The following is a 54243-nucleotide window of genomic DNA, read 5'->3' as shown; positions in this document are numbered from 1 at the left end:
GAGCACGGCGGCAGCGATGGGAGCCGTGTTGACCAACAAGCTCGCGGTACCGGCGGGCACGCTGCGTTCACCGGCGTTGAGCAGCAGCTGGTATGCGGTCATCCCGGTCAGTCCGCAGCCGATGATGCGGGGTAGGTCGGCGCGGGCAGGCCGGCGTACGCGAAGCAGCGGGGCGACTGCCGCGAGGACCAGAGAAGCGACCATAAGCCGGCCCACCGACAGGCCGGCCACGCCGAAGCCAGGTAAAGCCACTCGGATGGCCACGAATGCCGCAGACCACAACAGCACGGTGACGGCCACGGCGGCGGCCACCCGTCGATCACTGAACATGACCCAAGCCTGCCGTGGCGGGTGCGTAAGCGCTAGTAACGACTTTTTCGCCACCCATGTAGCATCACTTTATGCTGGATGTGCGTCGCCTACGGGTGTTGCTCGCGGTAGCCGAACACGGTGGCATCGCCGCCGCCGCACGAGCGTTGACGTTCACACCGCCCGCCGTATCGCAGCACATCGCCGCCCTCGAGCGGCAGGTCGGCATGCTTCTGGTCGACCGCAGCGGGCGTACCGCTCGACTGACCGCCGCCGGGCATCGATTGGCCGGTCACGCGCGTCAGGTCCTAGCGGGCCTGGAGGCCGCCGAGGCGGACCTCGCTTCCCTCGACGGGGACCTACGCGGGACACTCGCCGTGGGCACCATCGCCACGCTAGGCCGGACGCTGCTACCCGCCGCGCTGACCACACTGCGCACCACGGCGCCCGACGTGGATCTGCGCATCGAAGAATGCGAACCGGAAGACAGCCTTCCCGCCCTGGCGCGCGGCGATCTCGACGTTGTGTTGGCCGGCGAGTATGGCCTGACACCACAGCGACCGCAAGCGCACATCGACCGCATCGACCTGTTCACCGAGCCATTACTGATCGCGATAGCCTGCGATCATCCCCTCCGGGGACCTGATGTTGATCTAGCGCAACTGCGTGACGAGCGCTGGATCGCCCCGGCCGCCGGGAGTTCCTGCGAGACCATGCTGCAGCGTATCTGCGCCCTGGCCGGCTTCGAGCCGCACGTCGTGGCGCATAGCGGGGACTTCACGGTGGCCGCCGCCCTGGTCAGTGCGGGTCATGGCATTACCCTCCTGCCTGCCATCGCCACGCCTCCCACGTTGGAGGACGCCACCGGTGTCAAACTGCTCGGTGTCCATCAGCCGGGCATACACCGCACGCTCTATGCCGCCATCCGTCAGGGCACTCGCCAGCACCCTCTGGTCAACTGTGTCCTGAACGCCTTGACCACCAGCGCTGAACGTTTCCCTGCATCCCATAGAGAAACGTGTCCTGTCTCGCGCGGCGCTTGACACCTTGATCGTCTTCTGTGCCTGCTCGCGGTGTATCGACGCTTCGGGGAGGCCGGGATGGCATTGGTGGAGCTGAGCGTCTGGAGCAGCGCTATTACGCGGTGATTGAGGTGTTGTCGGGGCGAAGGTCACCGATGTGGCGGGCCGATGTAGCGGCAGTAGGTGCCCGAGCCCACCCTGACGAGCATGGTCGATCCGCTGTCGCGCCAGGCGATCGAGGTCGACCGGGTCGTGCCTGCGTCGGGCAACATGTCGATCGGTGGCCAGCAGCTCTGTTCGGCCCCACCGGGCTCGCCTCGGACAAGCCCGCCCTGCACCGGACGAGCCTGTCGGCGAACCAGCGATAGCGGCGAGCGCCGTCAAGGCTCGGTTCTCACTGGGGCCCAGGGAAGCCGCCGCGGCCCGTGTCGGCGATATCGACTGGCGGGCCGAAAAGATCCTGGTCCGCGGTAAGGGCGGACGCGACGAGCGGCACCCTTTGACGCCTGACGCCTGACGCCTGACGCCTGACGCCTGACGCCTGACGCCTGACGCCTGACGTCGGCGCGGCGATCGCGGACTACTGCCGTCATGCCCGCCGGCAGGACGCTGCCAGCGGGATGCTGTTCCTCCGCGCCCGTGCCCCATACAGACGGTCACGTCATCGACGGTCGGCCATGCCGTGAAACGCGCCTGCCTGCGAGCCAGGCTGGAGCCGGCCAGCGCGCACCAGTTGCGCCACCGCCGCCGCGACCGCGATGCGGCGGGCCGAGGCGCCACTATCGGAGGTCGGCCAGCTGCTGCGCCACCGGCCGAGCAGGTACGCCAGCAGATGCTCTCGGCCGCCGCCCGGGCGGTGCACCTGGCCGGGCGAAAGCCTACGACGCTGGCCAGCAGGGCCTGGCTCAGCGCTACTACCTGCAGTCCTACGCGCTCGCAGCCGAGTCCCGGAGTGACCGGCCAGGACAGTTTCGTGATGCGCACCATGGCTCAGCAGGCCCTCTAGCTCGACCGCTCCGAGCACTGCCGGTCACCGGCTCATGCCCGCCATTCGGAAGCAAGGACCGCCCAGATCTGCTTGTCGTAGCGCACGCCCTTGTACGGCCATGCCTCGCGTCGCACACCCTCCAGCGTCATGCCGAGCCGCTTGGCCACAGCTGAGCTGCGTTCGTTGTCGGCCCGGCAGTGCCACTCGGCCCGGTGCAGCCCTCGGGACGTGAACGCCCAGTCCAACAACGTGCCACACGCCTGCGTGATCAGTCCGTGGCCCTCAGCGGACGGCTCCAGCCAGCAACCGATCTCACACGAGCCGAGAGCGGCATCGAAATCCGTGAACATCACACCGCCGACCAGCACCCCATCCCGCCAGATGCCATACAGGCGCGCACCGTCGCCGGCCTGGCGTTCGGCGTACCGCTTGAGCGTGGCCCGCGCCGCCTCCACGTCGTCGGTGACGAACGAAGGGCCGACCCAGGGACGAATGTGCTCGCGGGCCCGGTCCAGATGGTCGGCGAACTCCTCGGCATGCCAGACCTCCAGCGGCCCGAGACGAGCACCGTCGCGTAGCGGCAGCGAGAACATGAAAAGCCCTCCATTCACATAACAAGCGTTACGTAAATGTACCGTAGCAGCATGCCACGCACCAAGGGAGATCAAGAGGCTCGCCGGCGCGACGTCTCCGCAGCGGTCTGGCAGGTAATGGCCACACGCGGCTTCGCCGGCCTGACCCTGCGCGCCGTCGCCGCCGAACTTGGCGCGACCACCGGCCTGCTCACGCACTACTTCCCCACCAAGCAGACCTTGGTGGAGTACGCCCTTGACCTGCTCGAACAGCGCACCGCATCCCGCCCTCGCCGCCACGCGGGCAACGGTCTGGCCGCCCTCAGGGACGCACTGCTGGACATCCTGCCGCTGACCCCCGAGGCCACTGACAGCAACCGCATCTGGGTCTCCTCCTGGGACGCCGCGCTCTCCGACCCCGACCTGAGCACCGGCTACGCCCGCAAGTACGGCCAGAGCAGGGACCGGCTGAGCGAGCGGGTGGCCGCAGCCCAGGAACTTGGCGAACTGTCCCCTGGTGACCCCGTCCGCATCGCAGTCGGCGCTCAATCCTTCATTCTCGGCCTGGTGGTCCAGGCCCTGTTCGACCCGGTAGCGTTCCCGCCACAGCGACAAGTCGAGCTCCTGGACGACTACCTGGCCACCCTGACCGCCTCGCACTGATCAACGTGGATCACTCGGCGCGTACCGCCGGTTGCTCGTTCGACTCCGGCGCTCTCCCCGCCTGCCCCGCCTCGGCACTGCCGAGGACCCGCCTGTCACTGTTCGCCCGGCAGGAGCGGCGATGTGTGGCTCGATGGTACGCACTCCGGTTGGAGCAGAAGGTCCGACTCCGGATCGGGGGCGCGCAGGAGGGCTTTGATATCGACGTCGGACAGGCTTACCACATCGGACAGGACGAGGAGGGTCGTGGTGCGTCCGATCCCGGTGAGGCTGTCGATCATCTCTTCGAGATGAGACGGGCTCCGGGCGGCCACCTCGATGACGTAGCAGTCGTCGCCGGTGACATGCACGCAACTGAGCACATGGCCGAGGGCGAGCAACTTCTCGCGAAGCCCGTGAGCGCGGGCGTTGGGCTGGTGAGGGCGCAGTCGCACATGCGCGCGCAGTGGAAGGCCGAGGCGGGTCGGATCGATGCGAGCGGCGTAGCCGGTGATCACACCGGTGCTCTCGAGCTTGCGGAGGCGGTCGGCGACCGAGGGACGGCTGAGGCCGACCTCCCGCGCGAGATCGGTCAGGCTCGCGCGGCCGTCCTTGGCAAGCCGGGCCAGCAGTGCTAGGTCGATCGCATCCAGGGCGGCACTGTCTCCCATCTCCATCTCTGTCTTTCCCTTCGGCGGCCGGTTGCTTAAAAAGCCATCGTTTCGTAGGCATCATAGCAATTGTTGCTGTGACACGGAGGCTGATGTCCCGCTATGGTCTCCCTCGTGAAGGACAGTGACTGGAACGTGCAGACGCGGTTGCTGGCCGGCGGCACGTCCGGCCGAACGGGGCCCGAGATCCGGCCGGTGGCCTGGCCGGTGTACGAGACGGCCTCTTTCGAACTGCCAGGCGTCGCCGAGGCGGGAGTGCTCTACGGTGAGGACGCGCTCGGCGAGGCGTTCACCTACAGCCGTTACGCCAATCCCACCTGTGCCGAGCTGGAGCGGCGGGTCAGCGCCCTGGAAGAGGGCGTGGGTGCGGTCGCGACCGGCTCCGGCATGGCCGCGATCGCGCTGAGCGTTCTCAACCTGTGTCAGGCCGGCGACAGCCTGGTCTGCTCCTCGGACGTGTATGGCAGCACCCATACGCTGTTCGCGCACACCCTGCGCCGATGGGGCATCGAGACCCGATTCGTCGACGGATGCGATCCGCAGGCGTTCGCGCGCGCGGCGGACCACACCACTCGTGCGTTGTACGGCGAGACGATGCCGAACCCGTCCCTGCGCACATTCCCGATCCGGCAGGTCGCCGACGTCGCCGACCGGATCGGCATACCGCTGATCGTGGACAACACGTGCGCGCCGGTGCTGTGCCGCCCCGGACGGCACGGCGCTGCCGTGGTGGTCCATTCGGCCACCAAGTACATCGGCGGTCACGGCACCGCCCTCGGCGGGGTCATCGTCGACACGGGCCGTTACGCCTGGGGCGCCGCCGGCACTCGGTTGCCGCTGCTCACCGAACCCGACCCCGCCTACCGAAGGCAGGTGTGGACCACACTCGCCGGCGCCCGAAACTCCAGCGCGTACCTGGTGCGACTGCGACGGACGCTCATGCGCGATCTCGGGCCCGCTCTCGCCGCCTCGGCGGCGAGCCGGCTGGTGCAGGGCATCCAGACGTTGCCGCTGAGAATGGCCCGCCACTGTGACACCGCCCGTGTGATCGCCTCGCACCTGCACGGCCATCCGGCGCTGCGCCGCGTCAACCACCCGTCTTTGCACAGCGGTGACGACGCACGGCGTGCCCGGCGCTATCTCGGCGGCCGGGGCGGGCTGATCGGCCTCGAACTCGCCGGTGGCTATGGAGCGGCCGCCGACTTCGTGTCACGCCTGCGGATAGTGCGCCACGTGGTCAACCTCGGTGACGTCCGAACCCTGATCACCCACCCGGCCGGCACCACGCATTCCCAGCTCGGCGCCGAGGAACTGGCCTCTCTGGGCATCTCCCCAGGCTATGTACGGCTGTCGGTCGGACTCGAGGACCCGGCCGATCTGATCCACGACCTCACCCAGGCGCTCAACTCCATCACCCTCCCGGAGCAGCCATGACCGGCCCCATGACCGACAACGCATACACCGAGCCGACGGACACGATGGACGCGGCACTCGCGTCGATCAGTCTGCGCGGCACGCCCTTCATCGACGGTGTGCGCACGTCCTCCAAGGACGGAGCCACCTTCGCCGACCACAGCCCGATCGACGGCCGGATTCTGCTTGAGGTCAGCGCCTGCGACGCCGCGGACGTCGACGTCGCCGTGCGAGCTGCCCGGCGGGCCTTCGACGACGGCCGCTGGCGCGACCAGCCGCCGGGGGCGCGCAAGCGCGTGCTCCTCGCCTGGGCCGACCTCCTCGAGGCACACGCCGACGAACTCGCGCTGACCGAGTCGCTGGATGTGGGCAAGCCCATCACCGACGCCCGTACGGTCGACGTTCCGGCCGCCATCCGGACCGTCCGCTGGTACGCCGAGGCGATCGACAAGGTGTACGGCGAGACCGCGCCCACCGGCGGCGACGTACTGGCGACCGTCACACGCGAGCCGATCGGGGTGGTCGGATGCGTGACCCCCTGGAACTTCCCCCTGTACATGGCCTGCCTGAAGCTCGGGCCTGCCCTGGCGGCCGGCTGCTCCGTCGTGCTCAAGCCCGCCGAGCAGTCACCCCTCAGCGCGCTGCGCGCCGCCGAGCTCGCCGTCGAGGCCGGCCTACCGGCCGGCGTGCTCAACGTCGTCCCTGGGCTCGGCGAGACCGCCGGGCAGGCCCTCGGCCGTCACCCCGGCGTGGACGCGCTGGCCTTCACCGGCTCCACCCTGGTCGGCAAGCTCTTCCTGCGCTACTCCGGGGAGAGCAACATGAAACGGGTCAGCCTCGAATGCGGTGGCAAGACACCGCACATCGTCATGGCGGACGCCCAGGACCTCCAGACCATCGCGCGAGCCGTGACGTGGGGAATCTTTTTCAACGCCGGCCAGGTGTGCAACGCCGGATCCCGCCTCCTGGTCGACCGGCGCGTCAAGCACGAACTGCTCGAGCACATCACCGCCCAGGCCCGCGCCATCCGGCTGGGCGACCCTCTCGACCCGGCGACCGAGCTCGGCGCCGTCATTGACCACGACAGCAGGGACGGCATCCTCGCTCGGGTGCGCGAGGCCCAGGACGCCGGCGGGCGCCTGGTGCTCGGCGGCGGCGCCGCCCGCGTGGAGACCGGTGGCGCCTACGTCGAACCCACCATCGTCGATCAGGTCGGCAACGGCACCCGGCTCGCCCAGGAAGAGGTGTTCGGCCCGGTGCTGGCCGTCATCGACTTCGACGGCCCCGAGCAGGCGATCGAGCTCGCCAACGCCTCGACCTACGGCCTTGCCGCCGCGGTCTGGACGCAGGACATCGACGTGGCGCTCAACGCCGCCCGGCGACTGCGGAGCGGGACCGTCTGGATCAACAACTTCGACGACAGTGACATCACCACACCGTGGGGCGGATTTCAGCAGTCCGGCATCGGCCGCGACAAGTCGCTCCATGCGCTGGACAAATACACGGAGCTGAAGACCACCTGGATCAGCATCAGACACAACCGCCAGGCCAGGTTCTGAGATTGCTGAGCGGTCCGATCTGCAGGGCGACCATACCCAAGGCGGTGCCGGTGAAGGTCGCCCTGTCGAACCCGGCTTCGCAGGAACGGCAGCCGGTCAGGTCGAAGCGGACAAGGGTGGCGCCGGTGAGGTCGAGGCGGATGTCGGGCCAGTGGCGACGGGCGGCTCCATGGCCATCTACAGCCAGCAGCTGGCCTGCTCGGCGTCGGAGGCGCACGCCATGGTCGAGGGGCCCCTCGCCTGGACCTGGCCTGGCAGCACGGCATCGACGCGGCGCAGCGTCGCCTAAGCAGCAGGTTTAGTCTGGCGCGCCGGCCCCGTACGGGCGGTGTGCTACGCGGTTGTCGCCTTCATCCAGGCCGGCCTGCCCGTCGCGGTCGCCTGGCTCACCAAGCTCGTGCTGGACGACCTGGTCCGAGGCGCCCCTGCCGGGGAACTCTTGGTCCTGCTCGTGCCGCTGGTGGTGGTCGGCGTGGCCATGGCCACGCTGCCTCAGCTCGCCACGTACATCGGGGCCGAGAAGATCTCGGTGCATGCCCCGACCGCCTCTACGTCGCCATGGACCGCATCATCGGCCTCGGGCCGTTCGAGACCCCCGCGTTCTTGGACCGGCTCCGCATGGGCCAGCAGGGCGGCATCATGGCGCGCACCTTCGTCAACAGCGATGTCGATCTTGGCAGAACCGTCCTGACGCAAGGTGGCTTCCTCGCCTCGGGCCTGGTGATCTCACCGATGATGGCCGGCCTGGTGCCGGTCGCCGGCGTTCCGGCGCTCGTCGCGCAGCTGGCCATGGCCAGGCGGCGGGCTGCGATGATGTCGGAAATCGCCCCCGCGCAGCGGCGAGGGATCATCTACGCCCGGTTGCTCAACAGCGTCGAGGCGGCCAAGGGGGTGCGCCTGTTGGGGTATTCATGGTCTGGCCTGCGCCCAAGAGAGAAGTCCAAAAGATCGCTTCCCGGTCGACGGATGATCGTTCCCGCATGGCGGGTTGGGAAGGGTCTGTAGCCCAAAGCGGCGCGCTGCTCGTCCTGGGCTACGGCGCGGCGGACTCAGTTGGTTTCAAGGGAGTCGAGCCAGGCGAGTAGGCGATCGCCCTCGCGTTGCATGATCCCCGGGTCCCGCAGGGCGTTGGTCAGCAGGGACATGCCCTGGTAGGCGCCCACCAGGGTGAGCGCCAGGCCTTCGGGGTTCGGCTGGCCCAGCTCCCGGAATTGGCGCTCTACCCAGGTGAGCAAAAGCCGGATGACCTTGCCTGCTTCGACGTCCAAGCCGCCCTCCTTACGTTTGTCCAGCTCGACGGCGAGTGTTCCGGTCGGGCAGCCGTAGCGGGCGGCGAGGTCGCGCTGGCTCACCCAGGCGTTGATCAGGCCTTTCAGGCGCTCCCGGGGGTCGGGGAGCTGGTCCAGGTGGCCGGTGAGCAGGTCCAGTTGCCGTGCGTGCTCCGACAGTGCGGCGGCGACGAGCTCGTCTTTGGTCTTGAAGTAGTAGTACACGTTGCCCACGGGGACCTCGGCCATCCGCGCGATGTCAGCGATGGTGGTGCGCTCGGCGCCCTGCTGGTGCACGACTTCGGCCGCGGCCCTCATGAGCCGCTCCCGCTTGGCGCCGGCCGTCCGGACTCGGGCGGACCCTTTCAAGTCAGTCATCTGACTAACTATACGACTCACATCCATGCTAGGTTCTATGTAGTCAGTCAGTCGACTAACTAACTACTCACGAATCGAGAAAATTCATCGTGATCGTTGTCACGGGAGCCACAGGAAATGTCGGCCGCACGTTGGTCCGCATCCTCGCCGAGCAGGGGCACGAGGTGTCCGCCGCCTCCCGCCGCGTCACCGATGGCGACGTGCCGCCCGGCGTCCGCGCCGACCTCTCCCAGCCGTCCGCCGACGTGCTCTCCACGGCGGACGCGGTCTTTCTGCTCGTCGGCGGGGACTTGATGATGGCCGGCGACCCCGCTCGGGTCGTCGCCCCGTTCGCCGGTTCCGGAAAGATCGTCCTGCTCTCTTCCCAGGGAGTGGCCACCCGCCCGGACTCCTTGTCACACGGGCAGGCCTTCGCCGCTTTCGAACAGGTCGTCATGGATTCCGGCACCGACTGGACCATCCTGCGCCCCGGCGGCTTCGCCTCCAACGCCTACGCCTGGGCCTCGTCCATCAAGGCGACCCGCACGATCGCCGCGCCCTTCGGCGAGGTGGGCCTGCCGGTCATCGACCCCGGCGACATCGCGGCCGTGGCCGCCGCCACCCTGACTCAGCCGGGCCACACGAACGCGATCTACGAACTGACCGGCCCCATGCCAACGACCCCACGCCAGCGCGCGGCCGCCATCGGAGACGCCATCGGCGAGCCTGTCACCTTCATCGACCAGACCCGGGAAGAGGCCCACGCCCAGATGCTCACGTTCATGCCCGCTCCGGTGGCCGACACCACCCTTGACATTCTCGGCACCCCCACCGTCCGCGAACAGACCGTCAGCCCTGATGTCCAAAAGGTCCTCGGCCGTGCTCCCGCCACCTTCGCCGACTGGGCCAAGCGCAACGCCGCGGCCTTCCGCTGATGCCATGGCCCTGTCGAGCGCTTGAGTCGGGACCTTTTCCAGGTGATTTCAAAGGCGTGGCGGCCACGACTTCATGCGCGATGGCGTCGCGATGAGAGCACTGGGGGCAGTGTTCTGGCGGCCACAGCCCGGACGCGGCTGCCAGGGCGGCGGAAACCCGGTCCTCGTTCGCTCCCGGTTGTCCTGCGGGCGCTGAGCCACTGCTCTCTGCCGAACTCCAACCCCTTGCCGGGCCGGACCGAGCTGGGTAATGGCTTCGGAGCTGCCTTCCACGTCATCGATGTGTTCGACGACCACGTTGTTGTTCCCCGAAACCGACGAAGTCGACGTCGTAGATGGCCACGCCCATCGTGCCGCCGTTCACGAAGCAGTGGCGTACATAGCTGTTCGGGCCGGACCCTACTGTTCCGGCTGGGGGATTCCTGCGCGGGCGGATGTTGGAAGAGCGGGGCTCGCCAACGACGCTGAGCGGGCCTCGAACCGCAGAAACCTGCTCGTCCAGAGTGGCCTCGAGCTGCTTGTGGAAGCCCCAGCCGCGATCGTCCTCGAAGGCGTTCTCTTGAAAATGGTCGATTGACCCGAAGCCCAACACCTGCTCGCCGATGGCGGAGCGGAGGGCTCCCGGTGTCGGGAACCGCTTGCTCGGGAAACTGGCCTCTCGTCCGTAGTCTCCGGGCTCGTCCGACAGGCCATGACCACGCTGATCGAGTCCGATGACGCGCCAGTCAGGGCCGAGGTGTTCAACGAGGGTCATCCATGCGCGTCCGCGCCCGAAGGCGCCGTGAAGGGCGAGTATCGGGTGGCCGGTGCCTCCGCTGTCGACGTACGCGAGGCGGACGTATCTGCTGGCGTCGACTGGCCAAACTCTGACTCCGTCAGGAACTCTTCGAGTCTGCGCAAGCCCTCCGGTCAGGCCACGATGGCCGGATAGGGACTCCTCATCGCGCCGAAGTAGGCCTCGGGCGCTCCTTCGATGTGCTCCGGCAGGGCGTCCATGAAGGCGCGCAGCAGTGGGGTCGCGTTGTGCCGGTCGAGGTCCTCCTGCGAACGCCAGACCTCATAGAGGAAGAAGCGGCCGTCCTCCTGCTCGTGGAGGTGGTACTGAAGGTTGCCCTCGTGCCCTCGAGACGGCTCGACGAGGTCCATCAGGAGCTTCCTGAACTCGTCGGCGTGTCCGGGCTTGGGGGTCAGGAATCCGTAGAGCGAAACGGGCGCTGGTGCAGTTGAAGTCGTAGTCATGTGAGCAACGTTAGGATGTGACACCGGTGTCAGATTCAAGCCGCTGTCCTATGAGGTGGGTCACATGAGGATCGGGGAGCTGTCCCGCGAAACAGGCGTGGCCGTACGTCTCCTGCGCTACTACGAGGCCCAGGGGCTGCTCACCTCCCGCCGCAGCGAGGGCGGCCACCGCCATTACGATCCCGAGGCCCCCGCCACCGTCGCCCGCATCCGTACCCTGCTCGCCGCCGGGCTCCCTACCAAGGTCATCCGCGATCTTATGCCCTGCTTCGTCGGCGACGGCACCGAGCTCCAGGCATGCGTTCTCGATCACCTCAGAACCCAGTACGCCGAGCTGGACTCCCGCATAGCCGACCTCACCCAAGCCCGCACCGCTCTGGGCGACATCCTCGAAGCCTCCGCCCGAGCACTCACCCGCATCTGAACCGGCCGTCACGCGTCGGGAAGCCGTAACCGAGCCTGCGTCAAACACCGGTGATCAACCTACAGAACAGATGATCAATCGTCCCAAGATCATTCTGTTGGAAATTCTTAAGCCGCGACTCATTTGGCGGTCAGTCGTTAGATCGTTCGTTGATGTGTTCCTTCAGCGACTGGTGCCCGATGAGTTGTGGGAGCTGTGCCAGCGCGTTGTGCCGCCGGTGCCCACGCGGCCGTAAGGGGCGGGCGACGGCAGGTCGACGATCGGACGAATTTGCGGCGATCGTGTACGTGGCCACCACCAAATGCGCCTGGCGGCAGTTGCCGCCGGCCTCCGGCGCTTCCCGACAGACGGTGCACCGTCGCTTCACCGAGTGGAGCGCCGCGCGGGTGTGGGCCAAGCTGTACCGGATCTCGCTGGACGAACTCGGCGCCAGTGGCGAGCTGGACTGGTCGCGGTGCGCGATCGACTCCGTCAGCGTGCGGGCAGCCAAAGGGGGGACGTGACAGGTTCGAATCCTGTCGACCGCGGCAAGAATGGGTCGAAGATCCACCTCATCACAGGCCGGACCTGACCGCCGCGGGCTGCTGCTGATGGGTGGGCTCGGCCTGGCCGACTACGACGCCCGCACCCACCAGCTCGCCCTGGCGGCCACCGCTACGCTGCGGGCCGAGGGCCGGGTCGGGCTGCTGCCGCAGGCGCTGACCTTCCTGGCCCGCGTCGAGTACGTCCGCCGCCACTACGCCGACGCGCGCGGCTTCGCCGAGGAGGCCGTGAGCATCGCCGCGGATACCGGACAGCCCGCCTGGTCACGCCTGGCCACCGCGCTCCTGGACCAGCTCGCCGCCGTCCACGGAGACCCGCTCGATCCCGCGACCGCCAATCCGGCCGCGCTCGCGCTCCTCGACCTCGGCCAGGGCCGCCCGGAGCAGGCCCTGCTCGGCCTGGAGGCGCCCGTGTACGGCAAGGCACGCAACCGAACCTCCGCCATGCACCTGGTGCCCGACCTGGTCGAGGCCGCCTTGCGCAGCGGCAGGAGCGCCCGCGCGGCCGAGCCGTTCGCCCGCCTGGAATCCTGGGCCGGCGTGTTGCGGCAGGGATGGACCGACGCCCTGGTCTCCCGCTGCCGCGCCCTGCTGTCCACCACCCCGGATGTCGACGCGTACTTCCGTGCCGCGCTCGCCGCCCATGAACGGCCCTTCGACCGCGCCCGCACCGAACTGCTGTACGGCGAATGGCTGCGCAGGAGCCGCCGGACCAGCGACGCGCAGGAGCACCTGCGGGCAGCGCTGGAGACGTTCGAGTGGCTCGGCGCGCGCCCCTGGGCCGACCGGGCACGCACGGAGCTGGGCGCGACCGGCTGGAGCACCCAGCGCAACACCGGCGACCGCTTCGCTTAGCTCACCCCGCCGGAACGACAGATCGTCCACCTGGCCGCCCAAGGGCTGTCGAACAAGGACATCACCGCGCACCTGTTCTTGAGCCCCAGAACCGTGGGGCAGCACCTCTACAAGGCCTTCCCGAAGCTCGGCGTCACCGCACGCGCCCAGCTCGCCGACCTAACCCTCAGCAGCTGACAGCCGTTCACGGACAGGCGAGCGCGGGCCGCCTGCACCCGGAGCCGGTTGGCCGTCGTGGAGATCCTGACGATCCACGCGGCCGGGTCCCACCCGTACAGGATCGTCGACATGGCGGGGTGACCAGACGCGCCAGGTGCGCAACAATCCGCACGTTGCCTGCACGTGCACGGCCCCGACGTCTGGCTGTTTGCCGTCGCCTCCGCGACCAGGTCGCGCAGCGTACTCCCCGATCACCGGGAATAGCGCCGCGCGCACAGTCTCCTCCGGGTGACCCATCGCCGCGTCCGCCAACCGGAAGAGGATGCCCTCCTTGCCACGGACCTTCTTCGGCTCCGCCGTTAGCTGCCGCTCCACCCGCCGCTCCTCACGGGCATTGATCTTGTGGACCAGAGCGACCAGCAGAGGCATCGGCGATCTCCGCCTGCCGGGACGCATCCAGCGCCGCCAACAGCGGGATCCGCACGTCCGCACCGCGTCCCTGAAATCCGAGGGATACACCTTGATCCCCCGTGCCCGCCAGCTTTCCGAACAGGCCGCGAACCAACCCCTCCCGAACCCGAGCTGTCCTACCGAGCTCAGCTCGGTGATCTCCGTCGGCAGCGAGTCCAGCCCGCCGCGCCCGGTCTCGCTTCAACGAGGCCAGCAGCGAGGGCCGTCCGTCGTTGCCCTTCTGCACCAGGCCACCAGGCAGCCCGCGCACGCCTTGCCCAGGCGCTCGATCGTCTGCGTGCAAAAACCTTTTTGGGGACACGAAAAGTGACTGCAGTCGCGTAGAGCTACATTGCGTCCATCGGGCCGATCCGAGCAGTGAGCTCTTCACCCTGGCACGAGGCGACACCAGTAAGGTTCAGATCGCAATCACGAGCACCGCCCAGCTGTTACCTGGCTGTCCGGCGGGAGGTTCAGGCGGCGAGGGGAAGCCGGACCACGAAGGACGCGCCGCCAACGGGAGAGTCCTCGACGTGCACCGTTCCGTCGTGGGCTGTCGCGATGTTGTGCACGATGGTCAGGCCGAGGCCTGTGCCTCCACGGTCGCGGGAACGGGCCTCGTCCAGCCTGGTGAACCGTTCGAAGATCCGTTCTCTGTCGGATTCGGCGATTCCCTCGCCGTCGTCGGCGACGATCAGCTCTGCCTGGCCGCCGTTCCGGCGAACCTGCACATGTACCGTCTGCCGGGCGTGCCGCCGGGCGTTGTCGAGCAGTTCGGTGAGCAGGCGACGCAGCTTGGGTGCGAAGGCGTCGACCACGAGCTTCTCGTCCACGTGGACCTTGAACCCGTGCTCGGCCTGCCGGGAGACCTCCTCGCGGACAAGTTCGGAAAGATCGACCGGCGTCCGTTCGGTGGCCAAGTTGGCGGCCTGCATCTGGGCCAGCAGATGCAGATCGTCGACGATCCCCTGCAGTCGGCCCACGTCCTGGAGCGCGCGTTCGAGCATCTCTTCGATGTCGATCTCACCAGGGTACAGTCGGGCGGCCTCCAGCTTCACGCGGAGCCCCGCTATGGGGGTGCGCAATTCGTGTGCTGCATCCGCCTCGAACCGTCGCTGCCAGTCGATCGCCTGGTCCAGTTTCCGGCGCATGATGGCGACGTGGCTCTCGATCTCGTCGAGCTCGTTCAGGCTTTCACGCAGATCGTTGAGCGGCTTCATGCGGACTCCCTCCTTCACGCCATCGTGTGCGCGCCTGCAAGATCCACTGCAACAACCACCATCAGCTTAACCGGCCCGTGTCGAGCTGCTGCAGTCGTGCGGCGGACGCGGTGTGCAGGTCGGCCTGTCGCCGCGCAAGCGAGTTGCTGGGTCAGGTGCTTGGCGAGCACCCTGGTGCGTCATTAGCCGCGGGCGTCGGTGCAGACCGGCTCGGCCCCGCGATGGAGGCGGCAGGCGACCAGGATGCCGCCGCGATGAACGCCCTGCCGAAGTACGTCGCCTCCCGAACACTGACCGAGGCCACCTGGAACGCCACGATCATCGAGGGAGACGTCGCCAAGGGAGTCGCAGCTCATCAACTACATCGCCAGACCCCTGCTCGGGACCGGCGGGTTGACCCCGACTACACCCTGGAGCCTGAAAGACACTTAAGCCGTCACTTGACTTTCCAGGTCCGGCGGTTAAGGTTAAGTGCATGCTTAAGCGTGAGGCAGCGGACGGAGTGTTCCACGCGCTCGCGGATGCTAACCGGCGGGCCGTTATCGAACGCCTGACCCGCGGCCCGGCCACCGTGAGCGAGCTGGCGGCCCAGCTCGGGGTGACCGTCGCCGCGACGGTCCAGCACCTCCAGGTGCTGCAGGACAACGAGCTGGTGCGGTCGGAGAAGGTCGGTCGGGTCCGCACTTGCCAGATCGATCCGGCCGGCCTCCGCAACGCCGAGGCGTGGTTGCAGCGTCAGCGCACGGCGTGGGAGCACCGCCTGGACCGCCTCGGCGCGGTCCTCGACGACCAGACGAAGGAGTCAGGATCATGACCGACCACTCGGTGAAACACAGCACGTTCACACTGGAGCGGAACTACGCCGCCTCGCCGGCCGCGGTCTTCGCGGCGTGGTCCGACCGCGACACGAAGGCGAAGTGGTTCGCGGACGAGGACCGCCGCTACTCGCTGGACTTCCGGGTCGGCGGCACCGAGGCCGTGCACGGCGGCGACGGGGTCGATCTCGTCGCCAGGAGCGAGTACCACGACATCGTCCCCGACCAGCGCATCGTCTACACCACGGTCCTGTTCACCGGGGAGGTCTTGTCGACCGTGTCGCTTACCACCGTGCGGTTCGACCGCGACGGCGACGGGACCCGCCTGGTGCTCACCGAACAGGGCACCTTCCTGAACGACCAGGAACAGCCCGAGTGGCGCGAGCGGGGCACCGGCGACTGGCTGGACGCTCTCGGACGTCAGGTGGCCCAGCGATGACGGCGGACAGCGAACAGCAGATCCGCGAGCTGCTGGAGACCCGCACCCGGGCGTTCGACCGCCGGGACGCCGCCGCCGCGACCGCCGACTACGACGACGACCTCGTGCTGTACGACGCGGTCGGCCCGTTCGTTCGCCGTGGCGAGGACACGACCGGGCGGGTGGAGAGATGGATCGCGTCGTACCGCACCGGGATCGGGCACGAGATCCGCGACCTGGAGATCACCGCCGGAGCCGATCTCGCGTTCTGCCACTTCCTTGTCCGGATCAGCGGCACGATGCGGGACGGCACCGAGGTCGCCATGTGGGTGCGAGCGACGAGTTGCCTCCGCCGGCAGGGCAGCGCCTGGACGATCGTTCACGAGCACGCGTCAGTGCCCTTCGACGCCGACACCGGCCACGCCGTGCTGCGCGGTGAGCTCTGATGACCCTCCAGCGCCGGGTCCAGGACCTCCTGGACGAACTTGTCGCCACGGGGGCCGAAACCGGCATGCAGGTCGCCGTCCACCACCAGGGCCATCGGGTCGTCGACGCCGTCGCCGGCGTTGCCGACAGCACGACCGGACGGCCGGTAACCCCGGAGACCTTGTTCTTCAGCTTCTCCACCGCCAAGGGCGTGGCCGCGTTGATCGCACACCTACTGGTCAGGAGCGGCCTGGTCGACTACGACACGCCGGTGGCGGAGGTGTGGCCGGAGTTCGGGATGCACGGCAAGGAAACCGCAACGCTGCGCCAGGTGCTGACGCACACAGTGGGAGTGCCGGCGATGCCCGGCAGACTCGGCCCTAACGACCTGACCGACTGGCCACGGGTCTGCGCTGCGATCGCCGAGGCGGAACCGCGGTGGCGACCCGGCACCCGGACCGGCTACCACTCCTTCACCTTCGGCTTCCTGGTCGGCGAGATCGCGCGCCGGGTCACCGGGCAGCCGGTGCGGCAACTGTTGCAGGACTGGGTCGCCGCGCCCCTCGGGATCGTCGGTGAGCTGTACTTCGGCGTGCCCCCGACCGAGCTCGCCCGGCTCGCCCGGCTGGAGGACACCGAGCCACATCTGGCCGAACCGCCGGGGCACGACAGCATCCTGGCGCCGTGGGAACGACAACCCCGGGCGTCGATGGGCAACAGCCCCGACTTCCTCCAGGCCGACGCCCCGTCAGTGGGCACCTTCACTGCACGGGGGATCGCGACCGTGTACGCGGCGATCCTGGACGGCCGGCTGCTCGCCGCGGACCAGATGGCGGAACTGTCGACGGTCGCCTTCGAGGGAATCGACCAGGTCTTCGGCAACTCCGCGCGGCTGGGCCTGGGCTACCCGCTTGGTCGCGTCGGCGCCCCACCGGACGAGGCACCGACCACGTTCGGCTGGCCCGGCGGAGGGGGCAGCTACGCCTACGCCAACCCCGCCACGGGGACGTCGTTCGCGGTTACCAAGAACCGCCTCACCCCAGATTTCGGCACCGCACAACGCCTCTCGGACGTCGTGACCGCCGAGATCGGCCCGCTCGCCTGACACCGGCCGCGCGGGCCGAACCGCCTACACCCTCGTCTGTGAAGAGCCAGTTAAGCCCAGCATCCCAATATGGCCGTAATGCCATCGCGCTATGCCAAGTCGAACTCTCCGCCTTTGGCCCCAGTCAGAAAAGCAGCCCACTCGGAGTGAGTGAAGACCGGTGCTGGGCCTTGGGGGTCCTTGCTGTCCCGAACGGCAACTACGTCGGGCAGGTTGCGTGCTACTTCTACGCAGTTGTTCCCGCCGCCGCTGAGGCTGCTCTTGACTCAGATAGCCTTCGAAAGATCAACCATGATAGAGGGCTTCCTTGGTTTCGTTGATCATCTGGAGTGAGTCGTCTGAGGACAAAGCGGACTTTCGGATGCGCTCGAACGCGAGCTTACAGCGCTCGACCTGCTCTGCGCTCTCGACATAAATGTTGCCCGCCGTGCCCTCCACGTAGACCACGTCGGGGTCGATCTCTTCGGCGAAGCTCAGGAGTGTGAACGCTCCTTCCAGTCCGGCGCGGGCTCCCGCCTCATAGGGAAGGACGTGGAGCGAGACGTTCAGCCGCCGACTCGCGATCAGGAGCGCTTCGAGCTGCTCGTACATCACCCTCGGGCCCCCGATCGGACGGCACAGGACGGCCTCGTCGACCACCGTGCAGAGCTCCGGCGCCTCCAACGAGAGCTTCGGCGGCTGGACCAAGACCTTCACCGAACCCGGCCTCTGCGCCGCCATCGTCGACCGGCTCACCTTCAACGCCACCATCATCGAGACCGGAACCAGCTCCTACCGCATGGCCCACGGCCGAGCCAAGACACAGACCGGCGACACAGCCTGACCATTGGCTATCCATCCATGACCCATAACCTCGTCACGCCGTTCCGTCAGAGAGATCGCCAACAGCCTGGGCGTGGCGCATAACACCGTGGCCAGGTCCCTGGCGGCCGGAGCGCCGTGATAGACAACCGAGGTGCAAAACACTTTGGAGTTCCCCGAGGTCCTGCGGCTGATCGAAGACCGCTCGGCGGCGTTCCGCGCCGCGATCGCGTCCGCCCCCGACCTTGACGTCCAGGTCCCGACCTGCCCGGACTGGACGTTGCGCGAACTGGCGCAGCACCTCGGCGACGGCCGCCGCCGCCAGGCCGCCATCGTCGCGGCGGGCCCGGGCACTGAGCCCCCGGCGAGGACGGACCCGAAGGGCGCCCCGACCGCGCCCCTCGATCGCGAAGCCCTGGACGCCTGGCTCGCCGAGTCGACCGAGCTCATGCTCGACGCGATGCGCGAGGCCGGCCCGGACCGCGGCTGCTGGACCTGGTGGGGTCGCTCGCAGGCCCCGGAGACCAGCGGAGCCGTGGCCCGGCACCAGATCCAGGAGATCGCCGTCCACACCCACGACGCCCAGCTCACCCAGGGGGCCGCACAGCCGCTGCCGACGGACGTCGCGGTCGAGGGGGTCGACGAGTTCCTGACGACCGTCGCGGCGACGACCGTCCCTTGGCCGTTCAAGCCGGCGACCATCGACCTGCACACGACCGAGGGCCGCTCCTGGCGCCTGACCCTCAACGCCGACGGCGTCCGCTGCGACGACCTCGCCGCTGACGCGGAGCCGGGTGACATGGCGATGCGAGGCGCAGCGAGCGAACTGGTCCTCTACTTCTACGAGCGCGTCCCGCTCGACGGTCTGGAGACCAGCGGCGACACCGAGCCGATGGAGCAGCTCGCAAACTGGGACCCGAACGCGTAAAACGCGCATTTGTGACGCAACATGGAACAGATTATGCGGACGGACGACGTCGGGTGGCTCAATTCCGTGATCGTTGCCCGGCTCAATTAGACGAGCGCTGATAGCCAAGCGCCCCGACACGACCGCTGACGATCAGCCTGCTGATGAAGTCGCCTTCGAGCCGAGCGGCGCGCTGCAGGCGTCAAGCGACGAGCCTGGTCACCGTCGACTTCCCGGCCCCGGCATTCCTGTCGAGCTACACACCAACTGGCGAGAGACCTGGCGCCCTTGAGAACTGGTACCAGAATTCGTTCGCCGAACCGATCTCGAAGATCGCGAACTGGTACCAAAACTCATACGAATCGCGGTCCCAAAACTCGTTCGTGAAACCAGGCCCGACCAGCGACAGCCACGGACTCGAACCGAGACTCCCCCCAATCAGGGATCACGAGCACTCCTATTCTACTTGAGGACGCCTGCTGTTGATCATGAGGATGGGCCTACCGTCTGCACATGATGCAAGGTCAAGTCTCCGTTTGAGTGCCGATTGTGGTTGCGGTTCTCGGCATTGTGGGCCTTGTCGTTGGGCAACTCGTGAACGCCTGGCGGGAGGATCGTCGTTGGCGTCGTGAGGAGCGGGAAGACTTGCGTTGGGAGCGTGAGCAGGCTCGCGAGAAGGACAAGCGCGATCACGAGGTCCGGACGCACTGGGAGAAGGAGCGACTGGACGCCTACACGCACTTCGCCAAGGTGTTGGGTGAGTGGAGGGAACTCCTCCACGAGATGGAGACACTCCTGCGGGTGGATCAGGAGCCAGCTTCCAGCCTGGCCGCGAGGATCAGAGAGCTCAACGGAGAGGCGGCAGTGATCACTGCCCGTATCGCCTTGGTTGGCTCATCATTCATGCAGGCTCGCTGCAATGACGTGTGGTCCTTCTACGAGAGCGCCTACAAGCAGATGCTCTCAGGAGAACCGGCGCTTTCCGCCGAGGATCGGGCGAAGGACTTGTATGGGCAGGCGTACTACGCCCTGCTGGACAACGTCAGAGATGATCTAGGTACTCCGCCGAGGGCCCTGGAGCAGGTACAGAGGGCCCATGCCAAGGATGCGGCCGAGTCATCAACGGCCAGGCGGAAGGCATAGTCACGCAGTTAGTCACTCAGGAGACAGAAGAGGCCGCTTCCGATCTTCGGAAGCGGCCTTCTACCTGTGGCAATACTGTCGGGGTGGCGGGATTTGAACCCACGACCTCTTCGTCCCGAACGAAGCGCGCTGCCAAGCTGCGCTACACCCCGGCGCACGCCCGTCGTGTGCGTGCTTGAAGAAGTCTAGCCCACTTCCGGGATGGTTGTGACCGCCTTCAGCGCCGGGGAACCAGGGTCAGCAAAGTCGCCTCCGGGAAGCAGGCGAAGCGGGCCGGGGCGTACGGGGAGGTGCCGAGGCCGGCCGAGACGTGCAGCCAGGCGCCGTCGTGGCGGCTCAGGCCCTTCACCCTGGCCCGGTCGATGCCGCAGTTGGTCACCAGGGCGCCGTAGAACGGGACGCAGAGCTGGCCGCCGTGGGTGTGGCCGGCGAGCAGGAGCTCGTAGCCGTCGGCCGCGAAGAGGGACATGTTGCGCGGCTCGGGCGAGTGCATGACGCCCAGCCGCAGGTCGGCGTCGGAGGGCGCCGGGCCCGCCACGAGGTCGTAGCGGTCACGGGAGATGTGGGAGTCGTGGATGCCCGCCACGGCGACGTCGAGGTCGCCCACCTTGATGCGGGCGGTGGTGTTGTTCATGTCGAGCCAACCCTCCGCCGCCATGCCCGCCCCGAGCTCCTCCCACGGCAGGGACGGCACGTGCTGGCGGCGCTCGTTCTTGGACGTACGCCACAGGTAGCGGGCCGGGTTCTTCGGCTTGGGGGCGTAGAGGTCGTTGGAGCCGTACACGAACAGGCCGGGACGCGACAGCAGCGGCTCCAGGGCGTGCAGGAGCGACGGGACGGCGTCCGGGTGGGCGATCGAGTCGCCGGTGTTGACCACCAGGTCGGGCTCCAGGGAGCCCAGGGAGCGCACCCAGTTGATCAGCATCGAACGGCTCGGCGTCAGATGCAGGTCGGACAGGTGGAGGATGCGCACGGGACGCTGCCCGCGCTCCAGCACGGGTACGTCGAAGCGGCGCAGGCGGAACCAGTTGCGCTCCACCACGGAGGCGTAGGTCAGCCCGGCCAGGCCGAGGCCGAACACGGACAGGGGCACTGCGACGGCTTTCCTCACCCCTTCATGATGCCCGACATCGGGCGGGAGACGACCGTGGCGGTCCGGACAGGCGGCAAGATGGAGCGCATGAGCGCATTGAAGGACAAGCTGAAGGCCGATCTGACGGCCTCGCTGAAGAGCCGGGACGAGGTACGCCTCCGGACCATCCGGATGGCACTGGCCGCGGTGAACGTCGAAGAGGTCGCCGGCAAGGAAGCCAGGGAGCTGACCGACGACGAGGTCATCAAGGTCCTCACCAAGGAGGCCAAGAAGCGGCGCGAGGCGGCGGAGGCGTTCGGCAACGCGGGGCGCGCCGAGCAGGCGCAGGCCGAGCTCGACGAGCAGAAGGTGCTGGAGGAGTACCTGCCGGCGCAGCTGTCCGACGAGGAGCTGGCCGTGCTGGTCGACGCCGCCATCGCCGAGACCGGGGCATCGGGCCCGCAGGCCATGGGTCAGGTCATGAAGGCCGTCAACCCGAAGGTCGCCGGTCGCGCCGAGGGTGGCCGCGTCGCCGCCGCCGTACGCGCCCGCCTCGCGGCCGAGTAACACCGACCGGCCGCCTCCCCGGCTCACGCCGCAGCTTTGACCGGCGGGCCGTGATCGGGCGGATCTCTGTGCGGTTCCGCCGATCCGGACCTCCGAGGCCTCCGCCCCTGATGGGCGGGGGCCTCAGCGCTTTACGGGCCCGTCTCCGGGCCGCGAAGGCGCGGGAGAGGGCCCGGCCGGTCCACCGGACTCCCGGAAGGCCCACAAGCGCCCGCAGGCCCGCAGAGGCCCCTGGAGGGTCAGTCGTCGTTGCCGGCGGGGCCGGCGTCACCGGCCCCGCGACCGTTCCCCCGGCCGTTGCCCGGGCCGTCGCCAGCCCGCCCGTTGCCCCAGTCACCCCGGTCGTCGCCGCCGCCGTCGTCGTCGCGGTCGAACCAGTCGAACGGATCGCGCGGCCCGTCGTCGCGCCGCTCCTTGGGCGGCTTGGGCGCGCAGTTGTCGGTGCAGCCGCCGAAGCGCGACCGGTCGACCGGCGTGAAGTCGGTCGGCTCGACCCCCTTGAGGGCGTCCAGCATGGAGTCCTTCCAGATGCGCCCCGAGATCGACGCCCCGTACACGTACGAGTAGTACCGCCCGCCGATCGTGACCCCGATCAGCTTGTGGGCCGAGGTGCCGCGCGGGTCGCCCAGGCTCACGGCCGACGCCAGGTTCGGCGTGTAACCGGCGAACCAGGCGGACATGTAGTTGTCGGTCGTGCCGGTCTTGCCGGCCGCGTCACGCCCGATGCCGCCGACCTCGGTCATGGTGCCCTTGGTGAACACCCCGGACAGGATGCCGTTGACGGCGTCGGCGACCTTCTCGTCCAGCACCTGGGAGCACTTCGGCTTGTACTGCTTGACCTTGCCGTAGCGGTCGGTGATCTCGGTGATGGCCAGCGGCTTGCAGTATTCGCCGCGGGCGGCGAAGACCGCGTATGAGCTGGCGATCGTGACGGGGTCGACCTCGTTGACGCCGAGCGTGAAGGTCTCGACCTCCGACAGCTTCTGCCCGTCGGCCCGCTTGACGCCGAGCTTCTTGGCCATCTTGACGACGTCGCAGAGCCCGACCTCCTCCTGCAGCTTGACGAAGAAGGTGTTCACCGAGCCCCAGGTGCCGGTCTCGAGCGTCTTGAAGCCGCCGCCGCCCTCGCTGGAGTTGCGCACGGTGTGGGACGGGTCGCCGACGTTCTGGCCCTTGCAGTTCTTGAACGCGCTGTAGCCGCTGGCCTGGTAACCCGCGGGGGAGGGGAAGCCGTCGCCGTACTTCAAGCCCTCTTCGAGCGCGGCGGCCAGTGTGTAGACCTTGGCCGTCGAGCCCTGCTGGAACCCGCGGCCGCCGCCGTGCGCGCCGTCGGCCACGATGTTGTAGCTCATCTCGTTCTTGCTCTTGCTCCGGCCGTACTTCCGGGAGGCGGCCATGGCCTTGATCTCACCGGTGCCGGGCACGACCATGGCCTGCGAGGCCACGGGCTTGTCCTTGGCGCTGACGTACTTCCTGATCGCCTGCTCGGCGGCGGCCTGCATCTTGGGCTCGATCGTGGTCTTGATCCTCAGACCGCCCCGCTCCAGGAGCTCCCTGCGCTCCTCCTGGTTCTTGCCGAAGTCCTCGTTGTTGAGGATCTCGTACTGGACGTAGAGGCAGAAGTACGGATATTCGCTCTCCTCGCACCCGCCGGGAGCCTCGATGTCCTTGAAGCCGAGCTTCTTCGTCTTGGCCTCGGCCGCCTCCTGCGGCTTGATCATCTTGAGCTCGGCCATGCGGTCGAGCACGACGTTGCGCCGCTCCAGCAGCCGCTCACGTGAGTCAGGGCCGACGTTGGGGTCGGTGCGGGCGGGGTTCTGGACGGCGCCGGCGAGCGTGGCGGCCTCGACGAGGTTGAGCTCGGAGGCCGGCTTGTCGAAGAAGCGCTTGGCCGCCGCCTGGATGCCATGGGCGCCCGCGCCGAAGTAGGCGATGTTCAGATATTTCTCAAGGATCTGGTCCTTGGTGTACTTCTTCTCGACCGCCATGGCGTGGCGCAGCTCCGACAGCTTGCGCGAGACCGTGGGCGCGATCGCCGCGGCCTGCTCCTCCGGCGTCTTGGCCTTGTTGAGCAGAACCTGCTTGACGTACTGCTGGGTGATCGAGGAACCGCCCTGCGTGACGCCGCCGCTCGTCAGATTCTTGACGAGCGCTCTTGCCGTTCCTTCCACATCGATGGGCCCGTGCTGGTAGAAACGGTAGTCCTCGATGGCGATCAGGGCTGTGCGCATGATGGGGGCGACCTTGTCCAGCGTGACCGACTGCCGGTTCTCGAAGTAGAACTGGCCGATCTGGTCACCGTTGGCGTCGTAGAGCCGGGTGACCTCCGACAGCGGAGGCTCCTCCAGCTCCTCGGGCTTGAGGTTGAGCCCTTCGACGGCGCTCTTCGTGGAGATCCCCGCTCCACCGATCGCGGGCAGCGCCACGGCGGCGGTGAGCACGCCGGCCGCTGCTCCCGCGGTGATCAGGCGCAGGATGTTGAGTACCGGGTTGGAGCGGTCTTTGCCCTGGGCTTGCACACCCCTAAGGGTACGTCGAAAGACTGACCTAATCGGTAGCACGACACCATTTCGCCTTGACTGGCGGGGGTGACTAGTCATTCCCGGTCAAGACTGCCGCGAGAAATTGGTCCTCTGGGGTCTGTCGGTCCGAAGGGTCGGTTGCGTACGTTCTCCCTGCGGCAACTGAATACGGAGGCTCGGCGCCCGCGCCCGTCGGCCCCAAATGACGACTGACCACCTAAGGGGAGTGGGGTCGAAAAATGTGGATCACGGATTGGACCTCCCGTGCCGCCTGCAAGGGTGCGGATCCGGATGCCCTGTTCGTGCAGGGCGCCGCGCAGAACAGAGCGAAACTCATCTGCCGGGGTTGCCCGGTCCGTACCGAGTGCCTCGCCGATGCGCTGGACAACCGCATCGAGTTCGGGGTGTGGGGCGGTATGACCGAACGCGAAAGGCGTGCGCTGCTGCGCAGACGGCCCGACGTGGACTCGTGGCGCGACCTGCTCGAGTCGGCCAAGGAAGAGTACGAACGGACCAACGAGCTGATCGCGGGCTGATCCCGGATCGGCGACCGCGTACGGCCGGCGCCGCCCGCCGGCCGTACCTCTATGCGGTCGCCAGCAGGTTCCCGATCCGGCGCAGCCCCGCCAGATCGTGGACGTCCTCGGACATGGCGCGGACCTGCACCACGGGCACCGTGGGGTGGGCCGAGACGAAATGCTCCTGTTCGCGGCTCTCACGGGCCGCGAGCTGCATCCGCCCGGCGTGCAGCCGCAGCACGGCGGCGGTGAGCTCGTGCTCGCCCCTCGATTCCAGGTCTTCCGCGGCGGCGGCGCTGCGGGCGGCCGACAGCGCCGAGGCCGGAGAGGTGTGCACGCGGTTGACCACCAGGCCGGCCAACGGCATACGCTCCTCGGCCAGGCGTTCCACGAAGTAGGACGCCTCACGCATCGCGTCCCGCTCGGGCGCGGCCACCACGAGGAAGGCCGTGCCGGGCGCCTGCAGCAGCCGGTACGTCGCCTCGGCCCGCTGCCGGAACCCGCCGAACACCGCGTCGAGCGCGGACACGAACGTCTGCAGGTCCTTGATGACCTGCGCGCCGAGCAGCTTCGTCATCGCCCCGGCCATCAACCCGAACCCGGCGTTGAGCAGCCGGAACGCGCTGCGCCCACCGGCCTTGGCCGGGGCGGTCAGCAGCCTGATGAACCTGCCGTCGAGGAAGCGTCCGAGTCGCTCGGGAGCGTCGAGGAAGTCGAGCGCCGAGCGCGAGGGCGGCGTGTCCACGATGATCAGGTCCCACTCGTCGGAGCGGCGCAGCTGGCCGAGCTTCTCCATGGCCATGTACTCCTGCGTGCCGGAGAAGCTCGACGAAAGGGACTGGTAGAAGGGGTTCGACAGGATCTGCCGGGCCCGCTCCGGGTCGGCGTGCGCCTCGATGATCTCGTCGAACGTGCGCTTCATGTCGAGCATCATCGCGTAGAGCCGGCCGTCGCCGTCGGGCGAGCCGACCAGGCGCGGGGTGTTGTCGAGCTCCGTCAGGCCCATCGACTGGGCCAGGCGCCGGGCCGGGTCGACGGTCAGCACGACCGCGCACCGGCCGCGCTCGGCGGCCCGCAGGCCGAGCGCCGCGGCGGTCGTGGTCTTGCCGACGCCGCCGGAGCCGCAGCACACGATGATGCGGGTGCCCCGATCGTCGAGGATCGCGTCGATGTCGAGTACGGCGGGCTTCTTCACGCTGCTCCCTGGGTGCGCATGGACTCGGCCAGCTCGTACAGGCCGGCCAGGTCGACGCCGTCGGCCAGCAACGGCAGCTCGTACGTCGTCAGGCCCGCTTCGGCCAGCGATTCGCGTTCGGTGCTTTCGAGGCGGGTGCGGCGGGCGTGTTCCACGATCTCTTCGGCGAGCGCCTCGGCCATTGAAGTGGCCTGGGCGCCGTCGATCACTCCCGCCGCCTTGAGCCCGAGAGTGAGCTCCGCGACGTCGAGCCGGCCTTTGACAGCCGAGTCAAGTGCGGCCTGGGGAAGGAGGGATTCGCGCACCATGTTGATGAATATGCCACCGGCGGGAAGACCGGCGGCGCGCAATTCGGTGACGCCGTCGAGCGTCTCCTGCACCGGCATCTCCTCCAGCAGGGTGACGAAGTGCACGGCGGTCTCCGGCGACTTCACGACGCCGCTGACCAGGTCGGAGTGGTTCTTGATCGGGCCGACCTTGGCCAGGCCCGCCACTTCCTTGGTGACGTTCAGGAAACGGGTGATGCGGCCCGTGGGCGGGGCGTCGAGGACGACCGCGTCGTAGACCCTGCGGCCGTTCCTGCCGCGCCGGCGTACGGCCTCGGTCGTCTTGCCGGTGACGAGCACGTCGCGGAAGCCGGGCGCGACGGTGGTGGCGAAATCGACGACGCCCATCTTGGTCAGCGCGCGACCCGCGCGGCGCATCCCGTAGAACATCTCCATGTACTCGAGCATGGCCTCCTCGGGGTCGATGGCCAGCGCGTACACGTCACCGCCCGACGGGGCCACCGCGATCTTGCGCTCTTCGTACGGCAGCGGCGGCAGGTCGAAGATCTGCGCGATGCCCTGCCGGCCTTCCACCTCCACCAGCAGCACCTTGCGGCCGCCCGAGGCCAGCGCAAGGGCCAGGGCGGCGGCGACCGTCGTCTTGCCGGTGCCGCCCTTGCCGGTGACGACGTGCAGTCGTACGTCGGCCCAATCCGTGTCCGGAGAGTCCACGCTTCGAGGCTACCGAAGCGTCACTTGCCGAAAGCCGACGACCACCCATTGAGATTGCTCACACTCTGCTGCGCCACGTATGGCGGCGCCGACAGGCTGCGGGTCTCAGCGCCTATGGTGCGCCGCGTTCAGCGGTGCAGCACAGGCTGCGGGTCTCAGCGCCTATCGTGATCCCCATGAAGAAATGGGAGTACCTCACCGCCCCGCTGCTGATCCACAACACGAAGATGATCCTGGACAACTTCGGCGCCGACGGCTGGGAGCTCGTGCAGATCGTGCAGGGCGCCACGCCCGAGCAGCTCGTCGCCTACTTCAAGCGGGAGAAGCAGTGACCACCACCCCTGAAGAGAGGCTCACGGAGCTCGGCCTGACGCTGCCCGAGGTGGTGGCCCCGCTGGCGGCCTACGTGCCGGCCGTGCGCACCGGCGACCTCGTCTACACCTCGGGCCAGCTGCCCATGGTGGAGGGCAAGCTGGCGCTGACCGGCAAGCTGGGTGCCGAGGTGACCACCGAGCAGGGCGCCGAGCTGGCCCGCGTCTGCGCGCTCAACGCGCTCGCCGCGGTCAAGGCCGAGGTCGGCGATCTGGCGAGGGTCGTGCGCGTCGTCAAGGTCGTGGTGTTCGTGGCCAGCGACCCCGCCTTCACCGACCAGCCGAAGGTCGGCAACGGCGCCAGCGAGCTGCTCGTCCAGGCGCTGGGCGACGTGGTGGGCAAGCACGCGCGCAGCGCCGTGGGTGTGGCCTCCCTGCCGCTGGACGCGCCCGTCGAAGTGGAACTGATCGCCGAAGTCGACTGAACGGGCATATGTCACCATGACCGAGTGATGTTCTAGAGGAGGTCATGTGACTGGTCTGCCACTTCCAGCCGAGCTCGCCGCGCGGGCCCGGGACGTCCTCGCCGGACGCGTCCAGCCGGTGCCCGCGCGCGACGCCGCCACGGTGGTGCTGTTGCGCCCGGGCCCTCAGGTCTATTTGCTCCGGCGCAAGTCCACGATGGCCTTCGCCGCGGGCGCGTACGTCTTCCCCGGCGGTTCCGTCGACGTGCGCGACGCCGACCAGGCGGTCGCCTGGGCCGGGCCGTCGCCCGCGGAGTGGGGCGCGGCCTTCAACACCGACGAGCGGCTCGCCCGGGGCCTGGTGTGCGCGGCCGTACGCGAGACGTTCGAGGAGTCCGGCGTGCTGCTGGCCGGGCCGGGGCCCGGCTCGGTGGTGGCCGACACGACGGGCGACGACTGGGAGGCCGACCGGCTGGCGCTGATCGACCGGAGCCTCGCCTTCGCCGACTTCCTGGCCAGGCGCGGGCTCGTGCTCCGCGCCGACCTGCTCAAGCCCTGGGCCCACTGGATCACGCCGGAGATCGAGACCAGGCGCTTCGACACGCGCTTCTTCGTCGCCGTGCTGCCCGAGGGCCAGCGCACCCGCGACGTGGGCGGGGAGGCCGACCGGGTGGTCTGGCAGCGCCCGGCCGAGGCGCTGGAGCTGGCCCGCCGGGGGGAGATCTTCCTCATGCCGCCGACCCACCGCACGCTGAGCGAGCTGTCGCAGTACGACGGCGTGGGCGGGGTCCTGGCCGCGCCGCGCGAGATCGTCACGATCATGCCGCGCGCGGTGGAGATCGAGGGCGAGATGCGGCTGGTGACGGCATGAGCGGCCTGTACATCCCGGTCGGCACGCCGGACGGGTCGCGTACCGACCACGCCGAGAACCTGCTCGCGCCGAACCCCTCCGCGATGACCCTCGACGGCACCAACACGTGGGTGATAGGCGCCGGCGACGAGGTCGTCGTGGTCGATCCGGGGCCCGACGACGAGTCTCACCTGCTGCGCGTACGCGACCATCTCGGTGCGCGCCGTGTCACCGAGGTCCTGCTCACCCACGGCCACATCGATCACAGCGGCGGCGCCCGGCGTTTCGCCGAGCTGGTGAAGGCGCCCGTCCGCGCTCTCGACCCGCGCCACCGGCTGGGCGGCGAGGGGCTGGACGACGGCGACGTGGTGAGCGCGGGCGGCCTGGAGCTGCACGTGTACGCGACGCCGGGCCACTCGTTCGACTCGTTGTGCTTCTGGATCCCGCAGGACCGGGCGATGCTGACCGGCGACACCGTGCTCGGCAGAGGCACCACGATTGTCGCCCGCGACGGCGGCCTGGCCGACTACCTGCGCAGCCTCGACCGGCTCAGGGCGGCGGCGGAGAGCCTGGAGGCGCGGGCGCTGCTGCCAGGGCACGGCCCCGTGCTGCCCGACCCGATCGGCGCGCTCGACGGCTACATCGCCCACCGGCGCGAGCGCCTCGACCAGATCAGGGCCGCCCGCGCCAGGGGCGCGCGCACGCCGCGCGAGATCGTCAAGATGGTGTACGCCGACGTCGACCGCTCACTCTGGCCGGCCGCCGAGATGTCGGTGGCGGCCCAGCTCGACTACCTGGACCGGTTGTAGAGCCGGTCGATGTCGAGGATGACCACGGCCTTGGCCTCGATGCGCAGCCAGCCGCGCTGGGCGAAGTCGGCCAGCGCCTTGTTGACCGTCTCGCGGGAGGCGCCGACGAGCTGCGCCAGCTCCTCCTGGGTGAGGTCGTGGTGGACCCGCAGGCCGTCGTCGGCCTTGGTGCCGAAGCGCTCGGCGAGGTCGAGCAGCTGCTTGGCGACCCGGCCGGGCACGTCGGTGAACACCAGGTCGGCCAGCACGTCGTTGGTGCGGCGCAGGCGCTGGGCGAGCGCGCGCAGCAGGTGGAGTGCGACCTCGGGGCGGCCGGTGAGCCACGGCCGCAGGTCGTCGTGGCCGAGCCCGGCCAGGCGCACCTCGGTCAGGGCCGTGGCCGTCGCCGTACGCGGTCGCGGGTCGAACAACGACAGCTCGCCGAACATCTCGCTCGGCCCGAGCACGCTGAGGAGGTTCTCGCGCCCGTCGGGGGAGGTGCGGGACAGCTTGATCTTGCCCTCCAGCACGACGTAGAGGCGGTCGCCCGTCTCGTTCTCGTGGAAGAGCGTCTGCCCCTTGGACAGCTGGACCTCGGTGATGCTCGTCCGCAGCGCCGCGGCGCTCTCGCGGTCGAGCGCGGCGAACAGGGGGGCCTTGCCCAGCACGTCTTCGGTGTTCACTCTGCCTCCTCTGCTGCCCATTGTGACTCACCCCACTCCGGGCGGCACACAAACAGATTATGGGAATGCCGGAGTGGTCTGGTCTTGTCCAGGCACGCTGAGGTGCGTGAAGTCCATGGGGAAAGGTACCTGATGCGGCGGTTCGTTCCGTCCGCGGTCCCCTGGAAGCTCAGCCCGCGCGGGACAGCAGGTCGTCCACCGAGGCCATCGCCGCCGCGACCGACCGGCCGAGCAGGACGCGCACCAGGTCAGCGGCCCTCGGACGGGACGCGGCGCTGGGGTGGCGGCAGCGCTCCACGGCGATCCGCAGCACGGGCGGCAGCACCCGCACGTCGCCGTCCGCGGCGCCCGTGGCCGCGAAGACCACCAGATCGGCCCAGGCCCGTACGTCGTCCGCGGGCTCACCGGCGGACGCGCAGCCGACGAGCACCTGGCCGCCGGGCCCGAGCGCCACCTCGTCGGGGCGGAGCCGTACCCCCGAGGTCGTGTGGACCGTCGTGTGGAGCATGGCCGCCGCGCACCGCACGGCCACCCGGTGCAGCGCCGGGCCGCGCAGCGGTCCGCCCATCCGGACGAACTCCGCCAGCGTCGAACTTCCCATGACAACCCCCTTCGGTGGTGTCAGGTTGTACGCGGACCAGGCCGTCCCGGGTTCAACCGTTCGCGGAAGCTTCTACGCTGGCGGCATGGCGACGAAAGCGGCGGGGGGCAGGCAGGAGACCCGGCTCGCACTGGTGCGACGGGCCCGCAAGATGAACCGCGTCCTCGCGGAGACCTACCCGGACGCCCATTGCGAGCTCGACTTCGGCAACCCGCTGGAGTTGCTGGTCGCGACCATCCTCTCGGCCCAGTGCACCGACAAACGGGTCAACATGGTGACCCCGATCCTGTTCGCGAAATATCCGACGGTCGAGGAGTACGCGAGCGCCGACCGGTCCGAGATGGAAGAGATCATCCGCTCGACCGGCTTCTTCCGCGCGAAGACCAACAGCATCATCGGCATGGCGCAGGCGATCTGCGAGCGCTACGGCGGCGAGGTGCCGGGCAAGCTGAAAGACCTGGTCAGCCTGCCCGGCGTGGGCCGCAAGACGGCCAACGTGGTGCTGGGCAACGCCTTCGACGTCCCCGGCCTGACCGTCGACACCCACTTCCAGCGCCTCGTACGCCGTTTCGGCTGGACCGAGGAGACCGACCCCGTCAAGATCGAGCACGTCGTGGGGGAGCTGCTGCCCCGGCGCGAGTGGACGATCTTCTCCCACCGGGTCATCTGGCACGGCCGCCGCATCTGCCACGCCCGCAGGCCCGCGTGCGGCGTGTGCCCGCTGGCCGCCCTGTGCCCCTCGTACGGCGCCGGCCCGACCGACCCCGGGCAGGCCGCCAAGCTCGTCAGGTCCGGGCCCTTCTCCTGATGCCGGGAAGTGATCGAGCACTCGTCGTGTTGGAGGTTTCGTGACCCAAGTGCCCGACTGGCTCGAACGTCTGGCGGCGCAGGCGCAACAGGCCAAGGTCCCCCGCTACCTGCTTCCCCCCGCCGACGGCGGCAGGGAGGCGGCGGTGCTGATGTTGTTCGGCGAGGGCCCGTTAGGGCCTGACGTGCTGCTGATCCAGCGCAGCACGCGCGGACGTCGCCACCCCGGGCAGCCGGCCTTCCCGGGAGGCGGCGTCGATCCCGGCGACGGCGGGCCGGTCGGCGCCGCGCTGCGCGAGGCGGAGGAGGAGACCGGGGTCGATCCGGCCGGCGTCCACGTGCTCTGCACGATGCCGGAGCTCTACCTCAACCACAGCGACAACCGCGTCACGCCCGTGGTGGCCTGGTGGCGCGTCCCGTCGGCGGTGCACGCGGCCTCGCCCGACGAGGTCGACTCCGTCGAGCGGGTGCCGATCGCCGAGCTGGTCGATCCCGGCAACCGCATCATGCTGCGCCACCCGAGCGGCATGGCGGGCCCGGCGTTCCGGGTGCGCGGGATGGTGGTGTGGGGGTTCACGGCGATGGTGCTCGACTCGGTGCTGCGCGCGGCCGGGCTGGAGCGCCCGTGGGACACCGCCAGGGTCGAGCAGCTGCCGCCCGACATACTCGGGCTGGCCTCCCGCTCCTAGCGAGCGGCCCACAGCGCCACGCCGAGCGAGGCCCAGCCCGCCACGTCGGCGTCGTCGTCGGCCGCCAGCGCGCGCAGCGTCTCCAGGCCCGCCCGGTCGGGCGGATCGCCCAGAACGTGCTGCAACGCGTACGCGGCGCCGTACCGGACTCTGGGGTCGTCGTGGCCGGCCAGGTCGATCACCGACGGCAGCGAGCGCGGGTCGGCCAGGTGGCCGAACGCGATCAGCACCGAGTAGAGCACCATCGCGTCGTCCTCGCTGGCGGCCAGGTAGCGCAGCACCGGCAGCGTACGGTCGGAGAAGGCGTGGAGCATGCCCATGATGTCGACGCCGAGCAGCCGCTCATCGACGGTTTCCGCCGCGCAGAGCCGGCGCGCCTCGATGAACGACTCGAGATCGCCGCGCTGGCGGAGCGTGGAGATCACATGCCAGCGCAGCGGCCCGTCGGGGTCGGTGTCGCTCAGAGCCGCCCGGATGAGTTCGCGCACTGTTCCCTCGGCCCCCGGCATACCGCCCAAGATAGTCAGGCGGGTGACGCCGTCCTGATCGAAGACGTGCACGCTTGACTCTATCGCTGGCTACCTTTGAAGCGTGCGCGGTGATCTGCTTGACCTCATTCTGATCGCCCTGGTGATCGCCTTCGGCATCTCCGGATATCGGCAGGGCTTCATCATCGGGGTGATGAGCTTCGTGGGGTTCGTCGGCGGGGCCGTGCTGGGGGTGTTCATCGCGCCCCCGATCACGAACGCCGTCGTCGAGGGCGACACACCCCAGGCGCTGCTCGCCATCGTGATCGTCTTCCTGTCCGCGACGGTCGGCCAGTTCGCCTCCTCGACGCTCGGGGCGGTGGTGCGCAGCCACGTCACGTGGGAGCCGGCCAAGGTGGCCGACGCGATCGGCGGCACGTTCGCCAGCGCGCTGTCGGTGCTGGTGATCGCGTGGCTGATCGGCTCGCTGGTCGTCTCCAGCACCTTCACCCCGCTCGTCGACCAGGTGAAGAACTCCGCGCTGCTCACGACGGTCGACGAGGCCCTGCCGCAGGCCGCCCGCAACTGGCAGCAGCCGTTCAAGAAGTTCATCGACCGCTCGGAGTTCCCGCCGGTCTTCGACGCGATCGGGGCCGGTCACCTCATCGACGTGCCGCCGCCCGACCAGAGCGTGCTGCAGGGGGCCAAGCTGGCCCGCGCCCGGCGCGGCATCGTCAAGGTGCAGGGCAACGCCGACAGCTGCAACAAGCACATCGAGGGCACCGGCTTCGTCTACGCGCCCGGCCGCATCATGACCAACGCCCACGTGGTCGCGGGCGTCAACCGCGACCTGCAGGTCATCGACTCCACCAACACCCGCCACTCGGCCGTGGTGGTGCGCTACAACCCGCGGCGCGACATCGCCGTCCTGTACGTGCCTGGGCTCGACCTGCCGCAGCTGCCGTTCGACGCCGAGGCCGAGCGCGGTGACAACGCGATCGTGGCCGGCTTCCCCAAGGGCCGGGGGTTCACCGCCGCGCCCGCCCGCATCGGCGGCCAGCTCACCGCCGAGGGCCCCGACATCTACCGCGCGAACACCGTCCGGCGCGAGGTCTACGCGATCCGCGGCGAGGTGCTGCCCGGCAACTCCGGCGGGCCGCTGCTCACCGTCGACGGCCGGGTCTACGGCGTGATCTTCGCCGCCGCGATCAACGAGGAGCAGACCGGCTACGTCCTGACGGCCGACGAGGTCGCCCCCGACGCCGCCGCGGGCCGCAACGACACCACGCCGGCCAGCACGCAGGACTGCGACTGACGGCTCCCCAGAGCGACGAGCCTCGTTTCGCTCGCCTCAATGTGATAGCTTCTCACAATGTGATAGGTAATCACATGGAGGAGTGGCCCATGAAGGCGCGCAGACTCGGCACCACCGACATCGAGATCAGCCCCGTCGGACTGGGATGCATGCAGTTCTCCGGCACCGGGAACGTGACACGGCTGATGATCAGGCCCATCGACGAGGCCGCCGCCGCCGCGGTGGTGCGGGCCGCGCTAGACGGCGGCATCACCTGGTTCGACACGGCCGAGATGTACGGCGCGGGCGACTCGGAGGAAGTCCTGGCCGCCGCGCTCAAGAAGTGCGGCGTCGCGCCCGGCCAGGTCGCCGTCGCCACCAAGTGGGCCCCGCTGGGGCGCACGGCCGCCAGCATCACCCGCACCATCGGCGACCGCCTCGCCCACCTCGGCGGCTACCCCGTCGACCTGCACCAGATCCACATGCCGACGGGGTCGCTGTCGAGCCTGACCGCCCAGCTGCGGGCCATGGCCGCGCTGGCCAGGGCGGGCAAGGTCAGGGCGGTCGGGGTGAGCAACTTCTCCGCCCGCCAGATGCTGCTCGCCCACCGGGTGCTCGCCGCCGAGGGCGTCGCGCTGGCCGCCAATCAGGTCAGGATCAGCCTGCTGCACCGCGACATCGAGCGCGACGGCGTCCTGGAGACCGCCCGCCGGCTGGGCGTCACGCTGATCGCGTACTCGCCGCTCGACGGCGGGCTGCTCACCGGGCGCTACCACGACGACCCCAAGCTCGCCCGTACGGCGCCGGTGATGCGCAGGGTCTTCGGCCGCCGCGACCTGAGCACGCGCGGCCTCGCGCGTACGGCGCCGCTGATCGACGCCATGCGGCGGATCGCCTCCGGCTACGGCGTCACGGTCGGGCAGGTGGCGCTCAACTGGGTCGTCACCCGCTACGGCGACACGGTCGTGGCCATCCCCGGCGCCTCCAAGCCCCGCCAGGCGGCCGAGGCGGCGGGCGCGATGGGCTTCACGCTCACCGAGGCGGAGGCTGGAAAGCTCGACGAGCTGTCACGCTAACCTGAGGCCGTGCCCCGGACCACCAGACGCGACCGCTACCACCACGGCGACCTGCGGGCCGCGCTCATCGACACCGCGATGGAGCTGATCGCCGAGCAGGGGGTGCAGGGCTTCTCGCTGGCGGAGGCGAGCAGGCGGCTCGGGGTCGCCGTCAGCGCCCCCTACCGCCACTTCGCCGACCGCGACGAGCTGCTGCTCGCGGTCGGCGTACGCGCGGGCGAGCTGCTCGCCACGGCCGTCTCGGCCGAGATCGGCGGCGACTCCCACGAGGCCCGGCTGGTAGCGGTGGCCAGGGGATACGTCCGCTTCGCCGCCCGGCGCCGGGCGTTGTTCGAGGCACTGTTCGGCACGCTGATGCCGGTGGGCGAGCCGGAGTTCGAGCGCGCCACCCAGCCGGTGAAGGAGGTCTTCCAGACGGCCGCGACCGCCCTGGCGGGCGGCGACCCGGTGGCCGCCGAGTCGCTGGGGTCCGCCGTGGCCGCCGTCGCACACGGGTACGCCGGGCTGCTCCACCTGGGCATGCTCGGCGTGGAAGACGACGCCGTGGAGCTGGCGGTGGCGCGGGCCGAAGCCGCCACCCGGGCGCTGATCGCGGGCCGGTCGGCGCTGACCTAACCGGGGAGCTTGGCCAGGATCAGGGCGATGGCCTCGCCGGGATCGGTGTCCTGGGTGAGCGTCGAGGCCGCCTTGCCGACGCCGTCGTACGCTCCGCCGTACGACTGGGCCTTGGCGGCGCCGCGACTGAAGAGGGTCACGGCCCCGCGCCCGTTGCCGCGCTGCAGGTGGGTCAGGCCGACGCAGATCTGCGCGAGACCCTGCCACAGCTCGCGCTCGTCGTCGGGGGCGCATTTCCAACGGCCCTCGAACACCTCGTGGGCGTTGAAGGGCAGGCCGTCGCCGAGGAACCGGCGGCCGTCGGCGAGAGCCTGCTCGGTGGTCGGCGCGTAGTCGTCGGGGACGCGGGCGACGCCGGGGGAGCCGTACGGGAGCGGGCGGCCGAAGGTGTCGCGGGGCCGGGCGTTGCGCGGCCTGCCCTCGGGGTCGCGGTCTCTCATCGGTCGAGCTCCGGATCGTTGAGCCAGCCGAGCAGCTCGGTGTCGAACACGTCGGCAACCTCCTCGTGCGGGAAGTGGCCGGCCCCCTCCATCAGCCTCCACCGGTACGGGGCCGCCACATAACGGCTCGAACCGATGGCCGTGCGCGGCAGGACCACCGGGTCGAGCGCCCCGTGCACCTGCAGGGTCGGAGCCTCGACCGGTGTGCGCATCGCCCTGGCGTAGCGCCGGCCGTCGGGTCGAAGCTGAGAACGGCCGAACCAGCGGTGGTATTCCAGCGCCGAGTGCGCCACGGCAGGGATGCGGAACGCCTCGCGGTAGGTGCGCGACTCGTCGGGCGCGGGCCAGCCGGGCCGGGAGCGTTCGTCCAGCAACCTGCCGACCAGGGCCGCGTCGTGGCGGGTGAGGCGGCGTTCGGGCAGCAGGGGAAGCTGGAACCCGATCGCCCGGCGGCTCGCCTTCAGCTGCCCGAACGGGTCGGCCACCAGCGACCTGCGCACCCGCAGCGGATGCGGGGCCGACACGACGACCAGCCGGTGGACGCACTTGGGGTCGAGCACGGCCATCGTCCAGGCCAGCAGGCCGCCCCAATCGTGCCCCACGACGGTCGCGCACGTCTCGCCCAGCGCCCTGATCAGTCCGGTCGCGTCGGCGGCCAGCGTGGGCAGGTCGTAGCCGCGCGGCGGCTTGTCACTGCCGCCGTAGCCGCGCAGGTCGGCCGCCACCGCCCGGTATCCGGCCCCGGCCAGGGACGTCAGCTGGTGGCGCCAGGTCCACCAGAACTGCGGGAACCCGTGCAGCAGCAGCACCAGCGGGCCCTCGCCGGCCTCGACGATGTGGAAGCGGGTGCCGCCGGCGTGCACCGCGCGGTGCGTCCAAGGGCCCTCGACCTGGACGACGGACTCGTCAGGCGCCATCACGGGTCACCGGCTCGCGGTCTGGGCCGCGCGCGGGCACGACCTCACCGTCAGGGGTGGCGATCTCCTTCAACCCCTTGATCGACCGGGCGGTGCGCTTCATCCCGGCCAGGCCCTTCAGCCGCCGCACCCCGAGGAACACCGCCAGACCCGCGGCCAGCAGGTAGATGACCGTCACGATGAGGAAGGCCAGCCAGTGGGGCATCACCTGGGCCAGCGCGTACGCGATCGCGAACGAGGCGAGGATCAGGCACAGATGGGCCATGAACGCGGCGGCGGCGAACATCCCGGCCGCCGTGCCGACCCGTTTGGCGTCGAACCTGAACTCGGCCTTGGCCAGCTCGATCTCGGAGCGGACCAGGGACGAGATGTGGCTGGTCGCCTCGGCGACCAGCGAGCCCAGGGAGTCTTCCTCGGGAGTCTGCGGCATGAAACGTCTCCTATCGGGGCCGGGTGGCCGTGTCAAACATCATCCAGCGCCCTGGCGACGCCTGCGTACCCGTGTGCCGGCACCGCCCGGTCCCCGGGGCGGGTGCGATGTCCGACAGTCTCGCCAGGCCGGGCCGTGATGACGGCCAGGCGCCGCCGAACACGCCGGGGAGTTTCCTGGCGAGCACGGGTCCCGTTCCAGAACTACCCGATCGGACAAGATAGCGCCCGGGTGTGATCCCCGAACGTCTTGGTTCCCCTCTCCCCGAACGGCGAGAGCGCATGCCCGGAAATCTCCGGGCATGCGCTCTCGTGTCGGGTCTAGTCCTCCTGCTTGGCGGACGGGAGCTTCTCCGAGATCAGGTTCATCACCGTGCTGTCGGCCAGCGTGGTGACGTCGCCGATGCTGCGGTTCTCGGCCACGTCACGCAGCAGGCGGCGCATGATCTTGCCGGAACGGGTCTTCGGCAGCTCGGGCACCACGAGGATCTGGCGCGGCTTGGCGATCGGGCCGAGCGTCCTGGCCACGTGGTTGCGCAGGTCGGCGGCGATGTCGTCGTTCTCCTCCGCCGAGCCGCGCAGGATCACGAACGCCACGATGCCCTGGCCGGTCAACGGGTCGGTGGCGCCGACGACCGCCGCCTCGGCCACCTTCGGGTGGCTGACCAGAGCGCTCTCCACCTCCGTGGTGGAGATGTTGTGGCCGGAGACGAGCATGACGTCGTCCACGCGGCCGAGCAGCCACAGGTCGCCGTCCTCGTCCTTCTTGGCGCCGTCGCCGGGGAAGTACATCCCCTCGAAGCGGCTCCAGTAGGTGTCGATGTAGCGCTGGTCGTCGCCCCAGATCGTGCGGAGCATCGCCGGCCACGGCTCGCGTACGACGAGGAAGCCGCCGCCCCCGTTGGGGACGCTGTTGCCCTGGTCGTCCACCACGTCGGCGACGATGCCGGGCAGCGGGCGCATCGCGGCGCCCGGCTTGCCCGCGGTCACGCCGGGCAGCGGGCTGATCATGACGGCGCCGGTCTCCGTCTGCCACCAGGTGTCGACGACGGGGCAGCGCTCGTCGCCGATGTGCTCGCGGTACCAGACGTACGCCTCGGGGTTGATCGGCTCGCCGACGGAGCCCAGGATGCGCAGGCTGGACATGTCGTACTTGGCGGGGATGTCGTCGCCCCACTTCATGAACGTCCGGATGGTCGTGGGCGCCGTGTAGAGCAGCGTGACCTTGTACTTCTGCACGATCTCCCAGAACCGGCCCCGGTGCGGCGTGTCGGGGGTGCCCTCGTAGATGACGCTGGTCGCGCCGTTGGCCAGGGGGCCGTACACGATGTAGGAGTGGCCGGTCACCCAGCCGATGTCGGCCGTGCACCAGTAGATGTCGGTCTCGGGCTTGAGGTCGAAGACCGCGTGGTGGGTCCAGGCCGTCTGGGTGAGGTAGCCGCCCCTGGCGTGCAGAATGCCCTTCGGCTTACCGGTGGTGCCGCTGGTGTAGAGGATGTAGAGCGGGTCTTCCGCGTCGTGCGGCTCCGGGGTGTGCTGGTCGCTCTGGCGGTCGACCACGTCGTGCCACCAGACGTCCTTTTCGCCGATCGTGACGTCCTCGCCGGTACGCCGTACGACCAGGACGTGCTCCACCTGCGGGCACTCGGCGACGGCCTCGTCGACGGTCGGCTTGAGCGCGTTGGGCTTGCCCCTGCGGTACCCGCCGTCGGCGGTGATCACCAGCTTGGCGTCGGCGTCCTCGATCCGGCTCTTCAGCGCCTGCGTCGAGAACCCGCCGAACACCACCGAGTGGATCGCCCCGATGCGGGCGCAGGCCAGCATCGCGATCGGCAGCTCGGGGATCATCGGCATGTAGACGGCCACCCGGTCGCCCCTGCCGACGCCCAGCTCCTGCAGCGCGTTGGCGGCCTTGGAGACCTCGGTCTTCAGGTCGTTGTAGGTGAGGACGCGGGAGTCGCCCTCGGGCTCGCCCTCCCAGTAGTAGGCGACCTTGTCGCCGCGCCCCTCCTCGACGTGACGGTCGACGCAGTTGTAGGCGACGTTGAGCTCACCGCCGACGAACCACTTCGCGAACGGGGGGTTCCACTCGAGCGTCGTGTCCCACCGCTTGGCCCAGGTCAGCCGCTCGGCGGCGCGCTCCCAGAAGGCGAGGCGATCGGCGGCGGCCTCGTCGTAAGCGGCCGCGGTCACGTTAGCGGCCGCCGCCAGGTCAGCCGGCGGCTCGAACCGGCGGTTCTCCTGCAGCAGGTTGGACAGCGCCTGGGTTTCGTTACCAGCGGTCTCCGGGGCCACCTCGTGCTCCTTCTATGGCCAGATTTGGATAGGTCGTGTCCCACTTCACCAGCTCAGGACCTCCGTACACAAGAGGTCTAGACAGGTCTGTACCTCGGGGTCGAAGGCGGGGCGCGTCTTATCACTTCGCATGACAAACGCTATTGAAATGTTGTCATCCTGAAATAAGGGGAATATGTGGGTGGGGCAGGAGGCGGGTTCCCAGCGCTTTATGGGCCCCCCTTCCACGGTCCTTTCTCGCGGTACGAGGAGCGTCCCAGGGTGCATTGAGGCCTGGCGGCGGGGCGGAACGGCGGCGTGTTACCGAGGGTCATGTTCGGCGCTCGGCCTTCTCCGTCCGCGCCTACGACCGATCGGCCGACTCGGCCGGTCCGCGCCTACGACGGATCGGCCGACTCGGCCCCGGCTATTTCGTCGGCTGCGGTGGGTTGGCTGTCCTGGTCTTCTCGGTCTGTGTCCGGCGGGTTGCCGTTGCCTGCACCGGGCTTCCGCGGTGAGTTGGCCGCCTACCCGCCCTGGCCTTCTTGGCCGGTGCTCAGCGGCAGATTGACCGCTATCCCCGCCGTGCTTCCTGGCCGGCGCGCCCGGACTGGCCTTTGCCCGCACCGGCCTCCTGGCGAGCGCCTCTGTGGCGGATTGACCGCTATCCGGACTGGACGTCTTGGCCGGTGGCGGGTCGGCCGCTGCTTGTACAGGGCTTTTCGTCTGCGGCTGCGGCGGCTTGCTGTCCCCACCGGACTTCTAGCCCGGCGTCCATGCGCGGGAGTGATCGCTACCGGCACCGTGTTTCGTGCCCCGACGCCCCTGGGGCCGCTTGACCGCTACCCGCAGGTAAGGTCAGGTCACGTGAGTGACCCCTTGGCCGTCATCGCCCAGTTCCCCGGCGTCGCGGAGGCGGTGGACGAGGCCCGGCAGGCCGTCGACCGGCTGTACCGTCACCGCGTCCTGCGCCGGGCCAGCCCCGCGGTCTCGACGGAGTCGTCCCTGCGCGGCGCCCGAGCCTCGGCCGCCGTCGAGGGTGTGGACGTACCCCTCGACGCCCTGCGCAGGGACGAGATCCACGATCCCGTCGTACAGGGTGCGCTGCGCGCGTCGGCCGAGATGGGACGGCTGGGCCCGACCTGGCGCAAGGCGCCCAGGCAGGTGCTGGCCCGGCTGCACGCCGTGGCGGCGGCCGGGCTCGCCCCGGAGGCAGCGCTGGGCCGTCCCCGCGACTACGACGACGCCCCCGACCCGCTCGGCCTCGGCCCCGCGCCCGCTGCGGCCGACACGTCCATCCGCATGGAGAGCCTGTTCGACCTGCTGGAACAGTCGGCGAAGGCGCCCGCGATCATCCTTTCCGCCGTGGTGCACGCGGAGCTGGCGGTACTGCGCCCGTTCGGCACGGCCGACGGCGTCGTCGCGCGCTCGGCCGGGCGGTTGACCCTGGTCGAGTACGGGCTCGATCCGAAGTCGCTGGTGGCGGTGGAGGTGGGGCATCAGGAGCTGCCGTACGCGGAGGCGTTGCGGGCGTACCTGAGCGGGAGCCCGGAGGGGGTGGCGCAGTGGATACAACACTGCGCCTCCGCGGTAACCCTCGGCGTACGCGAAACCACGGCGATCTGCGAGGCCATGCAACGAGGCTGACCCCCTCACCGGCTTTCGAACCCTTGGCGTCGTGCCAGTCCCGCCGCCTCGATGGCCGGGCCGTTCAGCACCATCCGCGATGCGACCCGCTCGCGGTACGGCCGTTCCGGGCCTTCGTTGCCGGACGACTAGTACCTGCGGTGACGCGGCGGTTGGGGGACCTGCGGTGGTTCGGTGTCTTCTGGGGTGCGTTTCGTACGGTTCTTTCTCGGTACGGCTGTCCCTGGGTTTCGTGGTGTGGGCGCTGCCACCTGCGGCGATGCGGCAGCCAGGGACTTGCGGAGGTGCGGTGGTTCCCTACCTTCTACGGCGCGTTGAGTGGGGGCCTTTCGCGATGTGGCTGTTCCGATGCCCATTGCGGCCCTGACCCGGGCGGCCGTGGTGCCGCCGCAGCTCAAGACCTGTGATGGCGCGATAGCCCGGGACCTACGGTGATGCGGTAGTTCGGGACCTGTGCTTGACGATCCTGTAGCTGAGGACATTTCGCAGCGCGGCTCTCTGGAATCCAGCGCCGTGTGCTGAGGCCGTGGCTTTCGGAGACCCTGGCCGTGCTACTGCCCGAACCCTCAAGATCTTGGGCCGTGCCACCGCCCGGACCTTTCATGAACCGCGGCCGTGCCGCTGTTCAAAGCTCGTGATCCGAGCCCTTCCGGCCCTCACGGGTTGGCGATCCGGACATTTCCTGACATAGCGGACGGCGTCTCAATCCTGAGACGCCGTCGCTTTGCGCACCACGCCGGGTTACCAAGCGTGCACCTGTATCCGTCGGACCGGGTCAAGCCCGTCTCGACGCGCCTCCCGCGGCTGGTCGCGCGTGGGTACCCGACTGATGCACCCGGACCGGAGTCCGTATCTACTTTCTACGTCCGATCCGCCCTGATGGGAACCCCTCCGGCCAAGACCTTTACCGGAGTGTGCATCGGGCCGTCGCGCGCTATGGCGATCCGGAACGAGGAGTCGTGGATCCGCGATGGTCGCCGATCACACAGAGTGATCAGCTTTATGTGATCGTTATGAGTCGACGAAAAAAACTTGGCGAAAAAGCGAGATTGCTCCTCGACGTAACTCGAGTCGATCGGGCAGCATACGTTGGTATCGCCTGAAACTGGAGCGACGCGCACGGGATTGCTTTGCAACTCCCTTGCCAGGTTCCGGTTAGGTGATGAAAGCTTTCTTCTGAAACGGGACCGGCTCTACCCCCCCGGAGCCGGACCGGCAGGCGACCCCCGCTCTCCCCCCCGGCGGGGGTCGCCCTTTTTCCAGGGCAAGCCTCCCGCCTCACGCAGCGGCCACTCCACATCCGTTCGCCGCCCGCGAACCACAACCCAGAGCCATGTCTATGCGGGCTCACCGCGCTCCAGCGGTCTCGGGTTCGGCACCCTGCCGCCGAACGAGTCCTCGGCGCGGATCGCTCAAGATTCTCTCCGCCCGCCTCATCCCGGATCACCGCCATCGGCGGGCCGCCTGGCGAAGAGTCCACCAGGCGAGCCGCTCGTGGCCGCCGCTGACATCCTGCCTGCCTGCGCGCCTGCCTGCGCGCACGCACGTCTGCCTGCACGCACGTCTGCCTGCACGCACGTCTGCCTGCACGCACGTCTGCCTGCACGCACGTCTGCCTGCACGCACGTTCGCTTGCGCGCACGTCTGCTTGCGCGCACGTCTGCCTGCCACAGCCCATGCGTGCCGTGAACCTGTGTGCCACCATGACCGAGGCTGTGCGCCTGCGTCTCACCGCGCTTCATGACCCGCGGCTGACAGCGCCGTCCAGCCCAGTCGCCTTCATGCTGCCGCCGTCCTTCTCCGGCCACATCCGGTTGCGCACGCCGTGATTCCTAAGCAGTGGACCAGCATGCTGATCTGCCGTCCGGATCGAAGATCGTGCGTCGCTTGCGCTTGCCGATCGCGTGCCCCAGCCCGCTTTCGCGGCCGAGGTCCTTCGTACAAGGACGAGGACCTACTGCCACAGACGCCATCCGAGGCGGTAGGTCTGTGCGTCGCCCGAGGCTTCACTCGCGGACCGGGGTCGGGGCCCGCGAGCCGCGGTCCAGGGCCTGCGGGCCAACAGCGACCCTCTGCCATGCGTCGGCGAAGACCCGTTGTCCACAGCTGTGGACCAGCGCGCCACCGGTTATCCACAGAACCCGTTCCAGCGCCTCGCCGCCGCGACCGCCTCCGGCAAGGTGGGCCACCAACATCCACCCACCGCCGGGAGAGGCCGATCCCACATGCATCGCCCATTGGTCATCACCGAGGACCACGCCCTGCTGGACGACCTGGTCCGCATAGCCGCCGCGGCCGGCGCGCAGCTCGACGTGGCCCACGTCCCCGCGCACGCCCGCCCGTACTGGAACCTCGCCCCGCTCGTCGCGGTGGGAGCCGATCAGGCGGACGCCGTGGCCGCGGCCGCACCACCCGCCCGAGAGCAGGTCGTCCTCGTCACCCGCGAGACCGACGACCCCGACACCTGGCGCAAGTGCGTGGCCGTGGGCGCCCAGACCGTCGTGACTCTGCCGAGCGACGAGCGCCACCTCGTGGAGCGCTTCGCCGACGCCATGGAGCCCGACCCACGCTCCGGATCCGTGACCTGCGTGATCGGCGGCCGGGGTGGGGCGGGCGCGAGCGTGCTGGCGGCCTGTCTCGCCCTGAGGGCTTCAGCCGACCATCTCCGTACGCTCCTTGTCGACGCCGATCCGCTGGGCGGCGGCATAGACGCGTTGCTGGGCCACGAGGAGGCGCCAGGAGCCCGCTGGGGCGACCTGGTGGCCAGGGAGGGCAGGGTCAGCTCCAGCGCGCTCCAGGCGGCGCTCCCGGCGTTCGGCGATCTGGCGGTCCTGTCCTTCCACAGAGGCGACGTGGCACCGATTCCCGCCCAAGCCATGCGTTCGGTCCTCGAAGCAGGCACCCGGGGCTTCGACCTGGTGGTCGTCGACCTCCCACGCCATCTCGACCCAGCCGCGATCGAGGCTCTGACCAGAGCGAAAACCACGCTCCTGGTGGCGACGGCAGACGTGCGAGGCATCCTTTCCGCCTCACAGGTCCTCTCCGAGACGCACAAGCACACCGCCGACATCCGCGCGATCCTCCGTCCCGGGGTCCTCGACGACGAGGTGGTGGTGTCCTCGCTCGGTGTCCCACCGGCCGGCAACCTCCCCGACCAGCCCAGACTCACCGCCACCCTCAACCGCGGCGAGCTCCCCAGGCTGGGCCCCCGCACCGTGCTCGGCAACCTGTGCACGTCCCTCCTCCGAGACCTCCTGCCGGCCACATGACCCCCACCCAACGGTCAAGCAACCCGTACTCCACCACCGACATCCCATCCAGTCACCCGCCCCCGATCCAGCCACCCAGCCGCCCCACCGGAGCCCCCACACCCCTCGAACGCGTCCAACCGCATCGAGAAACGGTCTCCGCACACCCGGAGGCAGTGTCGGCGCGCACCGAAAGGCGCGAAACGCAACGTGGAACGGTCTCTGCGCGCCCGGGAACGCTTTCTGCGCATCCGGATGCGGTCACCGCACGTGCTGCCGAAAGGGTTCCGGCTAACTCAGGAACAGTCCCTGTGCGTCCGAGAGCGGCTTCTGCGCGTCCGGGGACGGTCTCCACGCCGGCTGAAGGGGTCTCACCGCATCCGGGAGCAGTCCTTGCGCGTCCGGGGGCGGTCTACGCGCGTCCGGAGATGGTCTCCGCGTATCCCGGACCGGCTCCGACGCACCCCGGAAGGGTCACCGCGCCTGTTGTGGAGGCTTTCGCGCACTCTGCGGCGGTCCCCAGGGATCCCACGGTGGTTTCCGCGGATTCCACGGTCGCATTCCGGCGGCCTGCGGAGGTTTCTACGGATGCCACAGAGCGGCTCAGGATGGTTCCCACGCATCCCACCGCAGTGTCAGTGCACTCCATAAGGGTCCAGGCAAACCCCGGAGCAGTCCCTCCACGCCCAGATGCGACCTGCGTGCCCGGCCACTCCGCGGTGACCTCAGCAGCGCCTTCACGCGCTGCCTCTTCGACCACGGCTTCTTCCATGTCGTATGCGCCTGCGGCGATCCCTGCACCAGGCGCGCCGAGGACCCCTGTATCCAGAACGCCTACAGCAGGGCACCCTGGGTCCACGGCTCCTGCGCGCGTTTCCCCCGAGCTGGTCGAGGCCGTCCGGGTACGCCTCGCACGGACCGGCGTCGAGCCCAGCGCAGCCCAGGTCGCCGTCGCCCTCAGGGCCGAGAAAGCCGTTTACGGCGACGCGGAGATCCTGGCCGTGGCCCGCGCCCTCTGCGCCGACCTCATCGGCGCGGGGCCCCTCGAACCCCTGCTTGCCCAACCCGACGTGACCGACGTCCTCGTCAACGGGCCGCGGGAGGTGTGGGTGGACGACGGCGCCGGCTTGCGCCGCACGCCGGTCACCTTCGCCGACGACGGAGCCGTACGCAGATTGGCCCAACGCCTGGCGACCGCAGCGGGCCGACGCCTCGATGACGCCTCACCCTACGTCGACGCCCGCCTGCCAGGAGGAGTCCGGCTCCATGCGGTGTTGCCACCAGTCGCCTCCGGCGGCACCTGCGTCTCCCTCCGACTGCCACCGAGACGTACGTTCACCCTGACCGACCTGGTCTCGGCGGGCACCATCGCCCCGTCGGCGATCCCCGTACTCACCGCCATGGTCACCGCCAGGCTCGCTTTTCTCGTGACGGGGGGTACCGGCACCGGCAAGACGACCCTCCTGTCCGGCTTGCTCTCCCTCGCGGACCCGGGCGACCGTCTCCTGTTGGTGGAGGACTCCGCCGAGCTCCGCCCGCTCCACCCACATGTCGTACGCCTGGAGACCCGTCCGGCCAACCTGGAGGGCGCAGGAGGAGTGGGCTTGCGCGACCTCGTACGGCAGGCGCTCAGAATGCGCCCCGACCGCCTGGTGGTCGGAGAAGTACGCGGGGCGGAGGTCGTCGATCTCCTGGCCGCCCTGAACACCGGCCACGAAGGCGGCTGCGGCACCTTGCACGCCAACACCGCGGCCGACGTACCACCGCGCCTGGAGGCACTGGGCTGCGCCGCCGGACTGAGCAGAGAGGCCGTCCACAGCCAGCTCGCCGCCGCACTCGACGCCGTCATCCACCTCACCCGTGGCCGTCCTGACGGGCGAAGACGCATCGCCGAGATCTGTCTGCTCCACCGGACGCCATCCGGCTTCGTCGAGGCAGTCCCCGCCCTCACATTCGACGCCGAAGGGCGCACCCGCCCCGGCCCTGGCTACGAAGCCCTAACTCACAGAGCCCTCCTGACACCACCCCACTCACCGCCGCTCCGATCAGGCCCACCCACGAACGACCGTTGATCACCATGAGGACACGGCCACAGAGCGACGTCGGTCACCGTCCGGACAGTCACTCGGACGAGGACACCCCAGGTTCGGGCGGGCACATCGGGCGAGGACATCCCAGGTTCGGGCGGGTCCGCGGGAAGGAGCCCACCACGGTAAGGACGTGCCGTAGGACAGCACGCACGACCGGTTCGGCCGACGGCCACACCGTGACGGATCGAGCGCTTGCCGCGCCGCCCGACGCACGCACCGAACCCGGGACCAGCACACGGCAGCCGTGCTCGACGCCGACATTGATCAACGTCCGGACACCGCTGTGGACGGAACCTTGAGCAGCTTGCGGACATCGCCGTGGAAGGGACGCTGGTCAGGGTGCGGACACCGCCGTGGACGGAGTTCTGATCAGGGGTTTGGACACCGCCATGGAAGAACCCGGATCAGCGTTCGGACAGCGGCATCGACGGAACGCTGATCAGCCCCCCAGACAACGCCATCGAAGGAACACGATCGATCATGACCAACGCGCTGATGTCTGCGTTGTCCACAGGCCTCGCCGTTTGGCTGTGGACAGGCCCCGACGTAGCCACGACCCGCTTGAGTCGCCTCCTACGGCCGCTCACAACACGCCCTGCCCCTTACCGGCGCTCACTGAGCGGCCTGCTCACCCGCTCCAGCCCCGGGCGCCGCGCGGACACGTGGCGACGCGCGTCGATCGAGCTCTGCCAATCCCTCTCGGCGGAACTCTCCGCAGGCCGTACACCGGGCGAGGCCCTCTCCAGGGCCGTCGCCGCAGTGGACTTCCCCGATCCCGATGCCATGCGCCAGGTCGTCGCCGCAGCCAGAGACGGCGGCGACGTTCCGGCAGCGCTTCTCTCGTCGGCGCCACCCGAAGGTGGGGAGGGCCTTCGCCGGCTGGCGACGTGCTGGGAGGTCGGAACCACTGTGGGCGCCGGAATGGCCGCCCTGGTCGACCGCGTGGCGCAGACTCAACGCGCCGCCCAGGCCCACCGCCAAGACGTCGCAGCCCAACTGGCAGGCCCTCGCACCACAGCCCGAATGCTGGCCTTCCTCCCCGCCCTCGGCCTCCTCATGGCCGCAGCCCTGAACATGCGCCCCCTTGACTTCCTGCTCGGCAGCCTCCCAGGGCTGATGTGCCTGTTCGCAGGGGTGGCCCTCGACGCCTGCGGTCTCTGGTGGACCAACCGCATGGCCACGAAGGCCCAGACCTGACCCGACTGTCCGCCTCTTGCGAGGACCGGTCATCCGGGGGCTTGGCCGTCCCACCGACCGCGCGACTCAGGCCACAGACGGCCGGGTGTCGGTTCCGATCGCCCGACGGCTTGGTCCCTGGGTCTCTCGATGAGGGATTCCTGCAGCGGGTTGACCAGCGGGCCTGGTCCCGAGGACGCCGGGAAGTCCGTCTTGCCGCCGGCTGACCCTTGGATGACTGCCTTGTTCCGGGGGCGGCGTCGTGGAGGGTTGTCAGGTCGATGGGCTGACGACGTGCCAGGTCGTTCGTTTCCGGTGAAACCGTCGATCCCTGGTGCCTGACGCGCTCATTCATGGTGATGGCCGGCGGGGCTTCAACCCCGGAGGACACGTCTGCTGCCCGAAGCTGAACACCTGGATGGCCGTCAGATGTTCGCCAGACCGACCATCCGGCCGGCGATCAGATCCCTGCCAGAGACCGTACGCAATTGCGTCATCCGGTCATGACCCGGCATCAGCCCACAACCGGTCATCACCGCGCTCACAACACGCCGCAAAGATTCGGATCCGTCCATGCTTCAGACCCTCCTGTCCGCCTTGTGTGCCGGCGCGGCCGCCTGGCTCTGGCTCTCACCGAGAACACCCGCAGAGCGCCTGGCCCGGCTCCGTTCAGCGACTCCTGCGCATGCCCGGCATCGAGCCGGACTGCAAGAACCGCAGTGCGCCATCCCTCCGGCCGCGAAGGACGAGCCGCAGCCGGCGTGGCTGCACTCCGCTGACACACACCCGAACCGCCTCACCCGCAGAACAGCGCTCTCAGCAGGAGCCGCCGGTCTCCTGTCGGCACTCCTCGTCGGCGGTTACGCGGGAGCCATAGTCGGCCTGCTCATCACCCCGGCGGTCGCGGTGTTCCTGCACCGCAGGGAACCCGACCACGTCCGGCAAGAGCGTCAGCGCATAGTCGCGGACCTTCCGTTCGCCGCCGATCTGATGACCGCCTGCCTCCTGGCGGGCCGACCGGTGAGCGCCGCCACCGAGATCGCCGCGAACGCGGTCGGCGGCCCACTCGGCCGCCGCCTCACATGGGTCAGCAGCCAGCTACGTCTGGGCGCCGATCCTGAACCGACCTGGGCCGTCCTCGCCAAGGACCCGGCCACAGGCCAACTCGCCCGAGCCATGAGCCGAGCGGCTCAGAGCGGCGCCCCTGTGGCCGACGTACTGACCCGCCTGGCGGACGACGCCCGCGAGGCCGCCAGGGCGTCGGCCGTCGCCGCGGCGCGAAGCGTCGGCGTGAAGGCCGTCGCCCCGTTGGGCCTGTGCTTCCTCCCGGCCTTCGTCTTGCTCGGCATCATCCCGGTCATAGCTGGTCTGGCTTCCACCATCGTCCTCCCGTAGAACGCTCCGGGGGGCGCCCCTGAACGCGACACCCGGCGACGGCGCACTCCCAGCGAGCAGCCTTCACTACAGGCAGTGATCGGCGGAAACCACCCGCTCAGGAAGCCGTCCTTCGCCTCTGAGCAGCCGACCGGTGGCTGGCCTCACCGCTTCAAGCGGCCGATTGACGGCCAACTGCTAGCCGACCGTCGTCCTCCGAGAGCTCCGCCCCTCGGCTGACCGGCGACCATCAAGAGCCGTCCCCACCGGCCGTCATCGTCCGGGAAGCCGGGATCGCGGGTCGACGGTCATCGTGCGATCACGCGGGCCGCCTTCGACAAGACCGAGACCGACCGCCGCCCTTTGAGAACAACCGCTGTCCGACCGTTGCCCCCCGGACAGCGCCGGCCAGTCACCGTCCCCCGAGAAGCGTCGCCGGCGCACCGTCCCGGACGACGGCTCTGACGCGCCATGGGCCACCTAGGCCCAGGGCCTCATCCACAGGTCTGGACACCTGTCACCGAAGACGGGCCCCGGCCACACCGGCGGAATCCAGGCCTCATCCACAGCCCACAACCCGTCCAACCGAGTTATCCACAGAACGCCACTCGGGCCGTTGCTCGTCACCCCGCTTCGGCGACCCTTTGACTCCCGCCGGGACGAGACCCCGGCCTTGACCCACCTGGAGGCACGATGCACAGTCCCGCCACGACGCCCGACGACATCAAAGCCGCCCCAGCCGACGAGACTCACCCGACCACGTCGAACGACACCATGACACTCGTTCCCAGCACGCCCGAGACAGCCGAGCCCACTGCCACCGACCAGCCTGACCACTCCAGCACCAGCCCCAGCGAGCGATCACTCCCCAACCGCCGAGACCGGCCCGCGATCACCACAAGGCCGCGCTACAACAAGTGGCTCCACTACGCGAGCGTCAACCGCGAGCGCGGCATGTCCACAGCCGAATACGCCGTGGGCACCATCGCGGCCTGCGCCTTCGCCGCGATCCTGTTCAAGGTGGTGAGCAGTACGGAGGTCCAGGAGATGCTGACGTCGCTCATCGAGCGCGCACTCAACACCGCGCAGAAGTGACCCTCGGCCCGTCGCGGCCCTGCACGAGCGGTAGGGGGCCGGCATCGCGGGGTTCGGTGACGGCCGAGACCGCTGCGATGCTGCCCGCCCTCATGGTCGTCCTGGCCGCAGCCCTGTGGGCCATCCAAGCAGTCGGTGCGCAGCTCGAATGCGTCGACGCGGCCCGCGCGGCGGCTCGGGCCGCAGCCAGAGGCGAGCCACTCGACCAAGTCCGCGATTTCGCCCGCGCATCCACCACTCCACTAGCCGAAGTAGCCGTATCCCGCGACTCAGAGCTCACCGAAGTCCAGATCACCGTAGAAGTACGACCAGCCTGGGGGCACTCACTCCCCGCCGTCCGCGTATCAGCCACAGCCACCGCCGACACCGAACCCGACGTCCCTCAGTGAGCACTCAACCCACCAAAGCCCCGGCCTGTCAGGGGCCGACGTCCTGACAGGCCGGGCAACCCGACCACTCAACAAGGAGGCACCGATGGGAGGGCGAGGTCCCGTGAGAGAGCACGGCTCGGCATCGGGGTGTGCCTCGGTGACAGGGCGTGGCTTGGGCGGAGAGCCAGGCTCTTCGAGGGAGCGCGGCGTTGCCGGTGGGCGTGATTCTGCCGGGGAGCGCGGATCGGCCACGTTCTGGGGCGTGGCGCTCATGGGGCTCCTGATGGCGATCGCCATGGTCTTCGCCACCGTGGGTTCCGTACGCGTGGCACGCCATCGCGTCACCAGCGCCGCTGACCTGAGTGCCCTCGCCGCGGCACGGCTGGCCGTGATCGACCCAGAGGGCGCCTGCGACAGAGCCTCCGCACTCGCCGAGCAGAACGGCGTCGAGCTGACCCGGTGCACGCTCACCGGCGACGTCGTCGACGTCTGGACCGCGTTGTCGATCTCGGTTCCGTTGTCAGGACGCCGCACCGTGACGGGTAGATCGCGCGCTGGCCCGGCAGATCCGAGTCCCGCCGCGGAAGTCCGATGACATCAGAAGCGGGGCTCGACCCGCCGCTGCGCCGGTGGCCGAGACAGCGATCAAGGAGGTGAGGTGTGTCGTGGAAGGGGGCCGCCACGTCGGTGCGGAGTCACGGCCGCGAGTGCAGATCGGCAATGCCAAGAGGGCATGGGCTATTCGGGAGTGAGAAGGGTGTTGAGGAGGCGGATGGCGCCTCGTTTGTCGAGGGGTTCGTTGCCGTTGCCGCACTTCGGCGACTGGATGCAGGAGGGGCAGCCGCGTTCGCACTCGCAGGACGTGATCGCCTCGCGCGTGGCCGTCAGCCAGTCGGTCGCGCGGGCGTAGCCGCGTTCGGCGAAGCCGGCGCCGCCCTCGTGGCCGTCGTACACGAAGACTGTGAGCAGGCCCGTGTCGGCGTGCAGTTCCGTGGAGACGCCGCCGATGTCCCAGCGGTCGCAGGTGGCGAAGAGGGGGAGCAGACCGATGGAGGCGTGTTCGGCGGCGTGGGCGGCACCGCCGAGGTCGATGCCCGCCTCCGCGAGCGGGGCCACGGCCGTGGCGGGCAGTGTCCACCAGACGGCACGGGTGCGGAGGGTGCGGGGCGGCAGCTCCAGGGGTTCGTCGCCGAGCACCTCACCGGATTGGAGGCGCCTCTTGAGGTACGAGACAACCTGCCGCGTCACCTCGACCTCGCCGAAGTGCAGAGTGCCGGGGCCGAGGGGGTGAGAACGCTCGGTGGAGAGGATGGAGATGTCGGTGATGTCACGAGCAAACGTCGTGTAGTCCGGGTTCCCACTGGAGACGAGGGCCACGCCGGCGTCCAGGTCGAGCAGCTCCACCAGGAAGGTCTCGCCCTGGTGGAGGTAGACCGCGCCGGTGTGGACCGTGGAGTGGGCGGAGGGCTCGTCCACGCTGCCCAGGAGCCGGCCGGTGGACGACTCCACGACCTGGATCGGGGCGCCTCCGCCGCCGCGGATGTCGGCGAGGTCGGTGGCGCGCTCGCGCCTGGTCCAGAACCATCCCGCCTGGCGCCTCCTGAGCAGGTTGTCCTTGACGAGGTCGTCCAGGACGTCCGCGGTGGTGGGGCCGAAGACGGACAAGTCGTCCTCGGTCAGCGGGATCTCGGCCGCGGCGGCGCAGAGGTGAGGGCCCAGCACGTACGGGTTGTCCGGATCGAGGACGATCGCCTCGACAGGCTGCCCGAACAGGGCCTGGGGGTGGTGGACGAGGTAGGTGTCCAGCGGGTCGTCGCGTGCGATCAGTACGGCCAGCGCGTCCCGGCCGTCGCGGCCCGCCCGCCCGGCCTGCTGCCAGAAGGAGGCCCGGGTGCCGGGCCAGCCGGCGATGAGCACGGCGTCGAGGCCGGAGACGTCCACGCCGAGCTCGAGGGCGTTCGTGGTGGCCAGGCCCATGATGGTGCCCGCGCGGAGGGCCTTCTCGAGGAGCCGGCGGTCCTCGGCGAGGTAGCCGGCGCGGTAGGCGGCAATCTTGTCGGGGAGCTCGGCCAGGTCCGCCCGTTCGCCATCCGCGAGGTTCCAGCCGAAGGGGCTTGCTACGGAAGTGCCCTGTATCGCGGCGGACGAGCCCGGCCCCGCCGAGCCCTCGCCTCCGACGGGCTCGGACAGGGGAGCCGAGGCGGGGAGATCGGGAGAGCCGTCGGTGCTGGACGGCTCGGCATCGCCGGCGGGGGCACCGGGGGAAGCGCATGGATCTGCGGCGTCGTCCGGGGCTCGGTGGCGATCGGGTGAGCTGTCGCTGGTGGATGGCTGAGCGGGGTCCCGGCGGTGACTCCGGGCGTTGTCCGTACGAGACGGTTCCGTGGGGTTGGCGGCGGTTCGGTGGGGGGTGAGGGAGAAAGCGACGTTGGAGAGTTTGGCGCGGGCGGACAGGGCGACCGTTTCCGCTCCGCGGCGCGAACGGACGAAGGCGAGCGTGCGTACGTCGGACAAAACGAGGTCGGCCAGGAGGTCGGCGGCCTCGGCCGTCGCCGTACGGCGTACCGGTGCGCCTCCCTCGCCTCGGAGCTCCGTCAGAGGCGGCTCCCACAGCGCGATGGTCGTCGAGCCCTTGGGCGAGGCGTCCACCGTCACCTCGTCCATCTCAAGGCCCGTCAGCCTCTTCGCGAACGCCCCGGGCTCGCTGGCCGTGGCCGAGGCGAGCAGGAAGGTGGGCTGCGAGCCGTACCGGGCGCAGACGCGGCGCAGGCGGCGCAGGATCTGGGCGACGTGCGAGCCGAAGACGCCGCGGTAGCCGTGGCACTCGTCCACGACGATCAGGCGGAGGCGGCGGAAGAAGGACGACCACTGGGCGTGGCGGGGGAGGATGCCGCGGTGCAACATGTCCGGGTTCGTCAGGACGTAATTGGCGTGCTGGCGAACCCAGGTGCGTTCCTCGAACGGCGTGTCGCCGTCGAAGCAGGCCGCGCGCACCTGGGTGATGCGCAGTTCGCGCAGGGCGCGGAGCTGGTCGGCGGCCAGGGCTTTGGTAGGGGTTAGGTAAAGGATGGTGCCGCCGTCGAGGCAGGAGGCGACCGCGGGAGTCAGGTACGCCAGCGACTTCCCCGACGCCGTACCCGTGGAGATGATCACGTTTCGGCCACGGAATGCCAGGTCGGCGGCCTCGTGCTGGTGGGGCCAGAGCCCTGTGACGCCGTGGTTCGCCAAGCGCGTAATGAGCAGGTCCGGCGTCCATTCCGGCCAGCGCGCGTGCCCCGCCCGACGTGCTGGAACATGCTCCACATGGGTTACACGGTCGTGACGTGCGGGAACACCAAGCAGGTGGTGGAGGAGTGGACCTGCTTGTTGTGGGGAGGATGCGGAGGAAGTCACTGTTTCTAGTCTTGCATCGTTGGGCAAAGTCG

At 69.3% G+C, this 54243-nt stretch carries 56 protein-coding genes, 1 tRNA gene and 3 pseudogenes (1 of these 60 cut by a window edge); 36 read left to right on the top strand and 24 right to left on the bottom strand.

The window, feature by feature from the left end; genetic code table 11:
• A protein-coding gene (locus ACIBP6_RS42180; RefSeq protein WP_397060232.1) for a DMT family transporter crosses the window boundary here: on the bottom strand, positions 1-330 show its 5' portion. It extends 603 nt beyond the left edge of the window; the window shows 330 of its 933 coding nt (coding positions 1-330); the start codon lies at positions 328-330; the stop codon falls past the left edge of the window.
• A gap of 71 nt (positions 331-401) precedes the next feature.
• Between ACIBP6_RS42180 and ACIBP6_RS42175 the strand changes: the two genes are divergently transcribed.
• Positions 402-1352: a LysR family transcriptional regulator gene (locus tag ACIBP6_RS42175; protein ID WP_397060230.1), complete on the top strand. Its 951-nt coding sequence runs from the start codon at positions 402-404 to the stop codon at positions 1350-1352.
• Between the two features lie 1017 nt (positions 1353-2369).
• Here the strand turns inward: ACIBP6_RS42175 and ACIBP6_RS42170 are convergent.
• Positions 2370-2912 (bottom strand): GNAT family N-acetyltransferase, encoded by a 543-nt coding sequence (locus ACIBP6_RS42170; protein WP_397060228.1) that lies wholly within the window; start codon positions 2910-2912, stop codon positions 2370-2372.
• 51 nt (positions 2913-2963) lie between these two features.
• On the opposite strand from ACIBP6_RS42170, the gene ACIBP6_RS42165 reads away from it, so the two are divergent.
• Complete coding sequence (locus ACIBP6_RS42165; RefSeq protein ID WP_397060226.1) at positions 2964-3554, top strand: TetR/AcrR family transcriptional regulator; 591 nt, start codon at positions 2964-2966, stop codon at positions 3552-3554.
• A 95-nt stretch (positions 3555-3649) separates the two neighbouring features.
• On the opposite strand, the gene ACIBP6_RS42160 is transcribed toward ACIBP6_RS42165, so the two are convergent.
• A complete protein-coding gene (locus ACIBP6_RS42160; RefSeq protein ID WP_397060224.1) occupies positions 3650-4210 on the bottom strand; it encodes an Lrp/AsnC family transcriptional regulator in 561 nt (186 codons plus the stop codon).
• A gap of 108 nt (positions 4211-4318) precedes the next feature.
• Between ACIBP6_RS42160 and ACIBP6_RS42155 the strand changes: the two genes are divergently transcribed.
• From ACIBP6_RS42155 to ACIBP6_RS42145, 3 genes are all read left to right on the top strand, one after another.
• Positions 4319-5638 (top strand): O-acetylhomoserine aminocarboxypropyltransferase/cysteine synthase family protein, encoded by a 1320-nt coding sequence (locus tag ACIBP6_RS42155; RefSeq protein WP_397060222.1) that lies wholly within the window; start codon positions 4319-4321, stop codon positions 5636-5638.
• An 8-nt stretch (positions 5639-5646) separates the two neighbouring features.
• On the top strand, positions 5647-7176 hold the full coding sequence (locus ACIBP6_RS42150; protein WP_397060220.1) for an aldehyde dehydrogenase: 1530 nt from the start codon (positions 5647-5649) through the stop codon (positions 7174-7176).
• A gap of 558 nt (positions 7177-7734) precedes the next feature.
• Complete coding sequence (locus ACIBP6_RS42145) at positions 7735-8181, top strand: hypothetical protein (protein WP_397060218.1); 447 nt, start codon at positions 7735-7737, stop codon at positions 8179-8181.
• Between the two features lie 44 nt (positions 8182-8225).
• Here the strand turns inward: ACIBP6_RS42145 and ACIBP6_RS42140 are convergent, their stop codons facing one another.
• On the bottom strand, positions 8226-8822 hold the full coding sequence (locus tag ACIBP6_RS42140; RefSeq protein ID WP_397060216.1) for a TetR/AcrR family transcriptional regulator: 597 nt from the start codon (positions 8820-8822) through the stop codon (positions 8226-8228).
• An 89-nt stretch (positions 8823-8911) separates the two neighbouring features.
• Here ACIBP6_RS42140 and ACIBP6_RS42135 point away from each other — a divergent pair, with 89 nt between their 5' ends.
• Entirely contained in the window at positions 8912-9736 is an 825-nt protein-coding gene (locus tag ACIBP6_RS42135) for an NAD(P)H-binding protein (protein WP_397060214.1), read from the top strand.
• A 274-nt stretch (positions 9737-10010) separates the two neighbouring features.
• Here the strand turns inward: ACIBP6_RS42135 and ACIBP6_RS42130 are convergent, their stop codons facing one another.
• Both ACIBP6_RS42130 and ACIBP6_RS42125 read right to left on the bottom strand, forming a co-directional pair.
• Positions 10011-10532 (bottom strand): alpha/beta fold hydrolase, encoded by a 522-nt coding sequence (locus tag ACIBP6_RS42130; protein WP_397060296.1) that lies wholly within the window; start codon positions 10530-10532, stop codon positions 10011-10013.
• Between the two features lie 113 nt (positions 10533-10645).
• Positions 10646-10975, bottom strand: a complete 330-nt coding sequence (locus ACIBP6_RS42125) for a putative quinol monooxygenase (protein ID WP_397060212.1) — start codon at positions 10973-10975, stop codon at positions 10646-10648.
• A 64-nt stretch (positions 10976-11039) separates the two neighbouring features.
• On the opposite strand from ACIBP6_RS42125, the gene ACIBP6_RS42120 reads away from it, so the two are divergent.
• The 4 genes and pseudogenes from ACIBP6_RS42120 to ACIBP6_RS42105 form a co-directional block, all read left to right on the top strand.
• Complete coding sequence (locus ACIBP6_RS42120) at positions 11040-11399, top strand: MerR family transcriptional regulator (protein ID WP_397060210.1); 360 nt, start codon at positions 11040-11042, stop codon at positions 11397-11399.
• Positions 11400-11553: 154 nt separating this feature from the next.
• Positions 11554-11967, top strand: a pseudogene (locus tag ACIBP6_RS42115) (transposase); the annotation flags it as partial.
• 22 nt (positions 11968-11989) lie between these two features.
• Entirely contained in the window at positions 11990-12796 is an 807-nt protein-coding gene (locus ACIBP6_RS42110; RefSeq protein WP_397060208.1) for a hypothetical protein, read from the top strand.
• Positions 12797-12808: 12 nt separating this feature from the next.
• Positions 12809-12973: pseudogene (locus ACIBP6_RS42105) on the top strand (helix-turn-helix domain-containing protein); the annotation flags it as partial.
• Here ACIBP6_RS42105 and ACIBP6_RS42100 read toward each other — a convergent pair.
• Together ACIBP6_RS42100 and ACIBP6_RS42095 are read right to left on the bottom strand one after the other, a co-directional pair.
• Entirely contained in the window at positions 12956-13384 is a 429-nt protein-coding gene (locus ACIBP6_RS42100) for a hypothetical protein (protein ID WP_397060206.1), read from the bottom strand. The pseudogene ACIBP6_RS42105 and the gene ACIBP6_RS42100 sit on opposite strands and share 18 nt — an antisense overlap.
• Before the next feature lie 494 nt (positions 13385-13878).
• Positions 13879-14625 (bottom strand): sensor histidine kinase, encoded by a 747-nt coding sequence (locus ACIBP6_RS42095; RefSeq protein ID WP_397060204.1) that lies wholly within the window; start codon positions 14623-14625, stop codon positions 13879-13881.
• Between the two features lie 475 nt (positions 14626-15100).
• Here ACIBP6_RS42095 and ACIBP6_RS42090 point away from each other — a divergent pair, with 475 nt between their 5' ends.
• From ACIBP6_RS42090 to ACIBP6_RS42075, 4 genes are read left to right on the top strand one after another with little or no spacing between them, the layout of a single operon-like run.
• Positions 15101-15439 (top strand): ArsR/SmtB family transcription factor, encoded by a 339-nt coding sequence (locus ACIBP6_RS42090; protein ID WP_397060202.1) that lies wholly within the window; start codon positions 15101-15103, stop codon positions 15437-15439.
• Positions 15436-15879 (top strand): SRPBCC domain-containing protein, encoded by a 444-nt coding sequence (locus tag ACIBP6_RS42085; RefSeq protein ID WP_397060200.1) that lies wholly within the window; start codon positions 15436-15438, stop codon positions 15877-15879. Before ACIBP6_RS42090 ends, ACIBP6_RS42085 begins: the two co-directional genes overlap by 4 nt.
• On the top strand, positions 15876-16304 hold the full coding sequence (locus tag ACIBP6_RS42080) for a YybH family protein (RefSeq protein WP_397060198.1): 429 nt from the start codon (positions 15876-15878) through the stop codon (positions 16302-16304). The genes ACIBP6_RS42085 and ACIBP6_RS42080 overlap by 4 nt, the downstream gene beginning before the upstream one ends.
• A complete protein-coding gene (locus tag ACIBP6_RS42075; protein ID WP_397060196.1) occupies positions 16304-17389 on the top strand; it encodes a serine hydrolase domain-containing protein in 1086 nt (361 codons plus the stop codon). The genes ACIBP6_RS42080 and ACIBP6_RS42075 overlap by 1 nt, the downstream gene beginning before the upstream one ends.
• A gap of 89 nt (positions 17390-17478) precedes the next feature.
• Here ACIBP6_RS42075 and ACIBP6_RS42070 read toward each other — a convergent pair.
• Together ACIBP6_RS42070 and ACIBP6_RS42065 are read right to left on the bottom strand one after the other, a co-directional pair.
• Positions 17479-17640 (bottom strand): annotated as a pseudogene (locus tag ACIBP6_RS42070) (DUF397 domain-containing protein); the annotation flags it as partial.
• A gap of 34 nt (positions 17641-17674) precedes the next feature.
• Positions 17675-18109 carry a DUF5753 domain-containing protein gene (locus ACIBP6_RS42065; RefSeq protein WP_397060194.1) on the bottom strand — a complete coding sequence of 145 codons (435 nt, stop codon included), beginning with the start codon at positions 18107-18109 and terminating at the stop codon, positions 17675-17677.
• Here ACIBP6_RS42065 and ACIBP6_RS42060 point away from each other — a divergent pair.
• The 3 genes from ACIBP6_RS42060 (at position 18030) to ACIBP6_RS42050 (ending at position 20240) form a co-directional block, all read left to right on the top strand.
• Positions 18030-18212: an ATP-binding protein gene (locus tag ACIBP6_RS42060; protein ID WP_397060192.1), complete on the top strand. Its 183-nt coding sequence runs from the start codon at positions 18030-18032 to the stop codon at positions 18210-18212. The genes ACIBP6_RS42065 and ACIBP6_RS42060 overlap by 80 nt on opposite strands.
• A gap of 132 nt (positions 18213-18344) precedes the next feature.
• Entirely contained in the window at positions 18345-19118 is a 774-nt protein-coding gene (locus tag ACIBP6_RS42055; protein WP_397060190.1) for a maleylpyruvate isomerase N-terminal domain-containing protein, read from the top strand.
• Positions 19119-19637: 519 nt separating this feature from the next.
• Entirely contained in the window at positions 19638-20240 is a 603-nt protein-coding gene (locus tag ACIBP6_RS42050; RefSeq protein WP_397060189.1) for a hypothetical protein, read from the top strand.
• A gap of 78 nt (positions 20241-20318) precedes the next feature.
• On the opposite strand, the gene ACIBP6_RS42045 is transcribed toward ACIBP6_RS42050, so the two are convergent.
• Positions 20319-20392 (bottom strand) — tRNA-Pro (locus ACIBP6_RS42045).
• A gap of 65 nt (positions 20393-20457) precedes the next feature.
• Entirely contained in the window at positions 20458-21351 is an 894-nt protein-coding gene (locus tag ACIBP6_RS42040) for a metallophosphoesterase (RefSeq protein WP_397060188.1), read from the bottom strand.
• A gap of 69 nt (positions 21352-21420) precedes the next feature.
• On the opposite strand from ACIBP6_RS42040, the gene ACIBP6_RS42035 reads away from it, so the two are divergent.
• Positions 21421-21879: a GatB/YqeY domain-containing protein gene (locus tag ACIBP6_RS42035; protein ID WP_397060186.1), complete on the top strand. Its 459-nt coding sequence runs from the start codon at positions 21421-21423 to the stop codon at positions 21877-21879.
• 239 nt (positions 21880-22118) lie between these two features.
• Here the strand turns inward: ACIBP6_RS42035 and ACIBP6_RS42030 are convergent, their stop codons facing one another.
• Positions 22119-24398 carry a transglycosylase domain-containing protein gene (locus ACIBP6_RS42030; RefSeq protein WP_397060184.1) on the bottom strand — a complete coding sequence of 760 codons (2280 nt, stop codon included), beginning with the start codon at positions 24396-24398 and terminating at the stop codon, positions 22119-22121.
• A gap of 242 nt (positions 24399-24640) precedes the next feature.
• Between ACIBP6_RS42030 and ACIBP6_RS42025 the strand changes: the two genes are divergently transcribed.
• A complete protein-coding gene (locus tag ACIBP6_RS42025) occupies positions 24641-24937 on the top strand; it encodes a WhiB family transcriptional regulator (RefSeq protein ID WP_090771382.1) in 297 nt (98 codons plus the stop codon).
• 49 nt (positions 24938-24986) lie between these two features.
• Here ACIBP6_RS42025 and ACIBP6_RS42020 read toward each other — a convergent pair whose 3' ends face one another.
• Positions 24987-26114 (bottom strand): ArsA family ATPase, encoded by a 1128-nt coding sequence (locus ACIBP6_RS42020; protein ID WP_132612460.1) that lies wholly within the window; start codon positions 26112-26114, stop codon positions 24987-24989.
• Positions 26111-27112, bottom strand: a complete 1002-nt coding sequence (locus tag ACIBP6_RS42015; RefSeq protein ID WP_132612462.1) for an ArsA-related P-loop ATPase — start codon at positions 27110-27112, stop codon at positions 26111-26113. The genes ACIBP6_RS42020 and ACIBP6_RS42015 overlap by 4 nt, the downstream gene beginning before the upstream one ends.
• Positions 27113-27288: 176 nt before the next feature.
• On the opposite strand from ACIBP6_RS42015, the gene ACIBP6_RS42010 reads away from it, so the two are divergent.
• From ACIBP6_RS42010 to ACIBP6_RS41995, 4 genes are read left to right on the top strand one after another with little or no spacing between them, the layout of a single operon-like run.
• Positions 27289-27444, top strand: coding sequence for a DUF4177 domain-containing protein (locus tag ACIBP6_RS42010; RefSeq protein ID WP_132612464.1), 156 nt, complete (start codon positions 27289-27291; stop codon positions 27442-27444).
• Positions 27441-27908 carry a RidA family protein gene (locus tag ACIBP6_RS42005; protein ID WP_397060181.1) on the top strand — a complete coding sequence of 156 codons (468 nt, stop codon included), beginning with the start codon at positions 27441-27443 and terminating at the stop codon, positions 27906-27908. The genes ACIBP6_RS42010 and ACIBP6_RS42005 overlap by 4 nt, the downstream gene beginning before the upstream one ends.
• A gap of 55 nt (positions 27909-27963) precedes the next feature.
• Entirely contained in the window at positions 27964-28758 is a 795-nt protein-coding gene (locus ACIBP6_RS42000) for an NUDIX hydrolase (RefSeq protein WP_397060294.1), read from the top strand.
• On the top strand, positions 28755-29546 hold the full coding sequence (locus ACIBP6_RS41995) for an MBL fold metallo-hydrolase (RefSeq protein ID WP_397060179.1): 792 nt from the start codon (positions 28755-28757) through the stop codon (positions 29544-29546). The genes ACIBP6_RS42000 and ACIBP6_RS41995 overlap by 4 nt, the downstream gene beginning before the upstream one ends.
• Here the strand turns inward: ACIBP6_RS41995 and ACIBP6_RS41990 are convergent.
• Positions 29528-30229 (bottom strand): Crp/Fnr family transcriptional regulator, encoded by a 702-nt coding sequence (locus tag ACIBP6_RS41990; RefSeq protein ID WP_397060178.1) that lies wholly within the window; start codon positions 30227-30229, stop codon positions 29528-29530. The genes ACIBP6_RS41995 and ACIBP6_RS41990 overlap by 19 nt on opposite strands.
• Before the next feature lie 148 nt (positions 30230-30377).
• Positions 30378-30809 carry a hypothetical protein gene (locus tag ACIBP6_RS41985; protein WP_397060177.1) on the bottom strand — a complete coding sequence of 144 codons (432 nt, stop codon included), beginning with the start codon at positions 30807-30809 and terminating at the stop codon, positions 30378-30380.
• 85 nt (positions 30810-30894) lie between these two features.
• Between ACIBP6_RS41985 and nth the strand changes: the two genes are divergently transcribed.
• Both nth and ACIBP6_RS41975 read left to right on the top strand, forming a co-directional pair.
• Entirely contained in the window at positions 30895-31617 is a 723-nt protein-coding gene (gene nth, locus ACIBP6_RS41980; protein ID WP_397060175.1) for an endonuclease III, read from the top strand.
• A gap of 40 nt (positions 31618-31657) precedes the next feature.
• The gene (locus ACIBP6_RS41975; RefSeq protein WP_397060173.1) at positions 31658-32305 is read left to right on the top strand and encodes an NUDIX hydrolase; all 648 of its coding nucleotides are present in this window, start codon (positions 31658-31660) and stop codon (positions 32303-32305) included.
• Here the strand turns inward: ACIBP6_RS41975 and ACIBP6_RS41970 are convergent.
• Positions 32302-32814: a HEAT repeat domain-containing protein gene (locus ACIBP6_RS41970; protein WP_397060171.1), complete on the bottom strand. Its 513-nt coding sequence runs from the start codon at positions 32812-32814 to the stop codon at positions 32302-32304. The genes ACIBP6_RS41975 and ACIBP6_RS41970 overlap by 4 nt on opposite strands.
• An 82-nt stretch (positions 32815-32896) precedes the next feature.
• On the opposite strand from ACIBP6_RS41970, the gene ACIBP6_RS41965 reads away from it, so the two are divergent.
• The 3 genes from ACIBP6_RS41965 to ACIBP6_RS41955 all read left to right on the top strand — a co-directional run bounded on the left by ACIBP6_RS41965 (position 32897) and on the right by ACIBP6_RS41955 (position 35757).
• Positions 32897-34087 (top strand): MarP family serine protease, encoded by a 1191-nt coding sequence (locus tag ACIBP6_RS41965; RefSeq protein WP_397060169.1) that lies wholly within the window; start codon positions 32897-32899, stop codon positions 34085-34087.
• 89 nt (positions 34088-34176) lie between these two features.
• Complete coding sequence (locus ACIBP6_RS41960; RefSeq protein WP_397060168.1) at positions 34177-35142, top strand: aldo/keto reductase; 966 nt, start codon at positions 34177-34179, stop codon at positions 35140-35142.
• A 9-nt stretch (positions 35143-35151) separates the two neighbouring features.
• On the top strand, positions 35152-35757 hold the full coding sequence (locus ACIBP6_RS41955) for a TetR/AcrR family transcriptional regulator (protein ID WP_397060166.1): 606 nt from the start codon (positions 35152-35154) through the stop codon (positions 35755-35757).
• Here the strand turns inward: ACIBP6_RS41955 and ACIBP6_RS41950 are convergent.
• From ACIBP6_RS41950 to acs, 4 genes are all read right to left on the bottom strand, one after another.
• On the bottom strand, positions 35754-36197 hold the full coding sequence (locus tag ACIBP6_RS41950; RefSeq protein ID WP_397060165.1) for a DUF309 domain-containing protein: 444 nt from the start codon (positions 36195-36197) through the stop codon (positions 35754-35756). The genes ACIBP6_RS41955 and ACIBP6_RS41950 overlap by 4 nt on opposite strands.
• Positions 36194-37114, bottom strand: coding sequence for an alpha/beta fold hydrolase (locus tag ACIBP6_RS41945; protein ID WP_397060163.1), 921 nt, complete (start codon positions 37112-37114; stop codon positions 36194-36196). The genes ACIBP6_RS41950 and ACIBP6_RS41945 overlap by 4 nt, the downstream gene beginning before the upstream one ends.
• Entirely contained in the window at positions 37104-37544 is a 441-nt protein-coding gene (locus tag ACIBP6_RS41940) for a phage holin family protein (protein WP_397060162.1), read from the bottom strand. Before ACIBP6_RS41940 ends, ACIBP6_RS41945 begins: the two co-directional genes overlap by 11 nt.
• A 320-nt stretch (positions 37545-37864) precedes the next feature.
• Positions 37865-39838, bottom strand: a complete 1974-nt coding sequence (gene acs / locus ACIBP6_RS41935; RefSeq protein ID WP_397060160.1) for an acetate--CoA ligase — start codon at positions 39836-39838, stop codon at positions 37865-37867.
• Between the two features lie 846 nt (positions 39839-40684).
• Here acs and ACIBP6_RS41930 point away from each other — a divergent pair.
• The 4 genes from ACIBP6_RS41930 (at position 40685) to ACIBP6_RS41915 (ending at position 47999) form a co-directional block, all read left to right on the top strand.
• The gene (locus ACIBP6_RS41930) at positions 40685-41464 is read left to right on the top strand and encodes an oxidoreductase (RefSeq protein ID WP_397060158.1); all 780 of its coding nucleotides are present in this window, start codon (positions 40685-40687) and stop codon (positions 41462-41464) included.
• A 2225-nt stretch (positions 41465-43689) separates the two neighbouring features.
• The gene (gene ssd, locus ACIBP6_RS41925) at positions 43690-44733 is read left to right on the top strand and encodes a septum site-determining protein Ssd (RefSeq protein ID WP_397060156.1); all 1044 of its coding nucleotides are present in this window, start codon (positions 43690-43692) and stop codon (positions 44731-44733) included.
• 749 nt (positions 44734-45482) lie between these two features.
• Positions 45483-46784, top strand: coding sequence for a TadA family conjugal transfer-associated ATPase (locus ACIBP6_RS41920; RefSeq protein WP_397060154.1), 1302 nt, complete (start codon positions 45483-45485; stop codon positions 46782-46784).
• A 498-nt stretch (positions 46785-47282) separates the two neighbouring features.
• Entirely contained in the window at positions 47283-47999 is a 717-nt protein-coding gene (locus tag ACIBP6_RS41915) for a type II secretion system F family protein (protein ID WP_397060152.1), read from the top strand.
• Positions 48000-48403: 404 nt separating this feature from the next.
• Here the strand turns inward: ACIBP6_RS41915 and ACIBP6_RS41910 are convergent, their stop codons facing one another.
• A complete protein-coding gene (locus tag ACIBP6_RS41910) occupies positions 48404-48553 on the bottom strand; it encodes a hypothetical protein (RefSeq protein WP_397060150.1) in 150 nt (49 codons plus the stop codon).
• A 331-nt stretch (positions 48554-48884) separates the two neighbouring features.
• Here ACIBP6_RS41910 and ACIBP6_RS41905 point away from each other — a divergent pair, with 331 nt between their 5' ends.
• The 4 genes from ACIBP6_RS41905 to ACIBP6_RS41890 all read left to right on the top strand — a co-directional run bounded on the left by ACIBP6_RS41905 (position 48885) and on the right by ACIBP6_RS41890 (position 51413).
• Complete coding sequence (locus ACIBP6_RS41905; RefSeq protein ID WP_397060148.1) at positions 48885-49373, top strand: type II secretion system F family protein; 489 nt, start codon at positions 48885-48887, stop codon at positions 49371-49373.
• Positions 49374-50045: 672 nt separating this feature from the next.
• Positions 50046-50447 carry a DUF4244 domain-containing protein gene (locus ACIBP6_RS41900; RefSeq protein WP_397060147.1) on the top strand — a complete coding sequence of 134 codons (402 nt, stop codon included), beginning with the start codon at positions 50046-50048 and terminating at the stop codon, positions 50445-50447.
• Positions 50444-50836, top strand: a complete 393-nt coding sequence (locus ACIBP6_RS41895) for a TadE family type IV pilus minor pilin (protein WP_397060145.1) — start codon at positions 50444-50446, stop codon at positions 50834-50836. Before ACIBP6_RS41900 ends, ACIBP6_RS41895 begins: the two co-directional genes overlap by 4 nt.
• Positions 50837-50921: 85 nt before the next feature.
• Positions 50922-51413, top strand: a complete 492-nt coding sequence (locus tag ACIBP6_RS41890; RefSeq protein WP_397060143.1) for an Rv3654c family TadE-like protein — start codon at positions 50922-50924, stop codon at positions 51411-51413.
• 143 nt (positions 51414-51556) lie between these two features.
• On the opposite strand, the gene ACIBP6_RS41885 is transcribed toward ACIBP6_RS41890, so the two are convergent.
• Positions 51557-53971: a DEAD/DEAH box helicase gene (locus ACIBP6_RS41885; RefSeq protein ID WP_397060142.1), complete on the bottom strand. Its 2415-nt coding sequence runs from the start codon at positions 53969-53971 to the stop codon at positions 51557-51559.
• Between the last annotated feature and the right edge of the window lie 272 nt (positions 53972-54243).

Origin of the sequence: Nonomuraea terrae (assembly GCF_044465245.1) — a bacterium.
GTDB classification, from domain to species: domain Bacteria; phylum Actinomycetota; class Actinomycetes; order Streptosporangiales; family Streptosporangiaceae; genus Nonomuraea; species Nonomuraea terrae.
The sequence above is the reverse complement of the archived record's forward strand: the minus strand, read 5'-3'. Positions and strand labels throughout refer to the sequence as shown.

What these genes read in the sequence shown, in the direction of transcription:
- ACIBP6_RS42175 (WP_397060230.1), top strand. Translation starts at nt 402, where the DNA reads ATGCTGGATGTGCGTCGCCTACGGGTGTTGCTCGCGGTAGCCGAACAC.
- ACIBP6_RS42170 (WP_397060228.1), bottom strand. Translation starts at nt 2,912, where the DNA reads ATGTTCTCGCTGCCGCTACGCGACGGTGCTCGTCTCGGGCCGCTGGAG.
- ACIBP6_RS42165 (WP_397060226.1), top strand. Translation starts at nt 2,964, where the DNA reads ATGCCACGCACCAAGGGAGATCAAGAGGCTCGCCGGCGCGACGTCTCC.
- ACIBP6_RS42160 (WP_397060224.1), bottom strand. Translation starts at nt 4,210, where the DNA reads ATGGAGATGGGAGACAGTGCCGCCCTGGATGCGATCGACCTAGCACTG.
- ACIBP6_RS42150 (WP_397060220.1), top strand. Translation starts at nt 5,647, where the DNA reads ATGACCGACAACGCATACACCGAGCCGACGGACACGATGGACGCGGCA.
- ACIBP6_RS42145 (WP_397060218.1), top strand. Translation starts at nt 7,735, where the DNA reads ATGGACCGCATCATCGGCCTCGGGCCGTTCGAGACCCCCGCGTTCTTG.
- ACIBP6_RS42140 (WP_397060216.1), bottom strand. Translation starts at nt 8,822, where the DNA reads ATGACTGACTTGAAAGGGTCCGCCCGAGTCCGGACGGCCGGCGCCAAG.
- ACIBP6_RS42125 (WP_397060212.1), bottom strand. Translation starts at nt 10,975, where the DNA reads ATGACTACGACTTCAACTGCACCAGCGCCCGTTTCGCTCTACGGATTC.
- ACIBP6_RS42120 (WP_397060210.1), top strand. Translation starts at nt 11,040, where the DNA reads ATGAGGATCGGGGAGCTGTCCCGCGAAACAGGCGTGGCCGTACGTCTC.
- ACIBP6_RS42110 (WP_397060208.1), top strand. Translation starts at nt 11,990, where the DNA reads ATGGGTGGGCTCGGCCTGGCCGACTACGACGCCCGCACCCACCAGCTC.
- ACIBP6_RS42100 (WP_397060206.1), bottom strand. Translation starts at nt 13,384, where the DNA reads ATGCCTCTGCTGGTCGCTCTGGTCCACAAGATCAATGCCCGTGAGGAG.
- ACIBP6_RS42095 (WP_397060204.1), bottom strand. Translation starts at nt 14,625, where the DNA reads ATGAAGCCGCTCAACGATCTGCGTGAAAGCCTGAACGAGCTCGACGAG.
- ACIBP6_RS42090 (WP_397060202.1), top strand. Translation starts at nt 15,101, where the DNA reads ATGCTTAAGCGTGAGGCAGCGGACGGAGTGTTCCACGCGCTCGCGGAT.
- ACIBP6_RS42085 (WP_397060200.1), top strand. Translation starts at nt 15,436, where the DNA reads ATGACCGACCACTCGGTGAAACACAGCACGTTCACACTGGAGCGGAAC.
- ACIBP6_RS42080 (WP_397060198.1), top strand. Translation starts at nt 15,876, where the DNA reads ATGACGGCGGACAGCGAACAGCAGATCCGCGAGCTGCTGGAGACCCGC.
- ACIBP6_RS42075 (WP_397060196.1), top strand. Translation starts at nt 16,304, where the DNA reads ATGACCCTCCAGCGCCGGGTCCAGGACCTCCTGGACGAACTTGTCGCC.
- ACIBP6_RS42065 (WP_397060194.1), bottom strand. Translation starts at nt 18,109, where the DNA reads ATGGCGGCGCAGAGGCCGGGTTCGGTGAAGGTCTTGGTCCAGCCGCCG.
- ACIBP6_RS42035 (WP_397060186.1), top strand. Translation starts at nt 21,421, where the DNA reads ATGAGCGCATTGAAGGACAAGCTGAAGGCCGATCTGACGGCCTCGCTG.
- ACIBP6_RS42025 (WP_090771382.1), top strand. Translation starts at nt 24,641, where the DNA reads ATGTGGATCACGGATTGGACCTCCCGTGCCGCCTGCAAGGGTGCGGAT.
- ACIBP6_RS42010 (WP_132612464.1), top strand. Translation starts at nt 27,289, where the DNA reads ATGAAGAAATGGGAGTACCTCACCGCCCCGCTGCTGATCCACAACACG.
- ACIBP6_RS41995 (WP_397060179.1), top strand. Translation starts at nt 28,755, where the DNA reads ATGAGCGGCCTGTACATCCCGGTCGGCACGCCGGACGGGTCGCGTACC.
- ACIBP6_RS41990 (WP_397060178.1), bottom strand. Translation starts at nt 30,229, where the DNA reads ATGGGCAGCAGAGGAGGCAGAGTGAACACCGAAGACGTGCTGGGCAAG.
- ACIBP6_RS41985 (WP_397060177.1), bottom strand. Translation starts at nt 30,809, where the DNA reads ATGGGAAGTTCGACGCTGGCGGAGTTCGTCCGGATGGGCGGACCGCTG.
- nth (WP_397060175.1), top strand. Translation starts at nt 30,895, where the DNA reads ATGGCGACGAAAGCGGCGGGGGGCAGGCAGGAGACCCGGCTCGCACTG.
- ACIBP6_RS41970 (WP_397060171.1), bottom strand. Translation starts at nt 32,814, where the DNA reads ATGCCGGGGGCCGAGGGAACAGTGCGCGAACTCATCCGGGCGGCTCTG.
- ACIBP6_RS41960 (WP_397060168.1), top strand. Translation starts at nt 34,177, where the DNA reads ATGAAGGCGCGCAGACTCGGCACCACCGACATCGAGATCAGCCCCGTC.
- ACIBP6_RS41950 (WP_397060165.1), bottom strand. Translation starts at nt 36,197, where the DNA reads ATGAGAGACCGCGACCCCGAGGGCAGGCCGCGCAACGCCCGGCCCCGC.
- ACIBP6_RS41945 (WP_397060163.1), bottom strand. Translation starts at nt 37,114, where the DNA reads ATGGCGCCTGACGAGTCCGTCGTCCAGGTCGAGGGCCCTTGGACGCAC.
- ACIBP6_RS41940 (WP_397060162.1), bottom strand. Translation starts at nt 37,544, where the DNA reads ATGCCGCAGACTCCCGAGGAAGACTCCCTGGGCTCGCTGGTCGCCGAG.
- ssd (WP_397060156.1), top strand. Translation starts at nt 43,690, where the DNA reads ATGCATCGCCCATTGGTCATCACCGAGGACCACGCCCTGCTGGACGAC.
- ACIBP6_RS41920 (WP_397060154.1), top strand. Translation starts at nt 45,483, where the DNA reads ATGTCGTATGCGCCTGCGGCGATCCCTGCACCAGGCGCGCCGAGGACC.
- ACIBP6_RS41915 (WP_397060152.1), top strand. Translation starts at nt 47,283, where the DNA reads ATGACCAACGCGCTGATGTCTGCGTTGTCCACAGGCCTCGCCGTTTGG.
- ACIBP6_RS41910 (WP_397060150.1), bottom strand. Translation starts at nt 48,553, where the DNA reads ATGGACGGATCCGAATCTTTGCGGCGTGTTGTGAGCGCGGTGATGACC.
- ACIBP6_RS41900 (WP_397060147.1), top strand. Translation starts at nt 50,046, where the DNA reads ATGCACAGTCCCGCCACGACGCCCGACGACATCAAAGCCGCCCCAGCC.
- ACIBP6_RS41890 (WP_397060143.1), top strand. Translation starts at nt 50,922, where the DNA reads ATGGGAGGGCGAGGTCCCGTGAGAGAGCACGGCTCGGCATCGGGGTGT.